This is a genomic window from Janthinobacterium sp. BJB426 (genome assembly GCF_002735705.1).
In the GTDB taxonomy this organism is placed as follows: Bacteria; Pseudomonadota; Gammaproteobacteria; order Burkholderiales; family Burkholderiaceae_D; genus Janthinobacterium.
On record NZ_PDZL01000023.1, the window covers coordinates 1 to 57,671 of the forward strand.

Below are 57,671 nucleotides of genomic sequence, written 5' to 3' on the forward strand. Positions count from 1 at the left end.
GGCTGCGGCGCCACCGTCAGGCTGACCGTGGCGGGCGCGGACGTGCCGCCCGGACCCGTCGCCGTGTAGCTGAAGGCGTCAGGGCCGAAGTAGTTCGCATTCGGCACATACGTCACCTTGAAAGAGCGGCCGCTGCCGCCCCCCGCCGCGCCGCTCGCAACCACCGTGACGGTCCCGTGCTGCGGCGGCGTGACGATGGTCACGTCCGTGATCGGGCTGCCATCCGTGGACGCGATGGTCAGGCTCACTTCCTGGTTCGCCGAAGTGGTCGCCGTTTCATTCGGCACCGGCGGCGGCGCCTGGTTCACCTGCAAGGTCAGCGCCTGCTGCACCGTGAACTGGTGCGCGTCGCGCGCCTGCAAGGTGAAGTTGTAGCTGCCCGCCACAGTCGGCGTGCCGCTGACGATGCCCGTCGCCGCATTGAGCACCAGGCCGGTCGGCAAGCTACCGCTGCTCAAAGAGTAGACGTAGGGCGCAACGCCGCCGCCGGCCGTGAATGCCTGGCTATACGCGTCGCCGGCGCGGATCGCCGCCAGGCTGGCCGGCGTCAGGGTCAAGGTTGGCGCTGCGATGGCCAGGGTATAGCTGTTGGTCGCACTGAACGGCGCGCCCACGCCCGTGCTGTTGTCGGTGACCTTGATGCTGAACGGGAAGCTGCCCGCCACATTCGTCGTGCCGGACAGCACGCCCGTGGCTGCGTTCAGGCTCAGGCCAACGGGCAAGGTGCCCACCACGGCATAGCTGTACGGCGCTGTGCCGCCCGTCGCCGTCAGGGTCGTGCTGTAAGCCGCTTCAGCCGTCGGGTTGGACAAGCTGGCCGGAGCCAGGCTGACCGTCGGCGCGCCCACGGTGACCGTCACGGTGCCGGGAGCGGACGTGCCGCTGCCATTTGTGGCCGTGTAGGTAAAGCTGTCGCTGCCGCTGTAGCCTGGCGTCGGCGTGTAGGTGATGCTGGTGCCGCTGGCCGTCGCCGTGCCGTGCGCGGGTACCGCTGCCACGGCCACCGAGACCGCCGCGCCTCCGCCCAGGTTCAGGGTGATCGGATTGGCGCTGCTGCCGTAAGCCACCGTGGTGGTCACGGCGCCAGCGACGGGCACGGCGATCGCCACCGTGCCTGAATAGGCATGGACGCCTGCATACGGTCCGCTGCCGGTGCTGCTGTCCGTGGCGGTGATGCTGAAGGTGTACGCTCCCGCCGTCGTCGGCGTGCCCGACACGGTGCCGTTCGCCGCCAGGGTCAGCCCCGCCGGCAGGCTGCCGGTGGTGACGGCATAGCTGTACGCTGCCGTGCCGCCGGTGGCAGTGATGGCCTGGCTGAAAGCGACGCCTGCCGTCATTGTCGGCAGGGTCGACGGCGCAACACTGACCGTTGGCGACGCCACCGTCAGCGAATAAGCCCGCGCGCCAGCATAGGGACCGCTGCCCGTGGAACTGTCCGTGGCGCGCACGGTGAAGTTGAAGGTACCGCCGGCCGTCGGCGTGCCCGCCAGCAGACCGGCACTGGACAGGCTCACGCCGGACGGCAAGGCACCGGCGCTGATCGCATAGGTGTATGGTGCCAGACCATTTGCGGCCGTCAGGGTCTGGCTGTAGGCCGCGCCGACTGTTCCACCAGCTACGCTGGTTTGCACTATCGTCACCGTCGGCGTGCCCACGGTGATGGTCACGGTGGCCGCTGTCGAGGTACCGATCCCGTTCGTGGCCGTGTAGGTAAAGCTGTCCGGCCCGCCATAACCGGCCGTCGGCGTGTAGGTGATGCTGGTGCCGCTGGCCGTCGCCGTGCCGTGCGAGGCACCGGAAGCCACCGCCACCGAGCTTGCCGCGCCGCCGCTCAGGCTCAAGGTGATCGGGTTGGCGCTGCTGCCGTAGGCTACCGTGGCGCTGACATTGCCGGCAATGGGCGCACCCGGTGCCACGCTGCCGGAATAGGCGCGTGAGCCAGAGAAGGGAGCGCCTGCGCCGGTGCTGCTGTCGGTAGCGGTAATGGTGAAGCTGTAAGCGCCCGCTGCCGCCGGCGTGCCGGACAGGGTGCCGTCCGCCGCCAGGGTCAAGCCGGTGGGCAGGCTGCCGGCAGTAACGGCATAGTTATATGCTGGCGTGCCGCCCGTGGCGTTGACGCCCTGGCTGAAAGCGACGCCTGCCGTCATTGCCGGCAGGGTCGATGGTGCGATGCCGACCGCCGGTGCCGCCACCGTCAGCGAATAGGCACGCGCACCGGCATACGGGCCGCTGCCCGTCGAACTGTCCTCGGCGCGCACGGTGAAATTGAACGTGCCTGCCGCCGTCGGCGTGCCCGACAGCAAACCGGTGGACGTATTCAGGCTGAGTCCGGCTGGCAGGGAACCGGCGCTGATCGCATAGGTATAGGGCGCGGCGCCATTCGCTGCGCTCACGTTCTGGCTGTAGGCCGCCCCCACAGTTGCCGCGGGCACGGTGCTTGGCGTAATCGTGATGGTGGGCCCACCGACCGTGATCGTCACGGTGGCCGGTGCCGAGGTGCCTACGCCATTGCTGGCCGTGTAAGTAAAACTGTCAGGCCCGCCGTAACCTGCCGTCGGCGTATAGGTGATGCTGGTGCCGCTGGCCGTCGCCGTGCCGTGCAAGGCGCCGGAGGCCACGGCCACCGACGTTGCCGCACCGCCGCTCAGGTTCAGGGTGATCGGGTTGGCGCTGCTGCCGTAGGCCACCGAGGCGCTGCTGGCGCCAGCAACTGGCGCACCGGCCGCGACCGTGCCGGAATAGGCGCGCGCGCCGGTGTAGGGTCCGCTGCCGGTGCTGCTGTCGGTGGCGGTGACGGTAAAGCTGTACGCGCCTGTGGCCGTCGGCGTGCCGAACAGGGTGCCGTCCGCCGCCAGGGTCAAGCCGGTGGGCAGGCTGCCGGCAGTGACAGCATAGCTGTACGCTGCCGTCCCGCCGCCGCCGGTGATGGCCTGGCTGTAGGCGACGCCGGCCATCATTGCCGGCAGGGTCGTCGGCGCGATGGTGATGGTTGGTGCCGCCACCGTCAGCGAGTAGGCGCGCGCACCGGAATACGGGCCGCTGCCCGTCGAACTGTCCGTGGCCCGCAAGGTGAAGTTGAAGACGCCGCCTGCCGTCGGCGTGCCCGACAGCGTGCCGGTGGCGGTATTCAAGCTCAACCCGGCTGGCAAGGAACCGGCGCTGATCGCGTAGGTGTACGGCCCCGTGCCGTTCGCGGCCGTCACGGTCTGGCTGTAGGCCGTAGCGACGCTTCCCGCTGGTACGGTGGAGGGTGCAATCGTGATCGTGGGGCCACTGACCGTGATCGTCACGGTGGCCGGTGCCGAGGTGCCGATGCCGTTGCTGGCCGTGTAAGTAAAACTGTCAGGTCCGCCGTAACCTGCCGTCGGCGTGTAGGTGATGCTGGTGCCGCTGGCCGTCGCCGTGCCGTGCGAGGCGCCGGAGGCGATGGCCACCGATGTCGCCGCACCGCCGCTCAGGCTCAGTGTGAGCGGATTGGCGCTGCTGCCGTAAGCCACTATGGCGCTGCTGGCATTGGCGACTGGCGCACCGGCCGCCACCGTGCCGGAATAGGCGCGCGCGCCCGTGTACGGACCGCTCCCTGCGCTGCTGTCGGTGGCCGTGACGGTAAAACTGTATGCCCCGGCTACCGTCGGCGTGCCGGACAAGGTGCCGTTCGCCGCCAGGCTCAAGCCCGCAGGCACGCTGCCGGCAGTGACGGCATAGCTGTACGCTGCCGTCCCGCCGCCGCCGGTGATGGCCTGGCTGTAGGCGAGACCGACTGTCATTGCCGGCAAGGTCGTCGGCGCGATGGTGATGGTGGGCGCGGAGACCGTCAGCGTATACGGGCGCGTGCCATTGATGGCCAGCGAGTCGGTGGCGCGCACGGTGAAGTTGAAGGTGCCGCCCGCTGTCGGCGTACCCGACAGCACACCGCCAGCACTCAAGCTCATGCCAGCCGGCAAGGTGCCAGCGCTGATGGCATAGGTGTACGGTGCCGCGCCCCCCGTCGCCGTCATGGTCGTCGTCGGGTAAGTCAGGGCCACCGTGGCATTCGGCAGGGTAGCCGGCGACAGCACGATGGCGGAGGTGATCGTGACGTTGTACACGATGGGCTGCCCCACATCATCCCTGACGGTAAACGTGTCCGAGGTCGCGCTGAGATTGGTATTCCGGTAGCGCACGGCATTCGTGGCATTCGAATCTTCCAGCGTGCCATACAGCGGCGCCACCAGGGTTCCCGTCAGGCCGAACTGGGAACAAGGCGCATTGGTGTAATCCTCGTAATACTCTCCCCCCGCTACGATGCTGACGGCGCGCGGGCTCGGGCAGGTGCTGGCGGCGGAAGCCTGGCTGGAAAAAAGGGACAGCAAGACAAATAGCAAAGTTCCCGCCAGGTACATCAGCATTGACGGCGCCAGGCCTTGGGCAGGCGGCGCACCATGGACTCTGGCAATGCAGCCATCAACACCCCGGACGGGCGTGGATAGGCATCCAAATTTCGTGAAATTTAGAAACATTTGTCTTCCTTCATACATTTTTTAAGACTGAACCTTGCCCGAATAGCCGCACACCTTGACAAACATTCACACCGATTTCTCAGCCGCCAGTCAGCACGCAGAAAAGGTTTACCAGGATTATGAGACTTGCTTTTAATCAATGCATCCTACTATAAGTGATACAAAAAGCAACGATAAGGTATTGCTAAAGGCCACTGTCTTTAAGAAAAATCAAATTCCATTAAAAAATGTCTCATTTATGTCTCATTTGACAAGTGTTTTGAAAAAATAACACTGTTTCAAGCACTGCTTCCGAGCGGATCGTGTGGCTGGCAGCGATGCCCTGACGCGCTATTTGCGCGGCGCTGAAGGGTAAAGCGCCCCCCGCTCGGCACAGGCAAGCCTGCTTTCCCCTGCTGTGTGAGATATGTGACGACGCCGCCAACACACGACGTGAATTAGCGGATGCGCGCGGCGCGCGCCTATCGTTTCGGGAGCCGCTGCCGTTTCAAACGGACAGGGTGGACGGTGGATTCTACGTGTGGCCGGGGGCTCGGGAGGCTGTCATGTCGCTAGCCACCCGCCCAACATGCCCGGCCTCGCCATCGGTATGCGGGATTTTGTATGGCAAGCGGGACCGCGCATGGGCGGCCCCGCTTGTACAGCACCTTTACTGCAGCGCTTCCTTCAACCCCGGCGCAAACTCGGCGCCGTGCTTGACCTGCGCGGTGGACGCCTTCAGGGTGGCGCCGATCGGCTCGGCGCGGCCAGACAGGCATTGGCCCAGGAAGTTTTCCGTCACCGCATTGAAGGCGATGTTGTTGACGGGCCGGGCAAAGCCATGGCCCTCGTCCGGGAACAGCACATACGTGACGGGAATATTCTTCGCCGCCATGGCCGCCACGATCTGGTCCGATTCAGCCACGTTGACTCTCGGGTCGTTCGCGCCCTGGCCGATCAGCAGCGGGCGCTGGATGTTCTGCGCAAAGTTCAGCGGCGAACGTTCCTTGAGCAGCGCCTTGCCCTCTTCCGTCGTCGGGTCGCCCATGCGCTTGTAGAACTGCTGCTTGCCCGCTTCCCAGTACGGCGGGATGGTTTGCAGCAAGGTAAACAGATTCGACGGGCCGACGATGTCGACGCCGCAAGCAAACGTCGTCGGCGTAAACGCCATGCCGGCCAGGGTGGCGTAGCCGCCATACGAGCCGCCCATGATGGCCACCTTGTCGGCCGTGGTCACGCCGCTCTGCACCGCCCATTGCACGGCGTCGAGCAAGTCGTCATGCATCTTGCGGCCCCACTGCAGGTCGCCGGCCGAGATAAACTGCTTGCCGAAGCCCGTCGAGCCGCGGAAGTTCACGGACAGCACGGCGTAGCCGCGGTTGGCCAGCCACTGGTGATAACCATTGTAGCCATAGGTGTCGCGCGCCCACGGGCCGCCGTGCACCAGCAGCACCATCGGCACGGCCTGCGTGGCCTTGCCGCCGGCCGTCGCCTTCGACGCCTGCGGCAAGGTCAGATAGGACACCAGGGTAAGGCCGTCGCGCGCCTTGATTTGCTGCGCATGCATGGGCACCAGCGGCGCGCCTTCCAGTTCCGGACGCGTCACATACAACCGCGTGAGCTTTTTGGTCTTGCGCTCGTACAGCCAGCTCGATGGCGGCGCCGTGACGGCGTCGACTGCCACCAGCCACTTGTCGTCGGCATCCGTGCGCGACGTCACCGTGAACTGGCCCTTCGTATTTTTCTTCAGGAAAGCCAGGTCGGCTTTCAGCTCGTCCGTCAGCGGCAGATATTCCTGCTGCAGATAATTGACGGTATAGGCTTGCACCTTGCCCGTGCGCATGTCGTACAGCGCATCGGCGATATCCGTGCGCGGGTCTTGCGCCACCACCGTGGTCTTGCCGCTGGCCACGTCCTGCGCCAGCAGCGCCGAAGTATTGCGGCCGCGCGAATCGGTCCAGTACAGGGTCTTGCCGTCGACCGTAAAGCCCAGCGGCGACGTCGTCTGCGCATCTTCCAGGCCCACTTCAGCCAGCGGCGTGCTCTCGACCTTGCCATCGCTCAGGCGGAAATACTGCATGCCGCCATCGGTGCGCGCCTTGCTGGCGATGCGCAAGTTGAGCAGCTCATCGGCGACATAGCCGCCATAGCCATCGTTCTGCTGCACCAGGGTCAGCTTGCCGCTGGCCAGGTCCAGGCTGTGCACGTCGTGCCAGCGCGCATCGCGGTTGTTGATGCCGACGAGGATGCGGTCCTTCACCTTGCTGCTGATTTGCACGATCCGCACGCGCGTCTTCTCGAACGGCGTGTAATTGATCTGCTTGCCGCTCGCCACGTTCACGCCGTACAGCAGGAAGTTTTCATCGCCGCCCTTGTCCTGGATGAACAGCAGGGTTGTCGAATCGGGCGACCAGAAGCTGCTGCGGATGGGCCGCACCTTTTCTTCCGTCAGCGGGCGCGCCTGCGCCAGATCATTGGCCGGCGCCACCCACACATTGAGCACGCCATCGCGCGGCGCGATCCACGACAGCCACCGCCCGTCAGGACTGAGCTTGCCACCGGACTTGCTGGGATTGCCGAACAGCTTGGCCCGCTCGATCAGCGGCGTTTCCTTGACAGGGGCTTGGGCGTGCGCCGGCAGTGCGCCGGCGAACAACAGGACAGGCAGGACATAGCGAATCATGGACACCTCATGGTTGATGGATGAAGGGAAACGTCACACGTGCACGTGCCAGCAAATCATAGGCCAAACCCGTATTGCCAGGTTGACTACAGCGACAGGAGACGGAAATCCAGGGACAGGATGGCGGAAACGGGCGATGAAATGCACGGCCGGTGATGCATGCCGTGCATGTGCGTTCGCTGAAGCCGCGCTAGCCCGCGGCCACCTCGCGTTGCGGACCAGCAGATCCAACGAAGACCAGTGCCGCGAACGCGGCCAGGCCGGCGGCGACGCCAGCTCCCAGGAATGCCGCCTGGAAACCCGCCAGCATGCCTTCGGCAGTGTGCCCGGTGCCGTGGCCGATGCCGGAGGTCGAGAGCACAACCATGATGGCGAGACCGATGGCAGAGCCGATCTGGTAGCTCGTATTGATCAGGCCTGAAGCGAGACCTGTTTCCTCTGGCCTGGCGCCAGCCATGCCTGTCATCGTCGTCGGAATATACGCCAGGGCCATCCCCAGGGCGGCCAGCATGGAGGCCGGGAGAACGTGCGTCACATAGGAGCCGTTCAGCGGAAGCCTCGCAAACATGAGCAGCGCGCCAGCCATCAGGAACAAGCCAAGCACAAGGTTGGACTTGACGCCAAACCGTCCTATCAGCTTGCCGGAAAATCCCACCATCACGACCATGATCGTCATGGTCATGGGCAGGAGCGCCAAGCCGCTGGCGAGCGCCGACAGACCAAGAATTTGCTGCAGATACAGGTTCAGGAAGAACCAGAGCGGGATCCAGGCGGCGCCAAGCAGCGCCATCACAAAATTGCCTGCTGCCAAGTTCCGCGCCTTGAAGATGCCCAAGGGAAGCAGCGGTTCGCGGCGCACGAACTGGCTGATCAGGAAGACGGCGAGCAGTCCGGCCGATATCGGCAAAACCGGCACGGAGCCAGACCCGGCAGATTCGATGGTGACGATGGCATACACCAGGCTGACCAGCGCGCCAGTGACGCTGATCGCGCCAAACCAGTCGATGGCCCCGCTGCTGCGCGCAGACTTGCGGAGCACGGCTGGAATCAGGGCCAGCACGAGCAGGCCGAGCGGCACGTTAATCAGGAAAGTCCACTGCCACGCCATCCATTCGGTAATCACGCCGCCCAGAAACACGCCGGCTGAGCCGCCTGCGGCAGCGGCCGCCCCCCAGAAGCCGAATGCTTTGCCCAGTTCCGCGCCGTCATGCCCGAAAAGGCGCATGATGATCGTCAGTGCGGACGGTGCGATCAATGCGGCGCCCACTCCCTGCAGTGCGCGGCCGGCAAGCAGCATTTCCTGGCTGTGTGCCAGCCCGGCCAGCAGCGAAGCGGCGGTCAGTATGGCAAATCCACCCGTAAAAATGCGGCGGGCGCCAAGCCGGTCACCCAGCCGTCCTCCCAGCAGCAGCAGGCCGCCAAAGGCGATGACATAGGCATTGAAGATCCAACTCAGCCCGCTGGCGCTGAAGCCGAGGTCCCGCTGCATGGCGGGCAGTGCCACACCGATGATGGACGTATCGAGGATCACGATGAACTGCGCGGCGCACAGCAAGGCCAGAGCAGCCCATCTTTTCGGATCAGGTATAAATTGTTGCATTGACGTTCTCCAGATCAATTTCCCGCGTATTGCGATTGATATGGAGTATTTGGCTTACAACGCAGGGATGGTCAAGCAAAAGGCGCAAGACCCGGACCGCCGTGTATCAACAGGGTCGGCCCGGCATGCTGCTCGGACGCAGTCAGGTCACGGCCTGCCTGCGAGTTGCGTCGTCCGCGGAAGCGCCCGGGCGCCGTCACAGTCGTCGCTTGCCTGCGTGCAGATCTCCCAGCCGCCGCCCAGCGCCTTGTAGATGCTGACAACGGCAAGGCGCTGGTTGGTGCGCGCGATGGCCAGCGCACGACGGCTGGCAAAGTCGGCCCGTTCCGCTTCGAGCACCTCCAGGTAGAGGCCTGCGCCTGCGGAAAACTGTAGCCTGGCAAGATGCGCAGCCTCGCGATTTGCAGCAGCCTCCATCAGCCGCAGCCCAAGCGTGCTGCCTGCCGCGCCATGGGCTTTGAAGGCATCGTCCGTTTCCTGGAGTGCGCGCAAGACGGTCTGGTCATAGACGAGCAAGGCCTCCCGGGTGCGTGCCTCGCTGGCGGCGATGCGGGCGCGCACGCGCCCCGTATCGAGCAGATTCCAGCGAATCACGGGGCCAAGCAAGCTCGACTGCATGCCAGCGTCGCCCATGGCATCGAGGCTGCCCGCGACGAGTCCGATGGATCCCGTTACCTGGACCTCGGGATACAGGCCCGCCGTCTCCACCCCGATGCGCGCGGTCGCGGCAGCCAGATTGCGCTCGGCCGCCGCAATATCGGCGCGCCGCGCGAGCAGCCCGGCAGGGTCGCCCACGGCAATCGCCCGCAGCGTCAGCGCGTCACCTGCCGGCGGGGCGGCGGGAAGGCTGAACGTCTGCGGCACTTCACCAAGCAGGACGGCCAGCGCGTTGACGGAGGCCGCGCGGCGGCGCTCCAGTTCGGGCGCGGCCACCTCCACCGAGCGCAGCAAGGCCTCGGCGCGAAGGCGGTCGAACTCGCTGGCAGAGCCTGCGCTCAGCATGCGCTCGACCAGCGCCAGGCTGTCGCGCTGGCTTTGCACGATGCTGGCAACGACAGCGAGTTCAGCCTCGATGCCGCCCAGCTCGAACCAGGTGGCCGCCACCGCGGCGGCGACGCCCGCCTGCACGCCGCGCAGCAAGGCCTCGCGCGAGCCCGCCTGCGCCTGGCCCGCCTCCACGGACCGCCGCACGCGGCCGAACAGGTCGATCTCCCATGAGGCGTCGACGGCGCCGCGATAGCTTTCGCTCTGGCGCGGCTGGCCGGGCAGCGTCTCGGCCTTGCTCAAGCGGCGCTTCTCGTACCCGAGCGCGGCGCCACCTTGCGGCAGGAAGCCTTGCCGGTCTTCGCGCAGCAGGGCTTTTGCCTGCGCAAGCCGGGCGGCAGCGATGCCGACGTCATGGTTTGCCGCCAGCGCCCGCTGGATCAGGGTGACGAGCGCCGGGTCGTCAAAGCTGCGCCACCACTCCACCTCGACCGCTCCCGGCACGAGACCGGCGTGGCTCTGACCCAAGTTGCCGGAAAACTGCGATGCGGACAGCGGCGGCGGCAACGGCGGCGCATAATCGGGGCCGACCGCGCAGCCGGCCAGCAAGGTGAGCCCACTCAATGAAACTACAATTGTTTGATACGGGCGATTCATGTCGTGCTCCTGTTCATGCTTGTCTTGGGAGTTGGCGTGTGGCGCTCGAAGCGGGCCGCCAGGGCGCGCATCACCACATAAAACACGGGCGTGAGGAACAAGCCGAACAGCGTCACGCCCAGCATGCCGGCGAACACCGCGATGCCCATGGCCTGGCGCATCTCGGAGCCGGCGCCACTGGCGAACACCAGCGGCACGACGCCGGCGATGAAGGCAAGCGAGGTCATCAGGATGGGCCGCAGCCGCAACCGGCAAGCCTCGATGACGGCATCGAGCGCGCTGGCCCCTTCCATTTCCTGGCTACGTGCGAACTCGACAATGAGGATGGCGTTCTTGGCGGCCAATCCGACGAGCACGATGAGTCCGATCTGCACAAAGATGTTGTTGTCGCCTCCCGCCAGCCACACGCCGATGATCGCACTCAGCAGGCACATCGGCACGATCAGCAGGACGGCCAGCGGCAGCAGCCAGCTGTTGTACTGCGCGGCAAGAATGAGATAGGCGAGCAGCACGCATAGCGGGAAGATGAACAGCGCCGAATCGCCGGCCAGCTTTTGCTGGTAGGTAAGATCCGTCCATTCAAAGCTCATGCCTTCAGGCAGCACCTCCTTGGCCAGCCGTTCCATGACCGCCACCGCCTGCCCCGAACTGACGCCAGGCATCGCGCCACCCGAGATATCGGCCGAAGGATAGCCGTTGTAGTGAACCACGCGGTCCGGGCCGGAACTGGGCGTGACGGTGACAAACGACGACAAGGGCAGCATGTCGCCAGCCGCGTTACGCACCTGCAAGCGGCCGATGGCCTCGGCCTGCATGCGATGCTCGGCATCGGCCTGGGCCGTCACCTTGTAGGTCCGGCCAAAGCGGTTGAAGTCATTGACATAGAGGGAACCGAGATAGATCTGCAACGACTCGAACACGTCGGCCAGGCGCACGCCCTGGCTCTTGACCTGGGTACGGTCGATGGCGACCTCGAGCTGCGGGGCATTGACGTCCAGGCTGGTCATGAGGCCGGCCACCTGTCCCGACTCGCTTGCCTTGGTCATCAGGATATGCGTCTGCTGCACCAGGGCATCGAGCCCGGCGCTGCCGCGGTCCTCGACCAGCATCTTGAAGCCGCCCGTCGCGCCAAGGCCGGGCACTGGCGGCGGCGGGAACACGCCCAGGAAACCGTCGGGAATGCCGGCAAATTTCGCCTGCAGGCGCGCGGCGATCGCACTTGCCGTGAGATCGGGCGTCGTTCGGGCCTTGAACGGGTCGAGCATGACGAACATGACGGCCGCGTTCGGCACGTTGACGAAGCCGTTGATCGACAAGCCGGGGAAGGCAACGACGCTTTCAACGCCAGGCTCGGCCAGCGCAATCTTCGACATCTGCTTGGCGACCGCGTCGGTCCGGTCCAGCGATGACGAGTTGGGCAACTGCGCAATCGCGACCAGATAGTATTTGTCCTGCATCGGCACAAAGCCCGGTGGCACGGCCTTGAAGCCGAAGAAGGTCAGCGCGAGCAGGCCGCCGTACACGAGCAAGGCCACGCCGCTGATCCTGACGACTTTGCGCACCGTGTTGCCATACGCATCCGGCGCGCGCTGGAACGGCCGGCCCAGCATCTGCAACAGGCGCTCGGCGCGCCCACGCAGGCTGCGCGGATCATGCACGGCCTCGGCCTCGGCCCCGGCCTTGACCTTGCGTGGCTTGAGCAGAATACCGGCAAGCGCCGGACTGAGCGTGAGCGAATTGACGGCCGACAATATGGTCGAGATGGCGATCGTCAGCGCGAACTGGCGGTAGAACTCGCCCTGCAGGCCGCTCAGGAAGGCGGTCGGAATGAACACGGCGGCGAGCACCGAGGTGATCGCGATGATGGGACCAGTGACCTCGTCCATGGCGCGCCTTGCCGCTTGCCTGGGTTCCTCGCCATGTTCGATATGGCGTTCGACGTTCTCGACCACCACGATGGCGTCATCAACGACGATGCCGATCGACAGCACCAGGCCAAACAGGGACAGGGTATTGAGCGAAAAACCCATCAGGTGCATGACGGCGAAGGTGCCGATCAGCGACACCGGCACCGCCATGAGGGGGATCAGCGAGGCACGCCAGTTGCGCAGGAACAGCACCACCACGATGACGACGAGAATGATCGCCTCCAGCAAGGTCGTTGCCACCGACTCCAGCGAGGCACGCACAAAGACCGTCGGGTCATAGGCAATGCGCGAGCTCAGTCCGGCCGGGAAATTTTCCTCCAGCCGCTGCATGGTGTCGCGTACCGCCTGCGCAACGTCGAGCGCATTGGCGCCGGGGCTTTGAATGATTTGCAGAGCGACGGCGGGCTCGCCGTCGAGCAGGCTGCGCAACGCATACGCGTCGGCGCCCATCTCGATGCGGGCCACGTCGCGCAAACGCGTCACCTGGCCTTCGGCGCCCGTGCGGATGATGATGTCGCCGAACTGTTCCTCGTCGGTCAAGCGTCCGAGCGTGTTGACCGTCACCTGGAAGGCGGCGCTGGAATCGGGCGACTGGCCGACGGAACCGGCTGCCACCTGCACGTTCTGTTCGCGCACGGCGGCAATCACCTCGCCGGCCGTCAGGCCGCGTGCGGCGATCAGGTTCGGGTCGAGCCACAGCCGCATGCTGTATTCGCCCGCGCCCCAGACGAGGACGTCGCTGATGCCGGGGATGCGGGACAGCTCGTCGCGCACCTGCAGGTAGGCGTAGTTTGATATGTACAGGGGATCGTAGCGTTTGTCGGGCGACAGCAGGTGCACCACCATCAGGATGTCCGGCGAGGTTTTTTGCGTGACGACGCCCTGGCGCTGCACTTCTTCAGGCAAACGCGGCAGTGCGCGCGAGACCCGGTTCTGCACCTGGATCTGCGCCATGTCGGCATTCGTTCCCTGCGCGAAAGTGACGGTCAGGGTCATGCGGCCGTCGGTTGCCGATTGCGACGACATGTACTGCATGCCCTCGACCCCGGTGATGGCCTGCTCGAGCGGCGCCGCCACCGTTTCGGCGATCACCTTGGGATTGGCGCCAGGATAGGCGGCGCTGACCTGGACGGTCGGCGGCGTCACGGCAGGATATTCGCTGAGCGGCATCTGGAAAAAAGCAACGATGCCGGCGAGCACCATCAGGACCGAAAGGACGATGGCAAAGATCGGGCGGTCGATGAAAAAACGTGGGAAGGACATTACGCGGCTCCCGATGTTTTCGGCACGGCGATGGGCGTGCCGTCAATGCCGGCCGGCTGCGGCGTCACCTGCATGCCCGGGCGCACGAGGCCCTTGACGACGATGCGCTCGCCCGGCTGCAGCCCCTGCTCGATCACGCGCAAACCATCGACCATCGGGCCAAGCTCGACGGGCCGGAACTCGGTCTTGTCGCCTTTGCCGACCACCAGCACATAGCGGCGCCCCTGGTCCGTGCCTATCGATTGATCGGAAACGAGCACCCTGGCTTGCTGCGCCCCCGTCTCCAGCCTGACCTTGGCAAACAGGCCGGGCGTCAGTTTGCCATCGGGGTTGTCGACGACGGCGCGGACGCGCACCGTACCCGTCCCGCGATCGGCGGCGTTGGCAAGGAAATCGACACGGCCGGGACGTACATATGTCTTGTCCGTGGCCAGTGCCACCATGACTTTGGCCGCCTGCGCCCCACGCGCGGTGGGGCTGGCACGGCCGGCGGCGAGCGAGCGCAAATAGGTGCGTTCATCGACATCGAAATAGACGTGCAGGGGATCGACGGAAACGATCGTCGTCAGGGGCGTCACGCCGCTGGCGACGTAGTTGCCCTCGGTGACGAGGACTTGGCCGACTCGTCCGCTGATCGGCGCCGTGACGCGCGTAAAACCGAGCTCCAGCTGCGCAGCGTCAAGCGCGGCCCTGGCGGCGTCGACCTGTGCCTTGCCCGCATGCAGCGCTGCCGTCGCCACATCGAGACGGTCGCGCGCGACGATCTTCGTGGCGAACAGCTGTTCGACGCGTGCATGCTCGGCCTGCGCCAGCATCGACGCCGCCTCAGCCTCGCGCAGGCGCGCCGTGGCGGCATGCACCGCCGCCTGGAACACGCGTGGATCGATCACAAAGAGCTTGCTGCCCTTCTCGACAAAGCGGCCTTCCGGCACGCTCACGTCCTGCAGGTAGCCGGCCACCTGCGGGCGCAGTTCAACCCGCTTGACGGCGGTCAGCGAGCCGTTGAACTCGACGTACGGTGTTGCCTGGCGAACGACCACTTCGGCAACGGGAACGCCGGGCGGCTTGGCCGCAGCGGCAGGCGCTGCCGTCTGCTTGCATCCGCTGACGGCAAGCGCGGTGACCAGCACCGCGGGGATCAGGATTATTGGTGTGACTTTCATCATTGTGCCTTTCGCGACTGGAGTCGACATGGTTTTGTTGAGCTGAAACAACTCCCATGACCTTTATCCGACCTGACACACTTGGAAGGTCAAGCTTTTTTATGAATGTGAGGGTTGGGGGGGAGCGGTGCGTGATGTGCACCGTGTCGATATTTCCCTGGCGCGTATGGCCGCCGCCATCCTCGACCTGCAGCGCGGTCCTCCGACCGCCTGCTGGTCTTCGCCGACGAGGGCACGTGATGGCCCTGATCGCCTGGCTGAAAGTCCATCAGCTCGACCTGATGACCAACGAGGAAACCCGCAAGCACGGCATTGCCTTCGAAGTAGACTTCAACAACCACGAAACGGTCGATATTTCGATCAAGCTGGACCTGACCGAACGCGTGACAGTCAAGACCGGCGAGGCGGGCCGCCTGGATATCCAGCACCTGGCCGAGATACAGCACATGCCGGCCTACGCGGACGAGTTCTGGAAGCTGTACGACGGCGACACCCTGCTGGCCGAATGGCGCACCCCCGAGGCGACGCCATGAGCGACGACCTGCACGCGCTGGAAGCCTGGGCCGGTGCCCCGCTGGCCAAGCTGCAGCCGGCCCAGCGTCGCGCCATCAATCACAAGGTCGCCATCGACCTGCGCCGCAGCCAGGCGCAACGCATCAAGGCCAGCAGGGAATGGGCGGATCAAGCGGCAGAAGGCCCACCATGTTCGCCAAGATTCACACCGCCAAACACCTGAAAGTAAAGGCGACCACCGACCAGATCGAGGTCGGGTTCTTTGGCTGGGTGGCGCGCGTGGCGCATATGCATCAGTTTGGCCAGCAAGACCGCGTGGCAAAAAAGGACAGATGTACAAGTACCCGGAGCGGCCGCTGCTGGGCTTGAGTGATCCAGATCGAACGTTGATACGCGAATCTCTGCTGCGTCACATGGAGAAAAACCAATTTGCATCAATGCAAACTTCAACTGACATTAGTTATCAAATGAGTTAGAGTAGTGTACCACTGGTTATATCCCCCCATTTAATATAAAAATTAAATCCAAGAGCATCTAGATATGAAATTTTCCAAAGAAACCACTACATTTCGAGAATCCGCCCTTTGGTCTGGAATTATACTCTCCATAATTATCTCCACTCTCGTAGCTGCTGCCATTTTTGATATATATGAAATGCGTGCAAAAGTAAAAGAAATTCAAACATTTCTAGGCGGATTATCGGTACTCGCCGCAAGTTTATTTTCCTTTTACGCGAGTTCAGCAGCAGCCGCAGAAACTTTTCGAAGAAATTGTCAAGACGATGACACGAAAAATAGAAATATAAGAATCAATATGATTCTTATTGCAGAAACCTTAAGACAGCAAAGCCACGCCAGGCTTACTGACCTTGAAATTCATACAGAAAAATATAAATTAGATAAAATTCATTTTAAGTGCTACAGCGAATTAATCATTAGCATCCCAGAACATACGGAAAAAATATGGGAAAACATAGCAATTATCCCGCAAGACATACAGTTGCAATATTTAAACCTCATAAACTTTTCAAATATGGCCGAACAGGATCGCATTAGTGGAATAGCGTCGTGCACTTTTCTACGCGACGAATTTTCCAAGCAAACCATCAAAGCAGAAAAGATATTAAATAAAATAAGTGTCGGAAATGATATTTCAGATCAACTCAATAAATTAAACATTGAATGCAACTACATCGGATGGAATAGAATTGGCAGCCTTTTAGCAGAAATAAATAATTCATCAATTTCTTTCTTGAGAAAAATGGAAGAATCTTGTAACTGGAATCCAGACCTACCACCTTACCCACCGAACTTTAAAGCTCATGAGTATACAAAACCTAAAAATAAACCAGTATAAATTCCTACAGACATAAAGAAAATGTGAAGCAAGGACGTACACCCTGATCAAAATGAAAGAACCATAGTTACAAAGCAGCATATCAACCCGCCCCGCGTGCATCCGCACGCGGACTTCGGCAACATGCAATGCATGAACGCCGACCAGTCCGACCTCCTCCGCTTGCTGCAAAACCTGATCCGCCTGGGCACCATTGCCGAGATCAAAGGGGCCAAGGCGCGCGTGCGGCTCGGGCCAACACTCACCACGGAATGGCTGAAATGGGCCACGCGGCGCGCCGGCAGCACGCGCACCTGGTCGGCGCCCACCGTGGGAGAACAAGTGATCGTCCTTTCCCCTGGCGGCGACCTGACGCACGGCATCATTCTGCCCGCGCTATACTCCCAGGAATTTGATGCGCCCAACACCAGCGACAGCATCCACACCAAGCATTACCCCGACGGCGCCGTGGTGCAGTACGACCACGCGGCCCACGCCCTCACAGCAACGCTCCCCGGCGGCACCGCCACCATCACCGCCGACAAGGTCACGTCGAACGCACCGAGCACCATTTGCACGAGCGACCTGACCGTCATGAAAAACCTGATCGTCATGCAAGCGGCGACCATCCACGGCACCACCGCACTAAACGGCGGCGTGAACGCCAAGGCCGACGCCGCTGGCGGCGTGGCCATGGCCGTGCAAGGGACAATCAAGGCCAACGAGGACATGCTGGCCGGCACCATCAGTCGGGCGGTTCGCAATCATGATGGGCATGCACGCCGTCACCGGGCGCAGCCTGACGGGCCTGGGCCACCTGCGCCAGTCCGTGACCGACATTATCACCACGCCGATGGGTTCGCGCATCCGGCGCCGCCGTTACGGCTCCGAAGTACCCGAACTGATCGACCAGCCCTGAACAGCGCCACGCAGCTGCGCATCTATGCGGCTACACCTACTCCGGTCTCGGTTCGTTATGGAACCATGCAAAGTAGCGAATTGGAATGAAGGATGATGTGGTATTGCGTGATATCCGGGCCGTGGCGGCCAGGGGATACGCCATGGCGCGTTGAGAACCGCAGCGACATTAAAAGCGCATGCTGCCCACGTCAGGCAAGCTTCCGGGATTCCGATGGCATTGCCCTGGCTCGAATAAAGCCTGATTTTAGCCGCCATCATCTGTCAACGCTGGATGGCTGTTCCCGCACCGTCGCAGACGCTGGAGGCACTTGTTTTTAAGCCTGGATTAGATGCCAGCTGACTTAATTGGCAGCCTATAGGTGAACAACCGTTATGCGATTACTGAGTAACGAGCCTCAACAATCACGATTGACCGAGTTGCAGGCGCGCCGATTGCCACTCAGGCCAAACAGCCTCTGCAACGATGTCCGGGTAGCCACGTTTCGCCTCCGTTATTTCAGCTTGTGAAGCGCGCATCGCCATGCAAACCGCGTTGTCACGGATAGCGATGACTTCGGGCTCTGTTAATGGCCTGCCCAACGTTTTTTCAGCGTGGAGAAGAAGGGTCACAAGCGCAGGGATGAAAACCAAGCAGTGACGGTCTTCAGAATCGTGCGTAGGCGAGGACGGCGGCACTTGCCGCTTTTTGAACATTCCAAACATTTAAATGTAGAAAGGCATAAAAATAATAATCAATCAAACTCCGGCAATGACCGCTTCTGACAGCCGATCGCAGCCATCGGCATGTGGCGATGAACAAATCATACGTCGCGTAAACGGAAAAACCCGGCACCGATACCAGACCAATGGCCAATATACGGTACCGGGTTTCATACAGCTTGCGCCGTAAGTCCTTGAATCTAATGGTCGGGGCGAGAAGATTCGAACTTCCGACCCCATGCACCCCATGGCCGAGTTAACTCTTCCTTTAGCATCCAGGAACGTCCATCCATTGAGCAACATCATTAATAATCAATGGCTTGGCGCTACCATGCGTCTATACCCATCCGTACTCATCCAGTCCTAGCCGAGCGTCTTGTTGGGGTATTTGTTGGGGTATTTTTTGCTCCTCTTGCGACCCCTTGTAAAAACCTCCGGCCCATTGCAGGGCTGACGTTCTGGAATACAAGATGTCTAGGATCACACAGAAGGAATTGTTGGCGATTACGACGAAACAAGTCGGACTCGTCGTCCGGGATGATGGCGGACTATTCTGGCGCGTACGCGTGAAGGCCGACAACAAACTCACGATTCCGTTTTACTACCGCTACCGGCATGGCGACAAGCTGCACAACATTTCATGCGGCTCCTGGCCGCATGACAGCTTGGCGCAGATCAGGGAAGCCCGCGATGCCGCGCGCGACCGCGCGGCCACCGGAGCCGATCCTGCCACGGTAAAAAAGGTGCAGAAGATCGAGGTTCAGGAGGCGCTGGAAGCGAAGCTGGCCCAGGTCGAGGCGCAACGCGAGGCAGGCCTGACGGTGCGCGATATGTTCGACGTCTGGCTGCTGGACGGCGTGCGGCGCAGGAACGACAACGCAGAATTGAAACGACAGTTCAATGCCGACGTCTTGCCCAAGATCGGCAGCGTCGCCGTCCGCGCACTGACGGAGCACGATCTGCGTCACGTGCTGCGTACCATGGTGGCACGCGGCGCCAACCGCAGCGCCGTCTCGTTGCGGAACAACCTGAAGCAGATGCTGAACTGGGCACAGAAGCGTCAGCCGTGGCGCCGCCTGCTCGTCGAGGGCAACCCGATGGATCTGATCGAGATCAGCCGCATCGTCAGCCCGGACTTCGATCCGCGCGGCGTGCGTGAGCGGGTGCTCTCCCCTGCCGAGATTCACGAACTGCACTGTGTCCTCGACCGCGCGCGGAAGGAATATGCGCAAGCGGCAAACCGACGCATCGCCGTGCAACCTATCGAAATCACAACCGAATGCGCGATCTGGATCATGCTGTCGACCCTGTGCCGGGTCGGCGAGTTGACCATGGCGCGCTGGGAACACGTCAGCTTCGAGCGCGCGGAATGGTTTATACCAAAGGAGAACGTGAAGGACCGCATCAGCAGTCTGACGATCTCGCTATCCGATTTCGCGCTACGGTATTTTCGCCGCTTGTACGATTGCAGCGGAGATACCGACTGGTGCTTCCCGAGCTACATGGGCACGCTCCACATTTCGCCGCGTGCGATCACCAAACAAATCAGCGACCAACAGACCATGTTCAAGAATGGCCGCGACGGCGGTCCTCGCGCCAAGATGACGCATCGCCGCCAGGACGATCGTCTTGTGCTGCAAAGTGGGAAACACGGCGCGTGGACTGCGCATGACTTGCGCAGGACGGGTGCCACACTGATGCAAAGTCTCGGCGTCACGCTGGACGTCATCGACCGTTGTCAGAACCACGTACTGGCGGGAAGCAAGGTTCGCCGCCACTACCTGCACTACGACTATGCTCGCGAAAAACGGGACGCATGGAACAAGCTAGGACGGCAGTTAGAAGTAATCGTTAGTGCTGAAAATACGGTGGTTTTGCCCCATAAATGACGAACCGTTGAGCGTTCCCAATTAGTCGCCTCGCGAGCTGGACCGTTAAAAATCAAACGATCACGTTCATCAAAGAGGCGATATAGGGGGGTAAAGAGGTTGCCGGCTGAGCTCAGGAAAAACGGCTAACTTAGCGAAAGGCTGTGCCTGTTATAAGGGGCAAGATCAGACCGGAGCAAGTGAATCAAGGGGCTATCTCAACTTCAAACCTGCTGCGAGATTTTGTCACTATTCGCATTCAGCCTATCCATACGCCTCTTACCTTCAGGACAAACGAAGGCGCATGGCAATCCCATGGGTAGGAATTACCACGATCAGCGGCTTTGTAATACCAAATTGCTTCTTGCGCATCTAGATTTCCTGACTGACAGCGAAAGTGCGTTAAGATGTTACTAAAACACACAAGTTTGTGGCACTATCAAATAACGTAGCGTTTCTATCAAAACACACACTTGAGCTAAGACATGGCTAAACGAGATACGATTAAGAAAGAATTCATTGAGCTATATGAGACTGGCGCCAAGCTCGCTCAAGCTTTTCAAAAGGAAGAAGATAAGCGCTTTCATTACGATTATCAAACTTGGTATAGTAAATCATCTAGGGCTGTAGCGGCGCTCGCACCAGACCGTCATGAAGAGTTTCGTCGCTACTATGAAATTGACCCTAAAAGAAAGTCGTTGGGTTATGGAACCTATGTTATTCAAGACTTCATGAAGAATATAGTCCCTTCCGGCTACGGATTCGAGAAATTCAACAGTCGTCAGCAAGTATTGCAGTGCTTTTTGAATCAACTTGCAATCCTGCATTCTCTCGTAGCCATGATCGACTCAGTACTAGCCAATCTGGAAAATGAGCTGTTCGCCGATATCCAAGACAATGAAGTCGCAACTGCGCGCCAGCTACTCAAAGTAAGTCCAAGGGCCGCAGGTGCGCTGGTCGGAGTGGTTATAGAGGCCCATTTACAGAAAGTCGCTGATGCTCACAGCATAAAAATACCTAAGAAAAATCCAACCATCGCAGATTTAAATGATCCACTGAAAGTAGCGTCAGTGCTTGATACGGCAGGTTGGCGGAAGATCAGTTTTCTCGCCGATATTCGCAATCTCTGCTCCCATAAAAAAGACGTCGAGCCGACGAAAGAGCAGGTAGAGGAATTGATCGAAGGGGCCGCATGGGTGACGAAAAATATTTTTTAGTTTCTCCGTCCCGAATTGCAACCTCCAAAAAAAATAAAGTAATTCTTTCAAAGCGACGCTTTAAGGTACTCCGTAGCTTCCCGCGACGCAAAAAGAGCTCATTTTTAGAATAAAAGTAATTAATAAGGAATTAAAATGCAAAGCACTCAATCTATAGCGCTCATACAACGCTTCTCTGTTAAAGGCCTTCATGGATACAAAGACTTATCTATTGATTTCTCTGGCCACGTTACCATTATCGTGGCTGAGAACGGGATGGGTAAAACGACGTTACTCAATATATTGAATGCTTTTTTGACGCGCCGTTTTCACAGGCTTGCAGCATTTTCTTTCAATTCCATTGAATGTCAATTTTCAGGGCAACTTCTACCTTTAGTATTGGAACGATCAATGCTAGGTGATGGTTACAATGCTCAAGATGGCGCCTTACATGAATTAGCAGAATCGGCGTCAATTTCAGAAAATGAATTATCAGATTTCATTACAGGAATTTATCGCCCGGATCGTTTTCAATCTTTAAAGTCCCATCCGATTGTTCGACAACTTTATTACTCCACGGAGCTCGACTGGGAGCAAGTTGAAACAGCTTTGGATGATATTTATGCTGGCCTCGATAATTCCTTTAGCGATTCAGCAAAGCAGGTTAGCGCTGAGGTACTAAGGTGCGTAGGCGAAACAGAAATCGTATTTTTGCCAACTTACCGAAGAGTCGAGCGGCCACAGTTGCGCCCTCGTCAAAATCGTACGCCGAGACAAGCAGCTATGCAAGGTCACATTGACTCAGCGCGTACTAATCCGCTTGATGATATTGTATTTGGATTGTCGGATGTGGAAGACAAACTTATCGAATTGAGCGATGAAATTGAACGCAGGTCTAATCAGGGCTATCGTACGCTGAGCACACGGATTTTGGATGAAATGTTGAAAGGAAGTGCCCGTCAAGAAACAGTAACGACTTCAGACTTACCCGATGTCAAATCTCTGTCGCGTTTCCTTAATCGCGTGACCCGCCATGAACAACGTTTCGGAGGGGTCTTTGAAGATATTGAAAACCTCTATGCTACCGGTGCAATTGAAAATGCGGACAATTGGTTCCTGCGATACTTCCTAAGTAGGCTGGCTGGAGTTATTGAACAAACGCGCGAAATGGAACAAAAAGTCGAGCAATTTGTTAGTGTATGCAATAGCTACCTTACGCTCTCCAGTGATGAAAAAGTGTTGGCATTCGATCCGCAAACACTACGAGTTGTTGTTGAAGACTTATGGGCAAAACGCATCATTGGCCTTGAATCATTGTCGTCAGGCGAAAAACAAATCGTTTCCCTCATGGCTCGACTTTATTTAAGCTCTAAGAAAAAGATTGTTTTGATAGATGAGCCCGAATTATCGCTCTCCTTGGATTGGCAGCGTAAAGTTTTACCCGATATCGCCAGAAGCGGAAGCGTCGTACAGTTATTGGCAATCACGCATTCACCTTTTGTTTACGATAATGAGTTAGATGGTTGCGCAAGGGCATTGAAAATTACGCGTAACGAGGTAAAAAATGCCTGAAATTATCGAGAAGCATCGAGAAAGCAGGAAAAGTCCGTCCGTGCTACAGCATTCATTAATACTGGTTCGCAGCGCACGTCCGGATGATTTGGTCTTCATTTTTGAGGGCCCTGACGACATAGGCGTCTACGAAACATGGATAGGAAGAACAAGATTTGAATCGAATTACGAGCCGATCGCGGGAAAAGGCAAAGAACAATTAATCGGCCTTTACAAGAAAATCATCTCTGAGAACCCTGAACTACTGCGTAAAGTTTATTTTTTTATTGATTGCGATTTTGACGTCCCAGAACCTGCGGACAATATTTTTACACTCAATGGGTACTCCATCGAGAATTTCTTATGCACTTCCTCAACTCTTGAGAGTCTTCTGGCAGATGAATTCAAATGTGTTGCTTCACCTGTAGAAAGACAGAGAATTAAATGCGTATTTGAGGAATTTTTGAACAGCTTCCAAACCAGCACGGAAGAATTGCATTTCAAGTTTTTTTCAGCACGCCGCCAAGGAATAAAAATTATTAGCAAATCGGAGGACTCTAAACCGATTGTGGAAGTTTATCTCGATAAAGCTGTTCCTGCATTCCAGCACCTGGAGGATGTTATAGAAACTGAAAAAGATGTAGACGCTACAGCTCTAGCTGCGCTTCGTCAGGAATTCGCAGGGCTTCATCGTTTGCAAGCGCAGCGCGGCAAGTATGTGCTCTGTGTATTTCGGCGGTGGCTCCGACTTTTGACTGCTGATAGAAAGCAGCCTACACCACAGCTGTTTGAGCGCGGCATGCCGGCCCTTTCAGGCGAACCATGGTCAGCATCTCTCAGGAGACTTGCGGGGCAATCGCCTTTACCTGCGGGGTTGGCAGCATTTGTTGAAGAGGCAGGGAGGGCAGCTTAAGCGGTACAGCTAGTTCGCTGGGTGTACCGTAACTAACGTTTTAAATCGATTCCCGCTGCGGCTCCCAACATAGTCATACTTGTTTTTTAGGGGCAAGCATGCTTTTGAGGCGCGGGAATCGAGCCATGTCAACGGACTGTCCGTAGAACAAGAAAAGTACTATAGATCAGCGCCCAAGGTATACCGCAGTAATTTGTTCTCGACCATGGCCCATCTCTTCCGAAAACAACAAGCGCGCGGAGAGATCATGCTGGCTTTGCTCCCCTCCCAGCCGCGACGACCGGGGGCCGCCTCGCGCCGGGCATTGCCAGCCGGTGAGCTGGCGGTAGCGTTCCTGCGCGTAGTTGTGGCGCAGGCCATGGACGCCATGAATTCCCGCCTTATCGCACTGTGCTCGAAAGCGCTGAAGCTGATCGCGATATCGTAGATTAGACGGAATAAGGCTCCTGCCAGCGGTAAGCCGCTTGGCCTGATTGAGCACGGTACGTTGTTCCGGCGTACGAATGGCGATCTCACGATACTTGCCGCCCTTGGTCCACGTATCCCTGAGCTTAAGTCGATCGCCGCCATCGGCCCACGCTGGAACGATCTTGATGCTCTCCTCACGCCTCAAGCCAAACGCGGATTGCAACCGCAGGGACATGGCCGTGTACGCATCCGTGATCTTCGCCAGGCGCGCATCATCGAGCACCTTGGCCTTCGAGACATTGGTGACAAAGGTGCGCTTGTCGATGTCGTAGCTGCCGTTGTCGCGCGCGATGATGTTGTCCTTGCCGATCTTCTGCGCCCACCATCGCATGGCGCTCATGCGGTTCTTCATCGTGCCGGCGCTGACGCCATCGGCCTTCCACTGCTGCACCAGTGCGTCCACATGCTTGGGACGCAGACTGTCAGCGTTCATATGGCGATATCCGAGATCGTGCAACTGGTTCGCCACGTGCGAGAGTATCCGCGCGCGGTCGGACTGCGTGGCGTAGCTGCCATCACGATTGCGGTCACACAGCTGCTTGAGCTGATAGTTCAAGTCGCGCATCGCATGCTCCTAAAATCAAACTTGGTGTGATCGAGTCAGATGAGTGTTTCTGGCCACCGTGCTTGCCGCAGCAAGGACGGTTTGTAAAGGCCCCGGGACACCACTCCCGTGTATGCGGTATGTTCACTGCTTGCCCGCGCCGCATGCGCGTATGGCGCCGCGATCCGCTCCTTGTAGAAGCCTGATCGCGGTGGGACCAGTTACCCAGGGTCCATGGGGTGTGCCTCGCACACGTTGTCGGCCCACGAGGGGCAAAGTTGGCAAGCAGCGTTCTGCTGCGCTGATAGCGGTAGATCCGCTGTCACTGGCCGCCGTCACTGAGAAAACAGCAGCGCAGCCCATATAGCGCTTGGTTGCTAGCGCGTCGTCACTGGCAGCAGGCCGCCAGTAACGACGCGCGATTTGCGCCGCAGACTAGGGCGGCGTATCGACATGCACGCGGCGGCAGATCGCCGCGTGAGGTGGGGACGGTGCGTGAATGCGCACGATGTGACGCGCAGCTCCCTCGAGGGAAGGATGCGCAATATGGATGCAGCCTATCCAGGCTGATCGCGGGCTCGCTCAAAGGCGAAGCCAATCTAAAAACAAATGTGGAGATAAGGGCGCGTGACGAGCGCTACGCCTGGCGCGATGCCAAGTTGCGCGAAGGGCGATCCTTCGCGTCGAAAAGCATATTGTCCTCCACTTGGCATCGCGCCGGCATCACCGACTTAAAATTTTCGGCGATTTATTTGTTGACGAAGCTAGCGAAGAATCGACACCAAAAACGGGGCGCATTTCGGGTCGCACTTGCGCGGCAATCGGAGGACAGTACTGGCAGCACATGGACCACGGAGGAAGACATGAAACGATCACCCCTGCCCCGCACCACACGAATGATCCGCCTGCCGGAGGTGATGGCGATCTGCGGGCTGTCGCGCAGCACCGTCTACGCCTACACCAAGCGCGGCGAATTCCCGGCGCGGGTTAAGATAACCAGGCACGCTTCGGCATGGGTTCGGGAAGAGGTGCTGGCCTGGGTAGAAAGCCGTATCCACGCCAGTCGCAGTTGTACCCCAACACCGGCAGAAAATCGTAAGACTGGGGTTTGACCGCTAAAAGAAGTTTGTTGGGGTATTTGTTGGGATACAGACTTGTAAAAACAACAAAGGCCAGTCCGAAGACTGGCCTAAGCTGTTGATTCTAATGGTCGGGGCGAGAAGATTCGAACTTCCGACCCCATGCACCCCATGCATGTACGCTACCAGGCTGCGCTACGCCCCGACGAGGTGGGAATTATAGCAGAGGCTTTTAGGTTTTTGCCATGCTTTGCGCATGATTCATAGCGAACTGCGCAAACTTTTTTGCATGGCCCGTCCAGGCGCCCTATTCGTTCAGCAGCAGCGCCGTCAGGACGATGCGGAAACCGGCGATCAGGGGTTCGACCTTCATGTCGGGATTGTGCACCGCCCGCACGGGCAAGCCCTGGTACATGGCGATCATGGTATTGAGCCGCCCTTCCAGCATCTCTTCGTCCGCCGGCAAGCCGCGCTTGATGCGCGCATCCCGTATGATGGAGAGAAACAGTTTGCGCGAGCGCACATCCGCGCAATGCAGCATTTCAGCAATCACGGGATTGCGCGATGCTTCGGCAAAAATCTCCAGCGGCATCACCCACGTTTTCGGATCCAGACTTTCCAGCACATGCTCGCCAGCATTGTCGATCACGGCCTGCAGCGGATCTTCGCGCTGCGCCAGATCCTGCATCAGGTTGGTAACACGCTCCATATTCTTCAGGACGAAGGCGGCGATGATCGCATCCTTGCTGTCAAAATAATTATAGATGTGGCCCGCGCTCATGCCGGCCGCCTTCGAGATCTCGGCCATGCTGGCGCCGTGGAAGCCGCGGCGGCTGAAACAGCTTTCGGCCGCATCGAGCACCTGCTTGCGCCGCGTGTTGGCGCGCTCGGGATCCGGATGCTTCTTTTCAACTTGGTTCATGATTTTCCAGTAGCGCGCCGGCCTTGCCCCTGCGGACAAGGGCAAGGCCGGCGTCGGCGTTCCCGTGATTATTGGGCGCCGCCAGCCGCCGCGACGGCTGTCTGCTCAGGCTGCCAACCGCCGCCCAGCACCTTGTACAAGGTCACCAGGTTGGTCGACTTGGCCAGGCGCGCCGTGATCAGGCTTTGCTGCGCCGTGTACAGCGCACGCTGGGCCACCAGGGCGTTCAGGTAGGACTCGGCGCCCTGCTTGTAACGCGCGTCGTGGATGGTGTAGCTCTTCGTCGACGCCTCGACCAGCGAGACCTGCGACTGCAGGCGCTCGTCGATGGTGCCGCGCTGGGCCAGCGCATCGGACACTTCACGGAAGGCGATCTGGATCGCCTTTTCGTATTGCGCCACGGAGATTTCACGCTGCACCTTGGCGATATCGAGGTTGGCGCGGTTCACGCCGCCATCGAAGATCGGCAAGCTGATCTGCGGCAAGAAACTCCAGGTGCCGCTGCCCGCCTTGAACAGGCCGGACAGGTTGTCGCTGACCGAACCCGCCGTCGCCGTCAGCGAAATGCGCGGGAAGAAGGCCGCGCGCGCCGCGCCGATGTTGGCGTTGGCCGCGCGCAAGGTGCGCTCGGCCGCCAGCACGTCGGGACGGCGTTGCAGCACATCCGACGGCACGCCGGACGGAATGTCCGCCAGCGCCGTCACGGCGCCGAACTCGGCTGGCGGCAGCAGGTCGGCCGGCACGGGGCCGCCCACCAGCAAGACCAGCGCGTTTTGATCCAGCGCAACCTGGCTCGTGTAGACGGCCACGTCGGAACGGGCCGACTCGACGCTGGTCTGGGCATCGTACTTGTCCAGGCCCGAGGTGGCACCGGCACTGAAGCGGCGCACGGCCAGGTCATACGACGACTGCTGGCTCTTCAAGGTATCTTGCGCCACGCGCAGGCGCTGCTGGTCGGCCACCAGGTTCAGATAGGTGCTGGCCACTTCGGCCACCAGGCTGATCTGCTGTGCACGGCGTGCTTCTTCCGTCCCCAGGTATTGCTCCAGAGCGCTGTCGGACAGGCTGCGCACGCGGCCGAAGAAGTCCAGCTCATAGGCCGACACGCCCAGGTTCGCCGTGTACTGGCGATTGATGGACGCTTCGCCCGTGGCGCTCTGGTTTTTCGAGATGCGCGTGGCCGACTGGCCACCGGACGCCGACAGGGTCGGGATCAGCGCGGCGCGTTCAATGCCGTAGGTGGCGCGCGCCTTCTCGATGTTCAGGATCGAGACGCGCAGGTCGCGGTTGTTGGCCAGCGCCAGTTCCAGTACCTGGCGCAAACGCGCATCGGCAAAGAACTCGCGCCAGGCGACGTCCGCCACCGGCTTGGCGTCGGCGGCGGCCGTGTCGGCCTTGTAGGAAGGACCGGTCGGCCACGCCGTGGGCGCCGGCGCTGCCGGACGCTCGTACGTGGGAGCCAGGCTGCAACCGGCCAGCAAGGCCAGTGCCGCCATGGAGAGTAGCGTTTTTTTCATATTAATGCGCATCCTTAGAAAGCGTGACGGCTGGCGAGCCAGGCGTCGCCGGCGTGGCGGGCGCGTCCGGCTTCGAGAAGAAGCCGCGCACCAGCACGAAGAACACCGGCACGAAGAAGATACCGAGGAACGTGGCCGTCAACATGCCGCCCAGCACGCCGATACCGATGGCGTTCTGGCTGCCGGAACCGGCGCCGCTGGAAATGGCCAGTGGCAACACGCCCAGGCCGAAGGCAATCGAGGTCATCAGGATCGGACGCAGACGCAGACGCACCGCATGCAAGGTCGCGTCCAGCAGCGACATGCCCGATTCCTGCATTTCCTTGGCGAATTCGACGATCAGAATCGCATTCTTCGCCGACAGGCCCACCACCGTGAGCAAGCCCACCTGGAAGTACACGTCGTTCGACAGGCCGAAGAACCAGGTGCCCAGCACGGCGCCGATCACGCCCAGCGGTACCACCAGCAGCACGGAGAACGGAATCGACCAGCTTTCATACAGCGCGGCCAGGCACAGGAACACGATCAGCAGCGACAGCGCATACAGCTGCGGCGTCTGCGAACCGGATTCGCGCTCTTCCAGCGACACGCCGGTCCAGCTGAAGCCGATGCCAGGCGGCAGCTTGGCGACCATTTCTTCCATCGCGTTCATGGCGGCGCCCGTGCTCTGGCCCGGCGCCGGCGTACCCAGGATCTCTACCGACGGCAAGCCGTTGTAGCGTTCCAGGCGTGGCGAGGCGTAAATCCACTTGCCGGTGGCGAAGGCCGAGAACGGCACCATCTGGCCAGCGGTATTGCGCACGAACCACTTGTTCAAGTCTTCCGGCAGCATGCGCGAACTGGCATCGCCCTGGATGAACACTTTTTTCACGCGGCCACGGTCGAGGAAGTCGTTCACATACGAACTACCCCAGCCGACGCTCAGCACGCGGTTGATTTCCGAGATCTGCAAGCCCAGCGCGGTCGCTTTTTGCTGGTCGATGTCGATCTTGTACTGCGGCGTATCTTCCTGGCCGTTCGGGCGTACGCCGACCATGGCCGGATTCTGCGACGCCATGCCCAGCAACTGGTTACGCGCCGCCATCAGGGCGTCATGGCCGACACCGCCGATATCCTGCAGCTGCATGTCGAAACCGGTGGCGTTACCCAGTTCCAGCACGGCAGGCGGTGCAAACGTAAACACCATCGCATCCTTGATCTGCAACAACTTGCCCATGGCGCGACCGGCCACGGCCGGCGCTTTTTGCGCCACATCCTTGCGCAGCGACCAGTCTTTCAGGCGCACGAAGGCGATACCCGTATTCTGGCCGTTGCCGCCGAAGCTGAAACCTGCCACGGCAAACACGGAAGCGACGTTGTCTTTCTCGCTGTTCATGAAGTGGTCTTCGACCTGTTCGATCACTTTCAGGGTGCGCTCTTGCGTGGCGCCCGTCGGCAATTGAATCTGCGTAAACAGGATGCCCTGGTCTTCTTCCGGCAGGAAGGAGGTTGGCAGGCGCATGAAGACGAACACCAGGCCGGCCAGCAACAGCACGTACAACAGCATCGAACGGGCGCGGTGGCGGATCATGCTGCCGACCATGCCCTGGTATTTGTTGCTGCTGCTGTCGAAGCTGCGGTTGAACCAGCCGAAGAAACCCTTGTTGGTCGCGTGATGGCCTTTTTCGACCGGTTTGAGCAAGGTGGCGCACAGGGCTGGCGTAAACACCAGCGCGACGATGACGGACAACACCATTGACGAGACAATCGTGATCGAGAACTGGCGGTAAATCACGCCCGTCGAACCGCCGAAGAAGGCCATCGGCACGAACACGGCCGACAGCACCATGGCGATACCGACCAGCGCGCCCGTGATCTGCGTCATCGACTTGCGCGTCGCTTCCAGCGGCGACAAGCCCTCTTCGCTCATCACGCGCTCGACGTTTTCCACCACCACGATCGCATCATCGACCAGCAAGCCGATGGCCAGCACCATGGCGAACATGGTGAGCGTATTGATCGAGTAACCGAACGCGTTCAGGATGCCGAAGGTACCGAGCAGCACGACCGGCACGGCCATGGTCGGGATCAGGGTGGCGCGGAAGTTCTGCAGGAACAGATACATCACCAGGAACACCAGGATGACGGCTTCGACCAGGGTCTTGACCACTTCTTCGATGGACAGTTTCACGAACGGGGTCGTGTCGAACGCCACCTGGTAGCTCATGCCTTCAGGGAATTGCTTGCTCAGGTTGCCCAGCATGGCTTTCGCCGCGTTGGCCGTATCGAGCGCGTTGGCGCCCGTCGCCAGCTTGATCGCTACGCCGGTTGCCGCATGGCCGTTGTAGCGGGCCACGGTGTTGTAGTTCTCGCGGCCCAGTTCCATGCTGGCCACATCCTTCAGGTGCACCATGGCGCCGTCGGTCGTGGTTTTCAGCAAGATGGCGCCAAACTGTTCTACCGTTTGCAATCGGCTTTGCGCCGACACGGTGGCGTTCAGCTGCTGGCCCTTGATGGACGGCGTGCCGCCCAGTTCACCGGCCGACACTTCCGCATTCTGCGCCTGCACGGCCGTGATCACGTCCGCCGGGGTCAGGTTGAAACTTTGCAGCTTGGCCGGATTGAGCCAGATGCGCATGGCGTACTGCGAACCGAACAGTGTCACGTCGCCCACGCCCGGCACGCGGCTGAGCGGATCGACGACGTTGGCGGCCACATAGTCGCTCAAATCGGTCTGGTCCATCTTGCCGTTTTCGGAAATGAAGCCGAACACCATCAGGAAGTTCTTGGTCGCTTTCGACACGACGAGACCCTGTTGCGTGACAGCCGTCGGCAGCAGTGGCGTAGCCAGCTGCAGCTTGTTCTGTACCTGCACCTGGGCAATATCGGGATTGGTGCCGCTGGTAAACGTCAGCGTGATGCTGATGCCGCCAGTCGCATCGCTCGACGAGGACATGTAACGCAAGCCGTCGATGCCCTTCATCTTTTGTTCGATGACCTGGGTGACCGCGTCTTCCACGGTCTTGGCGGAGGCGCCAGGGTAGGAGCCGCTGATCGAAATCGACGGCGGGGCAATGCTCGGGTACTGCGCGATCGGCAGGCTGAGGATCGAAATCACGCCGGCAAGCATGATGACGATCGCGACCACCCAGGCAAAAATCGGGCGGTCAATGAAAAAACGGGCCATTAATATTCTCCTGAATTAGTGGGCGCTGGCAGCCGATGCTGCGGCAGAAGCGGCAGCGGCAGGCGCAGGAGCAGGAGCAGCTTCAGCCTTGGCCGGCACGGCAACGGCAGGGGCGCCTGGCTTGACTTTTTGCAAGCCTTCCACGATCACGCGGTCGCCTGCGGCCAGGCCGGACGTCACCAGCCAGTTGGTACCGACGGTGCCGCTGGTAGTCAGCACGCGTTGCTCGACCTTGTTTTCCTTGTTCAGGATCAGGGCAGTTGCCTGGCCCTTCTGGTTGCGCGTCACGCCCACTTGCGGCACGGTGATGGCTTTTTCATCGACGCCCGTTTCCAGCTGAGCACGTACGTACATGCCTGGCAGCAATTCGCCTTTCGGGTTCGGGAACAGCGCGCGCAAGACCACGTTGCCGGTGGTCGGATCGACGCTCACGCCAGAAAACTGCAGCTTGCCCGATTCGCTGTACTTGCTGCCGTCCGGCAGGAGCAAGTCAACCTTAGCCTGGCCTTCGCCGACTTTTTTCAGCGAGCCGTCGGCCATCTGGCGCTTCAGGCGCAGCAAATCCGTGCTCGACTGGGTCACGTCGACGTAGATCGGATCGAGTTGTTGCACCGTGGTCAGGGCTTCGGCCTGGCCCGCCGTGACCAGCGCGCCGGCCGTCACGGTCGAGCGGCTGGTGCGGCCGCTGATCGGCGCCGTTACGGTGCTGTAGCGCAGGTTGATGTTCGCCGATTCCAGCGCCGCAGTGGCGGACTCGACGTCTGCCTTGGCTTGCTCGAACGCGGCGACGGCATCATCGTATTCCTGGCGGCTCACGCCTTCGATGGCAACCAGTTCCTTGTAGCGCGACGCTTTCGGACCAGCCGTCAGCAAGTTGGCCTTGGCTTTCGACAGCGCGGCCTTGGCCGAATTGGCGGCCGCCTGGTACGTGGCGGAATCGATCTGATACAGGGCCGTGCCCGCTTTCACATCGCTGCCTTCGACGAACAGGCGCTTCTGGATCAAGCCACCGACTTGCGGGCGCACATCGGCGACCTGGTAGGCATTCGTACGGCCGGGCAATTCGGCGCTCATCGGCAACGCGGCCGGATTAACAGTAAACACGACCACCTGTGGCGCTTGCTGCGCGTGAGGTGCTTCCTGTTTTTTACTGCAGCCGGCCATGATTACAGTGGCGCACAGAACGGCAATAGCGCCGCTCGTACGCGGCGACGTCAAGGAAAATGTTGGTTGCATCTTGGACTTTCTGAAAAAGAAGCTGGCTAGTGTCGTTAGAAATGACTAAATTTATTAACGCAGATCAAAGAATGAACGATCATTCTAAAATCGTCAAGCATCGTTACAATTGAAACATAGTAACTATCAAGCGAATTAAATTATCAATGAGGCAATGAAATGAGGACAGCAACAGCGTCGGCACGCCAGCCAGGTCGAGCAGGAAGCGGGCGGGCGGCGGCAAAACGGCAAAGCGGGAAAGTTGGATTGAATGATTACTGTAGCAGGGTAATGCGTTTTTTGCTGAAGCCGTGATCGCGCGCGCAACACTGCCTGCGCACACACACCTCGCCACCATAAATATTTACCAATGGTATCGAAAAGACATGGTGCGGTGGACGCGCTAGTATAGTGGCCACAGCGTGGCAAAGCGGGGGCGCAACGATGACAGCACAGGCGCGAAATACCAGGCAGCAAGATGGCGCGAGCGGCCCGGACACGCCGCCACTGCTGTCGACGGGCGTCGCCGGCCTCGACGCCATACTCACGGGCGGCTTGCTGGCCGAGCGCCTGTATCTGGTCGAAGGCGTTCCCGGCACGGGCAAGACCACCCTGGCGCTGCAATTTCTGGCCGAGGGCGCGCGCAGCGGCGTGTCCGTGCTGTATATCGCCCTGGCGGAATCCGAGATCGAGCTGCGCGGCGCGGCCCTGTCGCATGGCTGGAACCTGGCCGGCATCGCCATCGAAGAGGTGGCGCCCAGCGACGACATCCTCGACCCCGAACGCCAGTACACCATCTTCCACCCGTCGGAAATCGAACTGGCCTCGACCAACCAGCGCATCCTCGCCGCCATCGAAAAGCACCGCCCTGCCCGCCTGGTGCTCGATTCGCTGTCCGAACTGCAATTGCTGGCGGAAAACCCCTTGCGCTACCGGCGCCAGGTCGTGGCGTTGAAACAATACCTGGCCAGCCGGCACTGCACCACCCTGCTGATCGATGACCGTTCCGCGCTGGACGACGGCTTGCAAGTGCGTAGCGTGGCCCATTGCGTGATCTCGCTGGAACTGCAAAACCAGGACTATGGCAATGACCGGCGCCGCGTGCGGGTGGTGAAATACCGGGGCGTGCCGTTTCGCAGCGGCACGCACGACTACAAGATCGCCCATGACGGCCTGATCGTCTATCCGCGCCTGGTGGCGGCCGACACGCGACGCGATGGCGACCATCGGCGCCTGTCGAGCGGCGTGCCCGAACTCGATACCATGATAGGCGGCGGCCTGGAAGAAGGCATGAGCACGCTCATTTCCGGCCCAGCCGGCAGCGGCAAGTCCACCCTGGCGGCGCAATTCGTGCACGCGGCCACAACGCGCGGCGAACCGTGCGCCATGTTCCTGTTCGAGGAGGCGCGCAGCAAGCTCCTGAACCGGGCCGGCAACGTGGGCATGCACCTGCAGGCGGCACTCGACTCCGGCCTGCTGAGCGCACAGCAAATCGATCCGGCCGAGCTGACACCGGGAGAATTCGCCCAGGCCGTGGTCGACGCGGCAGAACGGGGCGCCCGGGTCATCGTCATCGATAGCCTGAACGGCTACATGCATGCCGTGCCCAATGAACGCTTCCAGAGCACCTACCTGCACGAACTGCTCAATTACCTGAGCCAACGCGGCGTGGCCACCCTGCTCGTCGGCGTGCAGCAAAACATGCTGGGCACCTCGATGACGACGGCGGCCGACGCCAGCTATCTGGCCGACAGCGTCATCATGCTGCGCTACTACGAAACGGAAGGCGAGGTGCGGCAAGCCATTTCCGTCTTCAAGAAGCGCGGCAGCGCGCACGAGCGCAGCATCCGCCGCTTCGAGATCAGCCCGCAGGGCATCCGCATCGGCCCGGCCCTGGCCGGCTTTCACGGCATCCTGTCGGGCTTGCCCACCATCGGCGGCACGCCCTTCCCCTAGGAGTTGCCATGGAGCAGCGTATCCTGATCTATGCGCCTGGCGGCCAGGACGCCGCCCTGACCACCAGGGTGCTCGCCGGCGAGGCCATCGCCAGCCACGCCTGCCGTTCCGCCGGCGAACTGGCCGAGCAACTGGCGCTGGGCGCCGGCGGCGTGCTGACGGTGGACGAGGCCTTGCATGCAGGCGTGTACGCCGTGCTCGACGCCTACGCCCGCCAGCAACCGGACTGGTCCGATTTGCCCATCATTTTGCTGACGCACGCGGGACTCGATTCCCTGCCTTTGCGGCAAGCCGTTGCCACCCTGGGCAACCTGACCCTGCTGGAACGCCCCGTACACATATTGACCCTGATCACCTCGGCCCACGCCATGCTGCGCGCGCGCCGGCGCCAGTACCAGGTGCGCGAGACGCAGCGACGCAAGGACGAATTCCTTGCCAGCCTCGGGCATGAACTGCGCAATCCGCTGGCGCCCATCAAGACCTCGGTGGCCCTGCTCAAGCACCTGTATCCGGCATCCGAGCAGGTCAGCAAAGTGAGTGGCGTGATCGACCGCCAGGTGACGCACCTGACGCGGCTGGTGGATGACTTGCTCAACGTGGCGCGCATCACCAGCGGCAAGGTACTGCTGCAGCGCGAGAATATTAAATTGCAGCAAGTGCTCGAGCATGTAATCGAACTGTGCCAGCCCGCTGCCGACAGCCGGCACATCAGCATCACCCAGGCATTGCCGCCGCATGCCGTGACCTTGCACGCCGACTATGCCAGGGTGGTGCAGATCTTCGCCAATATCGTGTCGAATGCCGTGAAGTTCACGCCCGACGGCGGCCACATCCACCTCACGGCATGCCTGGCGCAGGGCCAGTTGCAGGTGACGGTCGAAGACAATGGTATCGGCATCGAGCCGGACGCCATCCCGCGCATCTTTTCCATGTTTGAACAGGGGCGCACGGTAGCCGGCCAGCTGGCCAGCGGCCTGGGCATCGGCCTCAGCCTGGCGCGCCAGTTTGCCGAGATGCATGGCGGCAGCATCGAAGCCTGCAGCGACGGCCCCGGTCGCGGTAGCCGCTTCATCGTCACCTTGCCGGCCAGCACCGGCGACGCCCCTGCCGTCATGCCGGCGGCGGCCGCCCAAGAGTCCCCCACCGGCGCGGTCCCGCCCGTACAAGTGCTGGTGGTCGACGACAACCTCGATGCGGCAGACTCCCTGCAAAGCCTGTTCCAGCTCGAGGGCTATGCCGCCAGGGTCGCGTATGGCGGTGCGCAAGCCCTGGCGGCCGTCGAGATGACGTGGCCGCAACTGGTCGTGATGGATCTGGGCATGCCGGACATGGATGGTTATGAAGCGGCGCGCCAGATACGCCAGCGTGCGCACGGGCGCGAGGTGCTGCTGATCGCCCTGACGGGCTGGGGTGAGGCGCGCTCACGCACGGAACAAGCCGGTTTCGACCATCATCTGACGAAACCGGTGGATTTCGCCGCCATCGCAGCCCTGCTGGAACAGCACCTGGCGCGGCGGGCGGGGGACACTACGCGGGCAACCTAGCGATTACTTCCACTTGCCGCGCAATTCCTGCACCTTTTGCTGCAACAGTTCCGGCGTGGCGGCCTCGGGCGCCACGGGCATGCCCACGGCCAGCGACAGGCGCGAGCGCAAGCCCGCCTTGAAGGCGCGCTCGAACAAATGGCCATTGCGATGGCTCAACAGATGCCCCCACAAGCCGCGCAGCGCCAGTGGAATCACGGGCACCTTGCTGCGCTCGACGATCTTCGCGATACCGCCCTTGAATTCGCTGATCTGGCCTGTGCGCGTCAACTTGCCTTCGGGGAAGATGCAGACGAGTTCGCCTTCGTGCAGCGCTTGCGCGATGTCAATGAAAGCCTTTTCCATCAGGAAAGGATCTTCCTTGGCCGGCGCGATGGGAATCGCCTTGGCCGTGCGGAAAATCCAGCCCATCAGCGGCATCTTGAAGATGCGGTGGTCCATGACGAAACGGATGGGGCGGGGGCTGGCCGCCATGATGACGATGGCATCCACATAGCTGACGTGGTTGCACACCAATACGGCGGCCCCTTCCGCGGGGATGCGCTCGCCATCGACGACTTTGACCCTGTGCACGGTCTGGATCAATATCCACGCCAGGAAGCGCATGAGGAATTCCGGCACCAGCGAGAAGATGTAGGCAGCCACCAGCGCATTCAAAATGGCCGTAACGAGAAACAACTGCGGGATGGTAAAGCCTTGCCCCAGCAGCACGATGGCCACGCCCGCGGCCGCCACCATGAACAGCGCGTTCAGGATATTCATGCCGGCGATCGTGCGCGAAATGTGTTTCGGGTCGCAGCGCGTCTGGATCAGGGCGAACAGGGGTACGATGAAAAAGCCGCCGAACACGCCGATCATGACGATGTCGAGCAAAATGCGCGGCACGCCCGCCTGGCTGACGAACGCCAGCGCGTCGACCACTTGCGTATTCGCATACGCATTGCTGGCGAAATACAGGTCGATGCCGAACAGCGACAGTCCGATGGAGCCGAACGGTACCAGGCCGATTTCGATCTTGTGACCGGACAACCTTTCGCACAGCAAGGACCCCGTGCCGATACCGACGGAAAACACGGTCAGCAGCAGCACGAACACGCTATGGTCGCCATGCAGGAAATCCTTCGAGTACACGGGGAACTGCGCCAGGATCAGGGCGCCGTAGAACCAGAACCAGGAGTTGCCCAGCATGGCCAGGAAGACGGGACGGTTCTTGCGCGAAAAATTCAGGTTGCGGAACGATTCGGCCACAAAATTCAAACTCACCTTCAAATCAGGCTCGGGCGCCGGCGTGCGCGGCACGCGGTAGCTGGCGAGCAGGCCGAAAATGGCCACGGCGATGGTCGCGCCAGCCACCAGTTCCACGCCCAGCGGCTTGTGCACGATCAAGACGGCGCCGAGGATTTCGCCCAATAGAATGCCGACAAAGGTGCCCATCTCGATCAGGCCATTGCCGCCGACCAACTCTTCGGGTTTCAGCTGCTGCGGCAGGTACGCATACTTGACGGGGCCGAACAGGGTCGAATGCACGCCCATGCCGACCACGGCCGCCACCAGCAGCCACAGGGTATGCGTCATCCAGCCGGCGGCGGCTACGGCCATGATGGCCAGTTCCATCCATTTCACGAAACGGGCCAGGCCCGCCTTTTCAAACTTGTCGGCCAGCTGGCCCGCCGTGGCTGAAAACACGACGTAGGGCAGGATGAACAGGCCGGGAATCAGATTGGTGATGGTGGACGGGTCGAGCGTGGTCCAGCTCAGCGCATCGTAGGCGAGGATCACCATCAAGGCCGTCTTGAACAGATTGTCGTTGAAGGCGCCGAAGAACTGGGTCCAGAAGAAGGGCCCGAAACGGCGCTGCGACAATAAGGAAAACTGGCTGCTTTGACTCATGGCATGGGGAACTGGCAATTAAGGAATTGCTAAAATACAGCACTATCTTGCGCACGACAATCTGAATGTCGTCATCTTGCTCGGCATCAATACGGAAAACAGCCTGCGCGTCATGCTCGCCTTGCCGCCCACGCGCTGCCTGGCTCTTACTCTGATACAACAGAAATCGCTTGTATCTTGATAATAAGGTAATGTGCGCATACCGCTGGCGCCCCTGCCCGCCCCTCCCGGAAAGCTGCCTCCATGTTTGGAATGACATCATTGACCATCCTGGCCTTGCTGGTCACCGCCTTCGTGCTGGTGCTGCAGCACCGCCGGAAAGTAGCGGATCTGGAATTGCTGACGGCGCGCTTGCGCAAGGAAGTCGACGCCATCCAGCAGCGCCTGCGAGCGCTGGAAGGCCAGGCCGACGCGCCGGCCGGCACGTCCGCCGTGCCCATCGCACCCGCCGCGCCCGCTAGCGTGGCGCCCGTGGCAGCGCCGGCGCCTTTGCCGACGCCCGCCCCCGTGCCGCAAGCGGCAGCGATCAAGGTGGCCGAGGTGGCGAAGGTCGCGCCGGCTGCAGCGCCCGCACCAGCTGCACCCGTGCCGCCGAAGCCAGCCCCGCCGGTTCCGGCCAGGCCCGCTCCCGCCGTCCCCAACACCCCGTCCTGGATCGCGCACCCGGATGGCCTCGTTGCCAAGGCCAAGAACTGGCTGTTTACCGGCAACCTGGTTGCCAAGCTGGGCTTGCTGATCCTCTTCCTCGGCGTCAGCTTCCTGCTCAAATACGTGTCGGCGCAGGTCACGCTGCCCATCGAGCTGCGCCTGGCCGGCATCGTGCTGGCCGACATCGCCCTGCTGGCCTGGGCCTGGCGCATCCGCCTCAGCCGTCCCGGCATCAGCTTGCCGCTGCAGGGCACGGCGCTGGCGATATTGATGCTGGTGACGTTTGGCGCCTTCCGCCTGTATGAACTGATCCCGGCCGGCCTGGCGTTTGCCGTGCTGTTCGTGCTGACGGCATTCACGTGTTTGCTGGCCGTGCTGCAAAACGCCGTCTGGCTGGCCGTCTTCGGCATCGTCGGCGGCTTTGCCGTGCCCCTGCTCGTGTCGACGGGCAGCGGCAACCATATCGGCCTGTTCAGCTATTACGCGCTGCTCAATGCAGGCGTCTTCGCCATCGCCCTGAAACGCGCCTGGCGCGTCCTGAATGTGCTGAGCTTTGGCTTTACCTTTGTCGTCGCCACCACCTGGGGCCTGCTGCGCTACACGCCCGAACACTACCTGTCGACGCAACTGTTTTTGATCCTGTTCGTGCTGTTCTATATCGGCATCGCGATTGCCTACTGCGCGCGCCAGGCGCCGCGCCTCAAGCATTACGTGGATGGCACCCTCGTCTTCGGCACGCCGCTGGCGGCCATGGGCCTGCAATACGGCCTGGTGCGGCACTTTGACTTCGGCCTGGCGTTTTCCGCGCTGCTCGCCGGCTTGACCTACACGGGACTGGCCGTGACCCTGTGGCGCAGGAACGGTTTCAAACTGCTGGCCGAAGCCTTCCTGGCGCTGGGCGTGGTGTTTGGCACGCTGGCCATCCCGTTTGCGTTAGATGGCCGCTGGACGTCCGCCGCCTGGGCGCTGGAAGGCGCGGGCATCGTCTGGGTCGGCTTGCGCCAGCGCCAGACGCTGGCCTGGGCCTTCGGCTTGCTGGTGCAGGCGGGTGCATGGATCTCCTTCCTGTTCATCCTGCAGGGGCTCGATGCGGCTAGGGCCATGCAGGCCAACCTCTGGCTCGGCTGCCTGCTGCTGGCTGCCGCCGCGCTGGTGATGGCCTTCAATTTCCGCCGTCACGGCAGCCACTTGCATCCGGAGTTCATGCGCAGTCTGTCCGTGCTGTTCCTGACGGCCGCCACGGTCTGGCTGCTGGGCGGCGTGTGGAATGAAATCCTGCTGCGCACGGATGCTGCCACGCAACTGAACCTGCTGACCGTCAGCGCGCTGGCAGTGGCAGCCTTGCTGGCGGCGCTGGCGCAACGCGAGCAATGGCATGCGCCGCGCGCGCTGCTGCTGGCCGTGCAGGTACTGGCCGGCATGATATTGCTCAGCCGCGCCAGCTGGGCCTGGGACCAGCATCCGGCCAGCCTGTTCGACGGTTCCTTCCTCAGCGCCCTGCTGCTGGGTACCGCAGCGTTTGCCAGCGCGCGTTTCCTTGCGCTGCGCGCGCGCGGCGGCGACGAGCTGCTGGCCCTGGTGGCGCGCCCCCTGCTGGTGTGGAGCGGCTTGCTGTGGTTTGCCGCCATCCTCGTGCCCTTCACCAGCTGGCTGCTGCGCCTGATCGACGGCGACCTGGGGCTGCAACCGCACGCGGGCGAACACTGGCTGGCGCTGTACCTGATCGCCGTCTGCGTCACGACGCCCGCGTTCGCCATCCTGGCGCGGCGCCTCGACTGGCCGCAACTGCGCTGGCTCAGCGTGGCCGCCTGGCTTGGCCTGGGCCTGTGGAGCGCCCACATGCTGCTGGCCTTGTACCTGCGCGATTACCTGCCGACCGGCTTGAGCTGGCTGGCCCTGGCCAGCGCCCTGGCGGCCGGCGAATACCTGCTGCGGGCCTGGCCGCAAGCGGGCTGGCAACTCGACGTGCGTGCCCTGCGCCTGTTGCATACGCTGCGCACGGCCGCGCCCTGGTTGATGCTGTGGCCCGTGGGCGCCATCCAGGTCAGCGCCTGGCTGGCACAGCATGAAGACAGCGTCAGCCCTGCCTGGGCCCGTTACTTGCCGGCCTGGGCCATGATGCTGGCACTGGCCCTGCTGATCCGCCGCTGCCGCGCGAACGCCTGGCCGGTGGCGCCGATTGCAGACTGGTACCAGCGTTATCTGATACCGCTGGCGGCGGCATGGTCGCTGCTGCTGATCGCCGCATGGAACATTTTCGACAACGGCGCCATGGCACCCCTGCCCTATTTGCCGCTGCTCAATCCGCTGGACCTGAGTACGGGCTTTGCCGTCCTGCTGGCCATTGCCAGCTACCGTTTATTCCCGGCCGGCCAGATCCCGCTGCCCGCCGTGTGGCAAACGCGCCTGCCTGTCGTGGCCGTGTGCTTGCTGTATGCCTGGTTCAACCTGATGCTGCTGCGCACCGTGTCGCATTACCTGGGCGTGCCGTATACCTTTGACGCCATGCTGGCCTCGCAGTTCGTGCAAGCGATGCTGTCGCTGGTGTGGAGCATCACGGCCCTGCTGCTGATGCGCCACGCGGCGCGCCAGCAGCGGCGCCAGCAATGGAGCCTGGGCGCCGTGCTGCTGGGCCTAGTCGTCTTGAAACTGTTCCTGATCGACCTGTCGAACGTGGGCGGCATCGAACGCATCGTCTCCTTCGTCGGTGTCGGTTTGCTGATGGTCTTGATCGGCTACCTGGCCCCCTTCCCCAAGGCTGCTGCGCCAGCGCCAGCCGAACCGCAACAAGGAGCCGCATGAAAGCCTCATTGATCTGCTGCGGCCTGCTGGTGGCAGGCACCGCGCTGGCCGCACCTGGCCAGGACCGGCCGCAGGACTATGCCTGGAGCATGCCCATCCAGTCGCCGGCAGGCGCCGGCATCGTGCAGCTAACATTGCCCAGGGACGTTTACCTGCACGCCAGCTCGGCCAACCTGGCCGACGTTCGGCTATTCGACGCCGACGGCAAGCGCCTGGCCTATGCCATCGGCGCGCCGCCCGCGCAATCGGCCACGCAGCGCAGCAGCGTTCCCGCCCGCATTTTCCCCGTGACGGGCGCGCCAGCAACTGGCGATGGCATGCAAGGCATCGATATCCGCACGGCCGACGATGGCCGCTTGCTGTCGGTCAGCACGCGCGCCGGCACGGCAGCGGCCACGGCGGCGCTGCAAGCGCTGATCCTCGACCTGGGCAAGCAAACGCAAGACAAGCGCATCGCCGCCTTGCGCTTCACGCCGCCGGCCCGCACGGACAATTACAGTGCGCAAGTGCTGCTGGAAGTGAGCGATGACCTGAAACAATGGGACGCCATCGGCACCACCACCCTGAATTGGCTCAGCAACAGCGACACGCAGACCCTGGCCAACGACAGCATCGCCTTTGCGCCGCGCGCGTTTCGCTATGCGCGCCTGAGTTGGCAAGCGGGCGAGCCGCTGGCCTTTGCGGCGATTACGGCGCAAGCCGTCAGCGAAACGGACATCGCCCCGCTGCGCGCCTCCATCGTGCTGCAAGGCTTGCCCGGCAAGCAGGCGAATGAATGGCGCTACGCCACTCCCCTCGCCATCCCCGCCGACAGCATCGCCCTGCAATTGACGCACAACAATGTGGTGCTGCCCGTGACCCTGGGCGTGTATCGCCAAAGCAGCTATATTCCCCGGCACCGGCTACACCTGCGCCACCAGGCGCGTCCCGCGCAAGGCGCCTATTTCGATCCCCTGCTGAGCACAACGTTTTACCGCATCGGCCTCGATGGCAAGGAGAGGGTCTCGGGCGACCTGACCATGCCCGTCACACAAACGGGCGAATGGGTGCTGCTGACGGCCACGGATCTCGCGCTCTCCGCCAGCGACGCGCCCGCCATGCGCCTGGGCTGGACACCGGCCACCGTGGTCTTCCTGGCCAGCGGCAAGCCGCCCTATCAGCTGGCGTTCGGCAACCGCAACGCCGCCGCCGTGGCGCAACCGCTGGCGCAAGTGGCGCCCGGCTTCAGGGCGGACGAATTGCTGGCGCTCAAGACGGCCAGCGCCGGTCCGCTCAAACCCAACGGGAGCGTGGCTGCGCCCGCACGCGTCACCAAGGACGGGACAACGTGGCGCCTGGCCGCGCTGTGGGGCGCACTGCTGCTGGGCGTGGGCGTGCTGGGCTTTTTTGCCTGGCGTTTGCTGACGCAGATGAAACAGGAACAAGGCAGTACCGACAAGCAGGAGCAATAGCCGCTTGCCCGCAATATGGCTGCCTCACTGCCGCAGCAACGCCTTGAACGTCTGCGGCATCCACGGCCGCGCCGCCAGCATGAAACTGATGGCCAGGCGCTCATCGCCGGGCAGGCGCGCGTCTTCCTGGTGCTGCTGCGAGAATTCCACCGCCACTTGTTTCAGGCGTTCCAGCAAGGCTGCCGTGGATTTTTTCGACAACATCACGTTCACCAGACGCAGCAATTCCGTCTCGCCATCGAATTGCGAATTCAAGTAGTCGCCATAAGCTTCCTTTTTGAAATACGTGTGAATGGGACCGTTCGGTATCCACGCAAACGTGCGTGCCACCAGCAGTTTGACCCGGTTATTCGGCAGCAGTTCCAAAAAACCGATCTTGTCGAGGCGCAGCAGGTATTTCACGGCTTGCGCCTCGCTGATGTCGTAGATGGCGACGATCTGTTCCAGCGGCAGCAGGTTCAGGGCAGAGACAGCTACCACGAACAGCCGGGTATCCTCGATGATTTCCTTTTCCTGCGCATACGTCAGTCCCGTGATCAGGGTGGGCGCGGCCTGGGCTGACTGCACGGCCAGCGCCAGTTGCTGGAAATCGCTGCCGATGGCCACCAGGATCTGGTCCAGGCGCTGCAGGGTAAATTGCTTTTGCGAAAACATCCGCTTGACGCTGGCTTCGGACACGCCGATGCGCTGGGCCAGCTCGGCATACGTGACGGAACGCGCTTTCAACAGGCGTTTCAAGGCTTCGATCAAGGCGTGGGTTTGCGGCATGCACTTCCTTTATATAAATAGCATCGGTTCCAGCGGCAAAAAAGTAGCGCTATACGCTACCTGCGGTATGCCTGCCCGCTACGAGTAGCGTTTTCATTGACCAATTGCCCACAGTCTACAATGATGGCGTTGCCACTTGGCACACTTGAAGGAGAAACACATGAAACGCCTGCTGCCCCTCTGCCTGTCCCTGTCGCTGTTGACGCTCTCCGTGGCCGCTCCCGGCCTGGTCCACGCCGCCGCCTCCGAGAATCTGTCGAATGGCTCGCAAAATCTCAGCCAGGGTTCCGCCATCGTCGTCGCAGGTTCCATGTCGATGCTGGTCGCCTCCGGCCAGGTGGTCGTCGCCAGCGTGGAAACAGTGGGCGAAGGCATCGTCATCGTGCTCAAGGGCGCTTCCGAAGCGGGCGGCGCATCCATCCAGATGAGTGGGCAAGCGGCCAAGGGCCTGTCGCTGGCGGCCGGCACCGTGGTCAACGTGGTGGCGATGTCCACCGGCCATATGCTGGTTCTTTCAGGCAAGGCCATCGCCTTCATCCCGAACGAACTGGGCAAGGCGCTGCTGCACCACTCCAAAGTGTAACCACCAATGAAGAACGGACATTCCATGAAACAGTTGCTCGCCACCGCCCTGCTGTGCGCCGCCACCCTGGGTCCACTGGCCCAGGCCGCCAACTCCGACACCACCAACGCGTCCGACAACGCCAGCATGGCGTCGGCCATCGTGCTCGTCGGCTCCATGTCGGTGCTGGCCGCCGCCGGTGAAATCATCATCGACAAGGTGGAAGACGTGGCCGACGGCAGCGTCCTCGTGCTGAAAAGCGCTGCCAAAGGCGCCTCGCAGGCGGCCACGGCCTCCGTCAAGCTGAGCCAGAAGGCCACGCAGGGCCTGTCGCTGGCGGCCGGCACGGCCATCCAGGTGGTGGCCGTCTCGACGGGCCACATGCTGGTGCTGTCGGGCAAGGCCATCGCCTATGTGCCGAATGCGGCCGGCAATGCCATCCTCCACCATTCGAAAGCGTAAACCCATGAAACGCCTGACTGCCATGATCATCAGCCTGGCCCTGGCCGGCGCCGCCCATGCGGGACGCTCGTGCGAGGAAAAGCAAACGGATGCGACCACCCTCGTCAAATCGATGGACCTGGCGCAAAAGACACTGCAAGCGCTCGATGGCTCGGGCGCGCAGGTGGCGCTGCTGGCGCGCGCCGGGCAAGACCTGTCGAAGTACAATTTGCGCTATTCGCACATGGCGCTGGCCTGGCGCGACCACCCGAAGGGCCGCTGGCTGGTAGTGCATGAACTCAATGAGTGCGGCACGGCGCAATCGTCGCTGTACAACGAAGGCCTGGGCAATTTCTTCATGGACGATGTGTTCATATATGAAAGCATGATCCTGATTCCGGGTCAGGATACGCAGCAGCAACTGGTGCGCCTGCTGACGTCGAACACGCCCAAGCGCCTGCATGAGGCGCACTACAATATGCTGGCCTACCCGTTTTCCACCAAGTACCAGAATTCGAACCAGTGGGTGCTGGAAACCCTGGCCGCCGCCAGCAACGAGCCCGGCAAGATAGAAACGCGCGCCGAAGCGCAAGGCTGGCTGCGCAGCGCCAGCTACGCGCCGCAAACGCTGAGCATACCCGCCGCCACGCGCCTGGGCGCGCGCATGTTCCGCGCAAATATCGCCTTCGACGACCACCCGTTCGAGCGCCGCATGACGCGCCAGATCGACGTCGTCACCGTCGACTCCATCGTGCGCTTCATGCGCCAGCGCGAACCGAAAGTGCAGGAAATCGTGGTGCGGGGGAATTAAGGACGTGGCAGCATGGGCGAGGTGGCCAGGATGGCCACCTCGTCACCGTTAAAACACCCAGAGCTTGTCTGCCGGCATGTGCAGCCAGTACTTGCCCGCTTCGAGCTTGTGGCGCGAATATGCGCGCAGGCTGATGTTCTCGGCGCCGCCGCGTTCGAACAGGCATTCCCAGCGGTCGCCCAGGTACATGCAGGTCAGCAGCGGCAGCTCGATGGCGTTGTCGACCTGCGTGGCGCTGATCTTCACTTCCTCGACGCGGATCATGGTGGTGACTTCCGTGCCCACGTTGGCGCCGCGCGCCACGCCCTCCATGGACGCACCATTGACCAGCAGGCGCACCTGATTGCCTTCGCGCTGCACCACCTTGCCTGGCAGGCGGTTGTTACTGCCCATGAATTCGGCCGTGAACAGGGTGTCCGGCGTTTCATACATGCTTTGCGGCGTGCCCTGCTGCTCGATCTTGCCGTTATTCAGCAGCAGAATGCGGTCGGAAATGGCCATCGCCTCGCCCTGGTCATGCGTCACCATCAGGGCCGACAGGCCCAGGCGCACGATCAGTTCGCGCAGGAAGGCGCGTGCTTCCTCGCGCAGCTTGGCGTCCAGGTTCGACAGCGGTTCGTCGAGCAGGATCACGGGCGGGTTGTATACCAGCGCGCGGGCGATCGCCACGCGCTGCTGCTGGCCGCCGGACAGCTGGTGCGGATAGCGCTCGCCCAGGTGGCCCAGGCCCAGTTGCGTCAGCACTTCCTTGATGCGCGCGGCGATCTCCGTGCTGCCCATCTTGCGCAATTTGAGGCCGTAGGCGACGTTGTCGAAGACGGTCTTGTGCGGCCACAGCGCATACGACTGGAACACCAGTCCCAGGTTGCGATGCTCGGCCGGCATCTCGAAGTGTTTCGCGCCATCGTAGACATTGCGCTCGCCGATCTGGATGGTGCCCGCCTTCGGGCTTTCCAGCCCGGCCACGGCACGCAGCAAGGTGGTCTTGCCGCTGCCCGAAGGCCCCAGCAAGGCGACCACTTCGCCTTTTTTCAGGTGCATCGAGACACCCTTCAGGATCTGGTTGGCGGAGGCGCCGGTGCCGTAGTCCAGGTACAGCTCATTGACAGTCAATTCATTCATGATGTGGTCTCAGTCTTTGTATTTAGTTATGCAACTTCACGCCGAAGCGCAGCGCGATGCCCAGGCCGATGGCCACCAGGGTGATATTGATGAAGGACAGCGCCGCCACCAGGTCGGTCGAGCCTCCCGCCCACAGCGACACCAGCATGGCGCCGATCACTTCCGTGCCCGGCGAGAGCAGGTACACGCCCGTCGAATATTCGCGCTCGAAGATCAGGAACACCATCAGCCAGGCGCCCAGCAAACCGTATTTGATCAGCGGCAGGGTCACGTCGCGCGTCACCTGGCCGCGGTTGGCGCCGACGGCGCGCGCCGCCTCTTCCAGTTCCGGCCCCACCTGCAGCAGCGCTGTCGAAATGAGTCGCATGCCGTAGGCCATCCACACCACCGAATACGCGAGCCACAGGGCGAAGATCGTCGAGCGCACTTCGCGCAGCACGGGGATCACATGGCCACTCAGCCACAGGGCCACGCCGTTGTCCATGCCCTTCAATATGCCGTCGAGCCAGGCCGGCACGAACAGGAATACCCACAGGAACGACAGGCCGGCCAGGAGGCCCGGCACGGCGCGCGGCACCAGCACGCTGTAGTCGAGCAGACGCGTGATGCCGTCCTGCTTGCGGTGCATGGCCAGCGCGATGAAGCTGTAGCAGCCCACGGCCAGCGCGCCGCCGACGACGCCGATCAGGATGGTGTTGACGATGCCGCGCACCAGCGATGGCTGGTCGAAAATATCGCGGAAATGCTGCAAGGTCAATACATCGGCCAGGTGCACGCCCTCGCCCCAGTACTGCACGAAAGAGCGCAGCACGATGCCCGTCAATGGCAGGATGATGGTGAAGATCAGCCAGCCTGCCAGCAAGGCAAACGCGAGCCACTTCCAGCGGCCCAGCGGCATGGCCTTGCTGCGCGCGCCCTTGCCCTTGATCGACACGTATTTGTTGGCCGATTTCAGCAGCCAGCGCTGTATCATCACCAGCGGCATCGTCACCATCACCAGGCAGACGGCGACGGCGGCCATCAGATGGTACGACGGCGTACCGAGCTTGTTCGTCAGCTTGTACAGATAGGTCGGCAGCACCAGGTGGCCTTCCGGATCACCGAGCACCAGCACCAGGCCGAACACTTCGAAGCCGAGGAAGAACACCAGCACGCCCGCATACGCCAGCGCCGGCATGATCATCGGCAGCGACACATTGAGCATCACCTGGATCGGCGAGGCGCCAGCCACGCGGGCCGCTTCTTCCACGTCCGAGCCCAGGCTTTTCAGAGCCGACGACGCATACAGGTAGACGTGCGGCACGTGCGTCAGGCCGGCGATGATGACGATGCTGGTGAAAGAATAAATATTCCAGGGCACGAAGCCGAGCAGCTCCTTGGCCCAGATCGAATAGAAGCCCACGGGCCCCATCGACACGACGTAGCCAAAGCCCATCACCATCGGCGAGACAAAGATCGGCACCAGCAGCATGGGCGCCACCCAGCCGCGGCCCGGCAAATCCGTGCGCACCATCAGGAAGGCCAGCATGCCGCCCAGCGGCACGGCGATGACGGTCAGGCCGAAGGCCAGCATCAGGCCATTCTTGAAGGCCATCGAAAAGTCGGGATCATCGAAGATGAAACGATAGGAATCAAAGCCGAATTCGCGCACCGGCATGAAAAAGGGCGCGTTCAAAAAGCTCTGGTAAAAAATCAGGAACAGCGGCAGGAAAATGGCGACCAGGGTGATCGCCACGACCACGCCGCGCGGCCAGTTCAGGCGCGACAAGGGAGAGCGCGACCGTGCAGGCAGCGGCAAGATAGCAGTTTGCATGATGAATCCAATGAATGAAGGGTACGGCATCCGTCCGCTGGCACGCGCCTGCGGACGGCCAGGACGGCGTTACTTCTTGCCGGCTGTCTCTTTCCATTGTTTGAGGAAAGCCATGCGCTTGGCTGGTCCCAAAAATTGCAGGATGATCGGATGCACCGGCACCGGCTTGACATTGGCCGCGCCGATTTCCTTGATCAGGTCCGCCGAGGTGGTCTCGCCCGTGACGTCGGCGCGGATGGCGAACAGCTTGGCGCCGTTCGCGATGATGGTCTGGCCGCGGTGCGACAGGATGTAATCGAGCCACAGCTTGCTGGCGTTGACGTTCTTCGCGTTCTTGTTGATGAACTGCACGCGCGACAGGATCAGGGTGTAATCCTTGGGCAGCACCACGCCGATCGACGGGTCGGTCTTGGCGCGCACCAGGGCGTAGGAGCCCAGCACGTTATAACCGATCAGGTTTTCGCCCGATGAAATGCGCTCCATCATGGTGCCCGTCGACGACTGCACGCGCACCTTGGCCGTGCCAAACGCGTTTTGCAGCGCCAGGAATTGCGGATATTCTTTCGCGTCCTGCGACATGAACATGAAGCCCACGCCCGATTTTTCGATGTCGTAGGTCGTGACCTTGTCCTTGAACTTCGGCGTGGCGATCAGCTTGACGAAGTCGTCATGGTTCTTCGGCACTTCCTTCGGGTCGAGCAAGCGCTTGTTGTAGACGATGGCGGCCGGCTCGAACGTGGTGCCATAGGCCTGGTCGTCCCACATGGCCCAGCCGGGGATCTTGGCCGCTTCGACCGACTTGTATTTCAGGGCGTAGCCATCGGAGGCCAGGCGCATCTGCAAGTCCATCGCCGAGGACCACATCACGTCGGCCGTGTTGCCGCCGGCGGCCACTTCGGAAATGAAGCGGTTATACACTTCAGTGGAATTCATGTCGTTGTATTCGACCGAGATGCCGGGATACAGGGCGCTGAAATCCTTGATCAGCGGCGCGGCGGCCTTGCTGTCGGTGGCGCTGTAGATCACCACCTTGCCTTCCTTCTTGGCAGCGTCGATGATCTTCTGGTAGTCGGCCGGATAGCCTGCCGGTACCTGGGCGAAAGCGGCACCGGCCAGGCTGGCAAACGCGGTGGCAAGGGCGACTTGAAGCAGGGTCTTGGTTTGCATGGGGTTGTCTCCGTCTATGAATAGGTTTTTTTAATATGAGGTCGTTCAGCGCATCAGGCCAAGCTCATTCGCCTGCCTGGCATACTCGTCGACCGCCTTCCTGACATACGCGGTCAGCTTCGGCCCCGTCAGGGCGAATGGATACAGGCCAGCCTGCGCGCGCCACTCGGCGAACTGCGGCGTGGCCATGGCGCGCTCGAACGTGGCTACCCAGCGCTGGTAATCCGCATCCGGCACCTGTGGGCCCATCCACAGGCCGCGGATGATCGGCCATACCACGTCGACGCCCTGCTCGCGCGCCGTCGGCACGCCGGCCAGCACGCCGGGCAGGCGCTTCTCCGACAGCACCGCCAGCACGCGCGCGTGGTTGGCACTGGCGTTCAGGGTGGCTTCGGACGTGTCGCCCGAGACCACCTGCACATAATCGGCCTGCATCGCCGTAAACACTTCGCCGCCGCCTTCGAGCGCGACAAAACGCAGCACTTTCGGATCGATGCCGGCCTGGCGCGCCACCAGCGCCATCTTCAGCCAGTCCTGGCTGCCGATGGTGCCGGAGACGCCGATCAGCACCTTGTCCGGATGCTGCCGCAATGCCGCGATCAGGTCGCCCAGCGTCTTGTAGGGCGAATCGCTGCGCACGGCGATCATGCCGTAGTCGGCGCCCAAGGCCGCCACCCAGCGCACGTCGCCCGCCTTGGCATTGCCGAACTTGCCCTGCGCCAGATTGAGCAGCGAACCGCCCGAAAAGGCCACCAGGGTGTTCGCTTCCGCGCGGCGGCGCTGCGAGCCCATCGAGTGCCAGGCCACGGCGCCGATGCCGCCGGGCAGATAACTGATGCGCATGGCTGTGCCCGCAGCCGCGGCGGCCACGCCCTCCTGCGCCAGGCCTTTTTTCGCCAGCTTGCAGGTCAGGTCCATGGCGCCGCCCGGTTTGGACGGCACCACGCACTCGGCCGGCGCGGACGCCTGCGCCCCCGCAACAGCGGGCAGCAGGCACAGCAGCGACAGGAACAGGGAGCGCAGCATCGTCAGGCCTTAGAAGCGGTGCTGGATGCCGGCGATCAGGCCGCGCTGCGTGTCGCCGAAACCGGCATCGTCACGCGACAGGCTGACCAGTTGGTTGTGCTTGGCCTTGGCGTAGGCGCCGGCCACGTACAGGTCGGTGCGCTTGGACAGGGCATAGCGCACGCGCGCCACGTACATGATCGGATCGGCATTGAGGTTGGCGGCCACGTTTTTCACGTCCTGGTAGTAGATCACGCCCGTCAGGGTGATGACCGGCGTGGTCTTGTAGCTGACGCCGCCCCAGTACAGGGTGCCGCGCACGTCGGCCTTGCCGGAAGCAGCCGGATCGAGCTTGTAGTCGCGCGCCGCCGCCTGCACTTTCCACGGGCCGTCGTCATACATGGCGCCCAGGTGGTACACGGTGGTCTTGTCGCGCGCGCCGCCGGCGATGGCATTGCCGTTGACCTGCTCATACGTGGCCAGCAGGCTGACAGGACCCGTCTTGTAGGTGACGGCCGTGGACAGCTTGGCGCTGTCCGAGTTGCCCGTCGACTGTTCGCCGAAACCGTACGATGCGCCGTAGCTGAAGTCGCCCGTCTTGCCCGAATACTTGACCATGTTGTCGAAGGCCGTCGTCATGCCGTATTTGCTCGGCCCCGTCGCGTTAGCCGAAGTGGCCCACGAGTAGAACGGCGCATACGCCATCGGATCGAACGGCAGCACGAAATCGTACACGGTGGTGAACGAGCGACCCAGCACGACGCGGCCAAACGCGCCTTCCAGGCCCACATTGGCCTGGCGCTTGAACAGCGCGCCGTCGGCCGCGCCCGTGTCGACCAGAATGCCGCCTTCCAGGTTGAAGACGGCTTTCAGGCCGCCGCCCAGGTCTTCGCTGCCCAGGATGCCCCAGCGCGAGGTATTCATGCCGCCGGAGCTCACTTGCGTCATCGAGCTTTTGTTCGGGCCGGCGTTGCTGGTGTTGCTGATGCCGGCGTCCAGGCGGCCGTACAGGGTGACGTTCGACTGGGCTTGGGCGCTGCCGGCGGCAGCGAGTACCGCCATGGCGGCCAGCGAGAATGCAGTTTTCTTCATGTAACGTGTCTCCCTTAGATATAGTTATTAGTGATATGCCTGATCAATTTCATGAATCAGGATCACACTATATGAGCGCGATCCTTTCAATTCGCTTTCAGACTGACAGGTGTCGTCCGCCAGCCACAAGGGGGACAAACATATTCATCGCCGCCCCTGTCGGCGCGGCGCCGGCAGGCTTACACTGCATCAATTCAAACGAATGGCGGAGACCATGCGCATATTATTAGTGGAAGACCATCTGGAGCTGTCGCACTGGCTGGCAAAGGCCCTGCGCGACGCGCACCTGACGGTGGAGACCGCCCACAACGGCGCCGATGCCGACGCCCTGCTGCACACGCAGGAATATTCACTGGTGCTGCTCGACCTGACCCTGCCCAAGATGGATGGCCTGGACGTGCTGCGCCGCCTGCGCGCGCGCGGCGGCACGCGCGGCAAGACTCCCGTCATGATACTCACGGCGCGCGGCGGCCTCGATGAAAAAGTGCAGGGCCTGAACCTGGGCGCGGACGACTACATGGCCAAGCCGTTCGAACTGGCCGAACTGGAAGCGCGCGTAAAGGCCCTGCTGCGCCGCAGCCAGGGCAACGAAGCCCTCGTGCACACCTGCGGCGCCCTCAGTTTCGACACCGTCACGCGCATGTTCAGCTATGCCGGCGCCCCCTTTCCCCTGACGCCGCGCGAACACGCCGTGCTCGAAGCGCTGATCACGCGCTCGGGGCGCGCCGTATCGAAGGAAAAGCTGTTCGACGAAGTCTTCGCGCTGGCCGACGACGCCAACCTGGATGCCATCGAACTGTATATCCACCGCGTGCGCAAAAAACTCGAAAGCGGCGTCGAAAGCGGTTCGCCCGACGGCGCCGTCATCACCACCCTGCGCGGCATCGGCTACCTGCTGCAGCCGCGCAGCGCCATGGCGCCGGCCGCGCCGAAATGACCGTGCGTGCCCCACACCTGCCCGTGTTCGAGCGCCTGCGCCGGCGCTGGGCGCAGGGGCGGCCGCTGGGCAGCCTGCGCAGCCAGCTGTTGCGCTGGCTGCTCATCCCGCTGGTGATGCTGGTGCTGCTCGATGCCGTTTTTGTGTACCGCAACGCGCTCGACGCGGCCGACATGGCCTACGACCGCTCCCTGCTGGCGTCGACGCGGGCGCTGGCCGAGCGCGTTTCCATCGTGGGCGGCAAGGTGGTGGCCGAAGTGCCCTACGTGGCGCTCGACAGCTTCGAGACCGACACCCTGGGCCGCATCTACTACAAGGTGACGGGCATCAATGGCGAGCTGGTGTCGGGCTATGGCGACTTGCCGCCCGTGCCAAAAAACGTGCCCCGCTCACAGAATTATCCGGCCCTGGTGCGCTTCTACCACGCCGACTACCATGGCAAGCCGATCCGCATCGCCGCCCTGCTGCAACCCGTGTATGACGACTCGATGCGCGGCATCGCCCTGATCCAGGTGGCCGAAACGCTGGACGCGCGACGCGGCCTGTCGAACCAGATCCTGTTCGACACCCTGAGCTGGCAGGCGGCGATGATACTGGTGATGGGCGCCCTCGTGTGGTTTGCCGTGCGCCTGGTGCTGCGCCCGCTGATGCGCCTGAAAACGGAAGTCGAGACGCGCACCCTGTCCGACCTGTCAGACGTCGACCCCACGCTGGTGCACAAGGAAATGCGCCCGCTGGTGAGCGCCATGAACGGCTCCATGTCGCGCCTACAGCAGCTGATCGCCAGCCAGCGCCGCTTCATCGCCGACGCTTCGCACCAGTTGCGCACGCCGTTGACAGTGCTGAAAACCCAGGCCGAACTGGCCATGCGCGAGTGCGACCGGCAAGGCGCCGCGCCGCAGGACATGGCCGCCCTGCGCGACATCGTGCGCTCGATCGCCGCCACCACGGATTCGACCGTGCTGCTGGCCAACCGCCTGCTGACCCTGGCGCGCATCGAGCATGGCGGCGAGAACCTGGCGATGGACACCGTACCCTTGCGCGACGTGGCGCAGCAGGTGGGACTGGAAATGGCCATGGCCGCCGTCGGCAAGCATATCGACCTGTCGCTGGAAGCGCCCGACGAAGCGCCCGTGCATGGCCAGGCCCTGCTGCTGCATGAACTGGTCGCCAACCTGGTCGACAACGCCCTGCGCTACACGCCGCAGGGCGGCAGCGTGATCCTGCGCGTGCGCGCCGCGCAGGCAGGGAACGGACACGGCGCCGTGCTGGAGGTGGAAGACAGCGGCAAGGGCATCCCGCCGGCCGAGCGCGAACGCGTGTTCACGCCGTTCTACCGGGTCGGCACGGCGCTCGAGAGCAACCCTGGCGGCGCCGGCCTGGGCCTGGCCATCGTGCGCGACATCGCGGCCCTGCACGGCGCCCGCCTGGAACTGACGACAGCGGCGAATGGACATGGACTGAAAGTCGGCGTGTATTTCGCCCCGACGCCAGTCGATGCTAAGATCGCGTCCTGAGATTTTAAGGAAGGCACCGCCATGATGACCAAAGAAGATGTGACCGAACTGTTTGCCAATATCGCCGAGAACGCGCCGTGGGATCTGTCCCAGCCGCTGCTGTGGGGCTATTACTTCACCAACCCGGCGTCCGAGCCGCTGGAGCAAGCCGCCACCCTGCTGGCGCTGCAGGGCTACCGCCCGGTGGAACTGTACCAGCCCGAACTCGACGACCCTGCCGCACCGCCCGTGTGGGTACTGCACGTGGAAAAGGCCGAAGTGCATGGCGTCGACAGCCTCCACGCGCGCAATGGCGAGCTGATGGCGTTTGCGCAGGACAACCAGCTGGCCAGCTATGACGGCATGGATGTGGGTCCGGTCGGCGCGCCCGGCGTGCCGCAACTGTAAGACAGTCATCGGATGAAAAAACGGCGCCCGCGGGCGCCGTTTTGCATGCAACCTTGTGAAAATCAGCTCAGGTTTTCCAGGCGGATCTTGGTGACCGTGCCCACCACGCTATTGAGGGCTTCCATCTTCTCGATGGCGGCCGTGACATTCTTTTCCTGCGTCTGGTGCGTCAGCATGATGATGTCCGTGTGCGTCTCGCCCTCGGCCGGCTCTTTTTGCAGCATGGCGTCGATCGAGATGCCGCGTTCGGCCAGGATGCGCGTCAGGTCGGCCAGCACGCCCGGCTGGTCGGCCACGTGCATGCGCAGGTAGTAGCTGGTGGTGATTTCCGACATCGGCAAGATGGCGATGTCGGTCATCGCGTTCGGCTGGAACGCCAGGTGCGGCACGCGGTGTTCCGGGTCGGCCGTGGCCAGGCGCGTGATGTCGACCAGGTCGGCGATCACCGACGAGGCGGTCGGCTCGGCGCCCGCGCCGCGGCCCGAGTACAGGCTGGCGCCGACGGCGTCGCCATGCACCAGCACCGCGTTCATGGCGCCTTCCACGTTGGCGATCAGGCGCTTGGCCGGAATCAGGGTCGGATGCACGCGCAGCTCGATGCCTTCCACGCCGTTGACGGTGGCGCGCTTGGTGATGCCCAGCAGCTTGATGCGGTAGCCCAGTTGCTCGGCGTAGCGTATATCGACGGCATTGAGGTTGCTGATGCCTTCCACGTAGGCCTTGTCGAACTGCACCGGGATGCCGAAGGCGATGGCCGACATGATGGTGGCCTTGTGCGCGGCGTCGACGCCCTCGATGTCGAAGGTGGGGTCGGCTTCCGCGTAACCAAGTTCCTGCGCCTGTTTCAGCACGGTGGCAAAATCGAGGCCCTTGTCGCGCATCTCGGACAGGATGAAATTGGTGGTGCCGTTGATGATGCCGGCGATCCATTCGATGCGGTTGGCCGTCAAGCCTTCGCGCAGCGCCTTGATGATGGGGATGCCGCCGGCGACAGCCGCCTCGAAGGCCACCATCACGCCCTTGTCCTGGGCGGCGGCGAAGATTTCGTTGCCGTGCACGGCCAGCAGGGCCTTGTTGGCCGTGACCACGTGCTTGCCGTTGGCAATGGCCTGCATCACCAGGGTTTTCGACAGGTCGTAGCCGCCGATAAGTTCGACGACGATGTCGATCTCGGGATCGTTGACGATCAGCATCGGGTCATTGACGACCTTGCAGCCGCCGGCGACGAGCGCTTCGGCGCGCGCCACGTCGCGCACGGCGACGGCGACGACTTCAATGCCGCGGCCCGCGCGGCGCTTGATTTCTTCCTGGTTGCGTTTCAGGACGCTGAACGTGCCGTAACCGACATTGCCCAGGCCCAGCAGGCCGATCTTGATGGATTTCATAGTTGTGCTTGACTGCTCATAAGTGGCGCCCCCTTGGGCGGCGCCAGGTTGATCGGTATGGTTGATCGAGATTGCTGCTGCTGGCTGGTTCAGCCCCGGCCGTGACGCTTGCGGTAACCTTCGAGGAAGCGCGCAATGCGCCCCATGGCCTCGGTCAGGTCATCGGAGTTGGGCAGGAAGACGACGCGGAAATGGTCGGGCGCGATCCAGTTGAAGCCCGTGCCCTGCACGATCAGGACCTTCGCTTCGGCCAGTAATTCATAGGCAAACTGCTGGTCGTCGGCGATCGGGTAGATCTCCGGGTCCAGGCGCGGGAACATGTACAGCGCGGCCTTCGGCTTGACACAGGTGACGCCCGGAATATCGGTCAGCAGCTTGTGCGCCAGGTCGCGCTGTTTCAACAGGCGCCCGCCGGGCCCCACCAGGTCTTGTATGCTCTGGTAGCCGCCAAGCGCCGTCTGGATGGCAAACTGCCCCGGCGCGTTGGCGCATAGCCGCATCGAGGCCAACATGTTGAGGCCTTCGATGTAATCTTTTGCGTGACGCTTTTCACCCGAAACCACCATCCAGCCGGAACGGTAGCCGCAGGAGCGGTAATTCTTCGACAGGCCGTTCATGGTGATGAACAGCACGTCGTCGGCCAGCGAGGCGATCGACACGTGCTCGGCTTCGTCGTACAGGACCTTGTCGTAGATCTCGTCGGCGAAAATGATCAATTGGTGCTGGCGCGCCAGTTCGACGATCTGCAGCAGCACTTCCACCGGGTACAGCGCGCCGGTGGGATTGTTCGGGTTGATGACGACGATAGCCTTGGTCTGCGGCGTGATCTTGCGGCGCATGTCCTCGATGTCGGGATACCACTCGTTCTGCTCGTCACACACATAGTGCACGGGATTGCCGCCCGACAGGCTGACGGCGGCCGTCCACAACGGGTAGTCGGGTGCCGGCACCAGCACTTCGTCGCCACTGTTGAGCAGGGCGTTCATCGACATGACGATCAGCTCGGAAGCGCCATTGCCCAGGTAGATGTCATCGATGGTCACGCCGGCGATATTCTTGCCCTGCGTGTAGTGCATGACGGCCTTGCGCGGCGCGAACATGCCTTTCGAATCCGTATAGCCGGCCGCGTTCTGCAGATTGAGCATCATGTCGCGCACGATCTCGTCCGGCGGATCGAAGCCGAAGACGGCCAGGTTGCCGATATTGAGCTTCGTGATCTTGTGGCCTTCTTCTTCCATTTGCCTGGATTTTTCCAGGACCGGGCCGCGGATGTCATAGCAGACGTCCGCCAATTTATTCGATTTCTGAATCGGTCGCAAAATAAATCCCTGTCGTGATGCGGCGCGGAGACCTAAGCTTGCAGCATGATAGCCGCGCCAGAACTATGAACCCGTGAAACTGCGATGCGAAAGACTGCAAGGCGAAAACAACCATTCTCGCCGAAAACAGGCCATTTTATCAAATTAAACATGGCCAACCCCAGCATTTGACGCCGATTCTGCCACGCCGGCGCCTCCGGATGAGAATCGGGCGGGTGCCATCTTCATCTTCCCTTAATCTTGCAGCACTACCATGGCGCAAGCAGGCATCGCCACTGTGGCGCCGAACATTGCAATTTGGAAAGGATGTTGCTTTTCAGTCGCTCTTTTCTGTCATTTATGGCATGCTTACGCCCTTGGCCGCGGCACGCAGTTTGGCCGCGCGCGCACC

Annotated in this window: 40 protein-coding genes and 1 tRNA gene; 20 read left to right on the forward strand and 21 right to left on the reverse strand. The window is 61.9% G+C overall.

The window, feature by feature from the left end; all coding sequences use genetic code 11:
- The 6 genes from CSQ93_RS24925 to CSQ93_RS24950 all read right to left on the reverse strand — a co-directional run.
- Positions 1 to 4,388, reverse strand: a 4,388-nt coding sequence (locus CSQ93_RS24925; protein ID WP_099380361.1) for a putative Ig domain-containing protein, incomplete at its 3' end; no start/stop codon positions are given.
- A gap of 760 nt (positions 4,389 to 5,148) precedes the next feature.
- Entirely contained in the window at positions 5,149 to 7,161 is a 2,013-nt protein-coding gene (locus CSQ93_RS24930) for a S9 family peptidase (protein ID WP_035820818.1), read from the reverse strand.
- Between the two features lie 190 nt (positions 7,162 to 7,351).
- Positions 7,352 to 8,761, reverse strand: coding sequence for an MFS transporter (locus CSQ93_RS24935; protein WP_199534507.1), 1,410 nt, complete (start codon positions 8,759 to 8,761; stop codon positions 7,352 to 7,354).
- 147 nt (positions 8,762 to 8,908) lie between these two features.
- Positions 8,909 to 10,402 (reverse strand): efflux transporter outer membrane subunit, encoded by a 1,494-nt coding sequence (locus CSQ93_RS24940; RefSeq protein WP_099380362.1) that lies wholly within the window; start codon positions 10,400 to 10,402, stop codon positions 8,909 to 8,911.
- A complete protein-coding gene (locus CSQ93_RS24945) occupies positions 10,399 to 13,593 on the reverse strand; it encodes an efflux RND transporter permease subunit (protein WP_099380363.1) in 3,195 nt (1,064 codons plus the stop codon). The genes CSQ93_RS24940 and CSQ93_RS24945 overlap by 4 nt, the downstream gene beginning before the upstream one ends.
- Positions 13,593 to 14,759 carry an efflux RND transporter periplasmic adaptor subunit gene (locus CSQ93_RS24950; protein WP_324847642.1) on the reverse strand — a complete coding sequence of 389 codons (1,167 nt, stop codon included), beginning with the start codon at positions 14,757 to 14,759 and terminating at the stop codon, positions 13,593 to 13,595. Before CSQ93_RS24950 ends, CSQ93_RS24945 begins: the two co-directional genes overlap by 1 nt.
- 236 nt (positions 14,760 to 14,995) lie before the next feature.
- Between CSQ93_RS24950 and CSQ93_RS29565 the strand changes: the two genes are divergently transcribed.
- From CSQ93_RS29565 to CSQ93_RS24990, 9 genes are all read left to right on the forward strand, one after another.
- A complete protein-coding gene (locus CSQ93_RS29565) occupies positions 14,996 to 15,289 on the forward strand; it encodes a phage tail protein (protein WP_233516340.1) in 294 nt (97 codons plus the stop codon).
- Positions 15,286 to 15,492: a phage virion morphogenesis protein gene (locus CSQ93_RS29570; protein ID WP_233516332.1), complete on the forward strand. Its 207-nt coding sequence runs from the start codon at positions 15,286 to 15,288 to the stop codon at positions 15,490 to 15,492. Before CSQ93_RS29565 ends, CSQ93_RS29570 begins: the two co-directional genes overlap by 4 nt.
- Complete coding sequence (locus CSQ93_RS29575; RefSeq protein WP_233516333.1) at positions 15,459 to 15,638, forward strand: phage virion morphogenesis protein; 180 nt, start codon at positions 15,459 to 15,461, stop codon at positions 15,636 to 15,638. Before CSQ93_RS29570 ends, CSQ93_RS29575 begins: the two co-directional genes overlap by 34 nt.
- Before the next feature lie 171 nt (positions 15,639 to 15,809).
- The gene (locus CSQ93_RS29095; protein ID WP_158301363.1) at positions 15,810 to 16,625 is read left to right on the forward strand and encodes a hypothetical protein; all 816 of its coding nucleotides are present in this window, start codon (positions 15,810 to 15,812) and stop codon (positions 16,623 to 16,625) included.
- 132 nt (positions 16,626 to 16,757) lie between these two features.
- On the forward strand, positions 16,758 to 17,612 hold the full coding sequence (locus tag CSQ93_RS29770; protein ID WP_099380366.1) for a phage baseplate assembly protein V: 855 nt from the start codon (positions 16,758 to 16,760) through the stop codon (positions 17,610 to 17,612).
- 1,082 nt (positions 17,613 to 18,694) lie between these two features.
- Positions 18,695 to 20,113, forward strand: a complete 1,419-nt coding sequence (locus CSQ93_RS24975; RefSeq protein ID WP_099380367.1) for a tyrosine-type recombinase/integrase — start codon at positions 18,695 to 18,697, stop codon at positions 20,111 to 20,113.
- A 464-nt stretch (positions 20,114 to 20,577) separates the two neighbouring features.
- Positions 20,578 to 21,309, forward strand: a complete 732-nt coding sequence (locus CSQ93_RS24980; protein WP_099380368.1) for a hypothetical protein — start codon at positions 20,578 to 20,580, stop codon at positions 21,307 to 21,309.
- Between the two features lie 135 nt (positions 21,310 to 21,444).
- Positions 21,445 to 22,860, forward strand: a complete 1,416-nt coding sequence (locus CSQ93_RS24985; protein WP_099380369.1) for an AAA family ATPase — start codon at positions 21,445 to 21,447, stop codon at positions 22,858 to 22,860.
- On the forward strand, positions 22,853 to 23,752 hold the full coding sequence (locus tag CSQ93_RS24990; RefSeq protein WP_099380370.1) for a DUF4435 domain-containing protein: 900 nt from the start codon (positions 22,853 to 22,855) through the stop codon (positions 23,750 to 23,752). Before CSQ93_RS24985 ends, CSQ93_RS24990 begins: the two co-directional genes overlap by 8 nt.
- A gap of 166 nt (positions 23,753 to 23,918) precedes the next feature.
- Here CSQ93_RS24990 and CSQ93_RS24995 read toward each other — a convergent pair whose 3' ends face one another.
- Entirely contained in the window at positions 23,919 to 24,785 is an 867-nt protein-coding gene (locus CSQ93_RS24995; RefSeq protein WP_099380371.1) for a phage integrase N-terminal domain-containing protein, read from the reverse strand.
- A 470-nt stretch (positions 24,786 to 25,255) separates the two neighbouring features.
- Here CSQ93_RS24995 and CSQ93_RS29585 point away from each other — a divergent pair, with 470 nt between their 5' ends.
- Entirely contained in the window at positions 25,256 to 25,876 is a 621-nt protein-coding gene (locus tag CSQ93_RS29585; RefSeq protein ID WP_233516334.1) for a helix-turn-helix transcriptional regulator, read from the forward strand.
- 95 nt (positions 25,877 to 25,971) lie between these two features.
- Here the strand turns inward: CSQ93_RS29585 and CSQ93_RS25005 are convergent.
- The 5 genes from CSQ93_RS25005 to CSQ93_RS25025 all read right to left on the reverse strand — a co-directional run bounded on the left by CSQ93_RS25005 (position 25,972) and on the right by CSQ93_RS25025 (position 32,684).
- Positions 25,972 to 26,048 (reverse strand) — tRNA-Pro (locus CSQ93_RS25005).
- A 102-nt stretch (positions 26,049 to 26,150) separates the two neighbouring features.
- Positions 26,151 to 26,765 (reverse strand): TetR/AcrR family transcriptional regulator, encoded by a 615-nt coding sequence (locus CSQ93_RS25010; RefSeq protein ID WP_035820927.1) that lies wholly within the window; start codon positions 26,763 to 26,765, stop codon positions 26,151 to 26,153.
- A 68-nt stretch (positions 26,766 to 26,833) separates the two neighbouring features.
- Positions 26,834 to 28,282, reverse strand: a complete 1,449-nt coding sequence (gene adeC, locus CSQ93_RS25015) for an AdeC/AdeK/OprM family multidrug efflux complex outer membrane factor (protein ID WP_035820929.1) — start codon at positions 28,280 to 28,282, stop codon at positions 26,834 to 26,836.
- Between the two features lies 1 nt (position 28,283).
- Positions 28,284 to 31,448, reverse strand: a complete 3,165-nt coding sequence (locus tag CSQ93_RS25020) for an efflux RND transporter permease subunit (RefSeq protein ID WP_099380373.1) — start codon at positions 31,446 to 31,448, stop codon at positions 28,284 to 28,286.
- A gap of 15 nt (positions 31,449 to 31,463) precedes the next feature.
- Entirely contained in the window at positions 31,464 to 32,684 is a 1,221-nt protein-coding gene (locus tag CSQ93_RS25025) for an efflux RND transporter periplasmic adaptor subunit (RefSeq protein ID WP_099380374.1), read from the reverse strand.
- A gap of 423 nt (positions 32,685 to 33,107) precedes the next feature.
- On the opposite strand from CSQ93_RS25025, the gene CSQ93_RS25030 reads away from it, so the two are divergent.
- Together CSQ93_RS25030 and CSQ93_RS25035 are read left to right on the forward strand one after the other, a co-directional pair.
- Positions 33,108 to 34,619 carry an ATPase domain-containing protein gene (locus tag CSQ93_RS25030; RefSeq protein ID WP_099380375.1) on the forward strand — a complete coding sequence of 504 codons (1,512 nt, stop codon included), beginning with the start codon at positions 33,108 to 33,110 and terminating at the stop codon, positions 34,617 to 34,619.
- 8 nt (positions 34,620 to 34,627) lie between these two features.
- Entirely contained in the window at positions 34,628 to 36,163 is a 1,536-nt protein-coding gene (locus tag CSQ93_RS25035; RefSeq protein ID WP_099380376.1) for a hybrid sensor histidine kinase/response regulator, read from the forward strand.
- A 3-nt stretch (positions 36,164 to 36,166) separates the two neighbouring features.
- Here CSQ93_RS25035 and CSQ93_RS25040 read toward each other — a convergent pair whose 3' ends face one another.
- Entirely contained in the window at positions 36,167 to 38,053 is a 1,887-nt protein-coding gene (locus CSQ93_RS25040) for an MFS transporter (protein ID WP_099380377.1), read from the reverse strand.
- A 252-nt stretch (positions 38,054 to 38,305) separates the two neighbouring features.
- Between CSQ93_RS25040 and CSQ93_RS25045 the strand changes: the two genes are divergently transcribed.
- The gene (locus CSQ93_RS25045) at positions 38,306 to 41,503 is read left to right on the forward strand and encodes a DUF2339 domain-containing protein (protein WP_233516335.1); all 3,198 of its coding nucleotides are present in this window, start codon (positions 38,306 to 38,308) and stop codon (positions 41,501 to 41,503) included.
- Positions 41,500 to 42,954 carry a DUF3999 family protein gene (locus CSQ93_RS25050; RefSeq protein WP_099380379.1) on the forward strand — a complete coding sequence of 485 codons (1,455 nt, stop codon included), beginning with the start codon at positions 41,500 to 41,502 and terminating at the stop codon, positions 42,952 to 42,954. The genes CSQ93_RS25045 and CSQ93_RS25050 overlap by 4 nt, the downstream gene beginning before the upstream one ends.
- A gap of 24 nt (positions 42,955 to 42,978) precedes the next feature.
- On the opposite strand, the gene CSQ93_RS25055 is transcribed toward CSQ93_RS25050, so the two are convergent.
- The gene (locus CSQ93_RS25055) at positions 42,979 to 43,722 is read right to left on the reverse strand and encodes a helix-turn-helix domain-containing protein (protein ID WP_070219154.1); all 744 of its coding nucleotides are present in this window, start codon (positions 43,720 to 43,722) and stop codon (positions 42,979 to 42,981) included.
- 160 nt (positions 43,723 to 43,882) lie between these two features.
- Between CSQ93_RS25055 and CSQ93_RS25060 the strand changes: the two genes are divergently transcribed.
- Genes CSQ93_RS25060 through CSQ93_RS25070 form a run of 3 tightly spaced genes read left to right on the forward strand, consistent with a single transcriptional unit; the run spans position 43,883 to position 45,536 of the window.
- Positions 43,883 to 44,305, forward strand: coding sequence for a hypothetical protein (locus CSQ93_RS25060; protein WP_099380380.1), 423 nt, complete (start codon positions 43,883 to 43,885; stop codon positions 44,303 to 44,305).
- A 24-nt stretch (positions 44,306 to 44,329) separates the two neighbouring features.
- Complete coding sequence (locus tag CSQ93_RS25065; protein WP_099380381.1) at positions 44,330 to 44,746, forward strand: hypothetical protein; 417 nt, start codon at positions 44,330 to 44,332, stop codon at positions 44,744 to 44,746.
- A gap of 4 nt (positions 44,747 to 44,750) precedes the next feature.
- Positions 44,751 to 45,536, forward strand: coding sequence for a DUF2145 domain-containing protein (locus CSQ93_RS25070; RefSeq protein WP_099380382.1), 786 nt, complete (start codon positions 44,751 to 44,753; stop codon positions 45,534 to 45,536).
- Between the two features lie 48 nt (positions 45,537 to 45,584).
- On the opposite strand, the gene CSQ93_RS25075 is transcribed toward CSQ93_RS25070, so the two are convergent.
- The 5 genes from CSQ93_RS25075 to CSQ93_RS25095 form a co-directional block, all read right to left on the reverse strand.
- On the reverse strand, positions 45,585 to 46,658 hold the full coding sequence (locus CSQ93_RS25075) for an ABC transporter ATP-binding protein (protein ID WP_099380383.1): 1,074 nt from the start codon (positions 46,656 to 46,658) through the stop codon (positions 45,585 to 45,587).
- Positions 46,659 to 46,680: 22 nt separating this feature from the next.
- Positions 46,681 to 48,471, reverse strand: a complete 1,791-nt coding sequence (locus tag CSQ93_RS25080) for an ABC transporter permease (RefSeq protein WP_099380400.1) — start codon at positions 48,469 to 48,471, stop codon at positions 46,681 to 46,683.
- 69 nt (positions 48,472 to 48,540) lie between these two features.
- A complete protein-coding gene (locus tag CSQ93_RS25085; protein ID WP_099380384.1) occupies positions 48,541 to 49,638 on the reverse strand; it encodes an ABC transporter substrate-binding protein in 1,098 nt (365 codons plus the stop codon).
- 45 nt (positions 49,639 to 49,683) lie between these two features.
- Positions 49,684 to 50,664, reverse strand: a complete 981-nt coding sequence (locus tag CSQ93_RS25090; RefSeq protein WP_199534508.1) for a Bug family tripartite tricarboxylate transporter substrate binding protein — start codon at positions 50,662 to 50,664, stop codon at positions 49,684 to 49,686.
- A gap of 9 nt (positions 50,665 to 50,673) precedes the next feature.
- Positions 50,674 to 51,735, reverse strand: a complete 1,062-nt coding sequence (locus tag CSQ93_RS25095; protein ID WP_099380385.1) for a porin — start codon at positions 51,733 to 51,735, stop codon at positions 50,674 to 50,676.
- A gap of 214 nt (positions 51,736 to 51,949) precedes the next feature.
- Here CSQ93_RS25095 and CSQ93_RS25100 point away from each other — a divergent pair, with 214 nt between their 5' ends.
- The 3 genes from CSQ93_RS25100 to CSQ93_RS25110 are packed head-to-tail and all read left to right on the forward strand — an operon-like array spanning position 51,950 to position 54,576.
- On the forward strand, positions 51,950 to 52,672 hold the full coding sequence (locus CSQ93_RS25100; protein ID WP_077409227.1) for a response regulator: 723 nt from the start codon (positions 51,950 to 51,952) through the stop codon (positions 52,670 to 52,672).
- A gap of 2 nt (positions 52,673 to 52,674) precedes the next feature.
- Positions 52,675 to 54,189 (forward strand): sensor histidine kinase, encoded by a 1,515-nt coding sequence (locus tag CSQ93_RS25105; RefSeq protein ID WP_233516336.1) that lies wholly within the window; start codon positions 52,675 to 52,677, stop codon positions 54,187 to 54,189.
- Positions 54,190 to 54,210: 21 nt separating this feature from the next.
- Positions 54,211 to 54,576, forward strand: coding sequence for a ribonuclease E inhibitor RraB (locus CSQ93_RS25110; RefSeq protein ID WP_099380386.1), 366 nt, complete (start codon positions 54,211 to 54,213; stop codon positions 54,574 to 54,576).
- 62 nt (positions 54,577 to 54,638) lie between these two features.
- On the opposite strand, the gene CSQ93_RS25115 is transcribed toward CSQ93_RS25110, so the two are convergent.
- Together CSQ93_RS25115 and CSQ93_RS25120 are read right to left on the reverse strand one after the other, a co-directional pair.
- Positions 54,639 to 55,961, reverse strand: coding sequence for a homoserine dehydrogenase (locus CSQ93_RS25115; protein WP_034785478.1), 1,323 nt, complete (start codon positions 55,959 to 55,961; stop codon positions 54,639 to 54,641).
- Positions 55,962 to 56,050: 89 nt separating this feature from the next.
- Positions 56,051 to 57,280 (reverse strand): pyridoxal phosphate-dependent aminotransferase, encoded by a 1,230-nt coding sequence (locus tag CSQ93_RS25120; RefSeq protein WP_099380387.1) that lies wholly within the window; start codon positions 57,278 to 57,280, stop codon positions 56,051 to 56,053.
- Between the last annotated feature and the right edge of the window lie 391 nt (positions 57,281 to 57,671).

Bases quoted from the DNA above. Each gene is read 5' to 3' on its own strand.
- CSQ93_RS29770 (WP_099380366.1), top strand. From the start codon at position 16,758: ATGAACGCCGACCAGTCCGACCTCCTCCGCTTGCTGCAAAACCTGATC.
- CSQ93_RS24940 (WP_099380362.1), bottom strand. From the start codon at position 10,402: ATGAATCGCCCGTATCAAACAATTGTAGTTTCATTGAGTGGGCTCACC.
- CSQ93_RS25075 (WP_099380383.1), bottom strand. From the start codon at position 46,658: ATGAATGAATTGACTGTCAATGAGCTGTACCTGGACTACGGCACCGGC.
- CSQ93_RS29095 (WP_158301363.1), top strand. From the start codon at position 15,810: ATGAAATTTTCCAAAGAAACCACTACATTTCGAGAATCCGCCCTTTGG.
- CSQ93_RS24935 (WP_199534507.1), bottom strand. From the start codon at position 8,761: ATGCAACAATTTATACCTGATCCGAAAAGATGGGCTGCTCTGGCCTTG.
- CSQ93_RS24975 (WP_099380367.1), top strand. From the start codon at position 18,695: ATGTCTAGGATCACACAGAAGGAATTGTTGGCGATTACGACGAAACAA.
- CSQ93_RS25040 (WP_099380377.1), bottom strand. From the start codon at position 38,053: ATGAGTCAAAGCAGCCAGTTTTCCTTATTGTCGCAGCGCCGTTTCGGG.
- CSQ93_RS29575 (WP_233516333.1), top strand. From the start codon at position 15,459: ATGTTCGCCAAGATTCACACCGCCAAACACCTGAAAGTAAAGGCGACC.
- CSQ93_RS25030 (WP_099380375.1), top strand. From the start codon at position 33,108: ATGACAGCACAGGCGCGAAATACCAGGCAGCAAGATGGCGCGAGCGGC.
- CSQ93_RS25100 (WP_077409227.1), top strand. From the start codon at position 51,950: ATGCGCATATTATTAGTGGAAGACCATCTGGAGCTGTCGCACTGGCTG.
- CSQ93_RS25025 (WP_099380374.1), bottom strand. From the start codon at position 32,684: ATGCAACCAACATTTTCCTTGACGTCGCCGCGTACGAGCGGCGCTATT.
- CSQ93_RS25115 (WP_034785478.1), bottom strand. From the start codon at position 55,961: ATGAAATCCATCAAGATCGGCCTGCTGGGCCTGGGCAATGTCGGTTAC.
- CSQ93_RS25085 (WP_099380384.1), bottom strand. From the start codon at position 49,638: ATGCAAACCAAGACCCTGCTTCAAGTCGCCCTTGCCACCGCGTTTGCC.
- CSQ93_RS29565 (WP_233516340.1), top strand. From the start codon at position 14,996: ATGGCCCTGATCGCCTGGCTGAAAGTCCATCAGCTCGACCTGATGACC.
- CSQ93_RS24985 (WP_099380369.1), top strand. From the start codon at position 21,445: ATGCAAAGCACTCAATCTATAGCGCTCATACAACGCTTCTCTGTTAAA.
- CSQ93_RS25045 (WP_233516335.1), top strand. From the start codon at position 38,306: ATGACATCATTGACCATCCTGGCCTTGCTGGTCACCGCCTTCGTGCTG.
- CSQ93_RS24990 (WP_099380370.1), top strand. From the start codon at position 22,853: ATGCCTGAAATTATCGAGAAGCATCGAGAAAGCAGGAAAAGTCCGTCC.
- CSQ93_RS25110 (WP_099380386.1), top strand. From the start codon at position 54,211: ATGATGACCAAAGAAGATGTGACCGAACTGTTTGCCAATATCGCCGAG.
- CSQ93_RS25060 (WP_099380380.1), top strand. From the start codon at position 43,883: ATGAAACGCCTGCTGCCCCTCTGCCTGTCCCTGTCGCTGTTGACGCTC.
- CSQ93_RS24930 (WP_035820818.1), bottom strand. From the start codon at position 7,161: ATGATTCGCTATGTCCTGCCTGTCCTGTTGTTCGCCGGCGCACTGCCG.
- CSQ93_RS25065 (WP_099380381.1), top strand. From the start codon at position 44,330: ATGAAACAGTTGCTCGCCACCGCCCTGCTGTGCGCCGCCACCCTGGGT.
- CSQ93_RS25010 (WP_035820927.1), bottom strand. From the start codon at position 26,765: ATGAACCAAGTTGAAAAGAAGCATCCGGATCCCGAGCGCGCCAACACG.
- CSQ93_RS25090 (WP_199534508.1), bottom strand. From the start codon at position 50,664: ATGCTGCGCTCCCTGTTCCTGTCGCTGCTGTGCCTGCTGCCCGCTGTT.
- CSQ93_RS25070 (WP_099380382.1), top strand. From the start codon at position 44,751: ATGAAACGCCTGACTGCCATGATCATCAGCCTGGCCCTGGCCGGCGCC.
- CSQ93_RS25035 (WP_099380376.1), top strand. From the start codon at position 34,628: ATGGAGCAGCGTATCCTGATCTATGCGCCTGGCGGCCAGGACGCCGCC.
- CSQ93_RS25050 (WP_099380379.1), top strand. From the start codon at position 41,500: ATGAAAGCCTCATTGATCTGCTGCGGCCTGCTGGTGGCAGGCACCGCG.
- CSQ93_RS25055 (WP_070219154.1), bottom strand. From the start codon at position 43,722: ATGCCGCAAACCCACGCCTTGATCGAAGCCTTGAAACGCCTGTTGAAA.
- CSQ93_RS24995 (WP_099380371.1), bottom strand. From the start codon at position 24,785: ATGCGCGACTTGAACTATCAGCTCAAGCAGCTGTGTGACCGCAATCGT.
- CSQ93_RS24980 (WP_099380368.1), top strand. From the start codon at position 20,578: ATGGCTAAACGAGATACGATTAAGAAAGAATTCATTGAGCTATATGAG.
- CSQ93_RS25080 (WP_099380400.1), bottom strand. From the start codon at position 48,471: ATGCAAACTGCTATCTTGCCGCTGCCTGCACGGTCGCGCTCTCCCTTG.
- CSQ93_RS25095 (WP_099380385.1), bottom strand. From the start codon at position 51,735: ATGAAGAAAACTGCATTCTCGCTGGCCGCCATGGCGGTACTCGCTGCC.
- CSQ93_RS24945 (WP_099380363.1), bottom strand. From the start codon at position 13,593: ATGTCCTTCCCACGTTTTTTCATCGACCGCCCGATCTTTGCCATCGTC.
- adeC (WP_035820929.1), bottom strand. From the start codon at position 28,282: ATGAAAAAAACGCTACTCTCCATGGCGGCACTGGCCTTGCTGGCCGGT.
- CSQ93_RS25020 (WP_099380373.1), bottom strand. From the start codon at position 31,448: ATGGCCCGTTTTTTCATTGACCGCCCGATTTTTGCCTGGGTGGTCGCG.
- CSQ93_RS24950 (WP_324847642.1), bottom strand. From the start codon at position 14,759: ATGATGAAAGTCACACCAATAATCCTGATCCCCGCGGTGCTGGTCACC.
- CSQ93_RS29570 (WP_233516332.1), top strand. From the start codon at position 15,286: ATGAGCGACGACCTGCACGCGCTGGAAGCCTGGGCCGGTGCCCCGCTG.